Origin of the sequence: Acidovorax sp. (assembly GCF_046294525.1) — a bacterium.
GTDB lineage: Bacteria > Pseudomonadota > Gammaproteobacteria > Burkholderiales > Burkholderiaceae_C > Acidovorax.
In genome coordinates this window covers 1-53,419 of the sequence record NZ_JBKBKQ010000028.1, presented here as the reverse complement: position 1 = coordinate 53,419, position 53,419 = coordinate 1, and the positions used below count along the sequence as shown (strand labels likewise).

Here is a 53,419-nt window from a genome sequence, read left to right as displayed (position 1 = left end):
ACTGCGAGCGACCGCATCTGTCGCTGAAAATGCAAACGCCCGATGCAGTGCATCGGGCGTCGTTGGCCGGATAGTCCGGCTGGAGTTTTTAACCGTCCTGGGTGTCAACGCTATTCAGGACGGGTCAAGCGGGCGCTTTGCTTGGCGTCAGCGCGGTGCTGTCGATGGGCCTAAGGGCAACCCGTCCAGCTCGCCGGGCATGCTGTTTTGCGGATCGGGGTCGAAGCTCGCGCCGGGGGGCAGCTCCATGCCCGGATGCGCGAGCAGGCTGCCCGTGCGGTACATGCTGCCGGCCTGCTCGCCCTCCCGGGTCCGCATGCCGCTGCGCAGATAGCGGTTGCGCTGTTCATGGCGGGGAAGGAAACGCGCCAACTCGGTCAGCGCCATTTCGTACACGCCGCGTTTGAACTCCACCACCACATCCAGCGGCACCCAATAGTCGTTCCAGCGCCAGGCGTCAAATTCAGGATGGTTGGTGGCGCGGAGATTCAGGTCCCAGTCGTGCCCCACCAGTTGAAGCAGATACCAGATCTGTTTCTGGCCTTTGTAGTGTCCGCGTGCATCGCGGCGGATGTACCGGTCAGGCACCTCATAGCGCAACCAGTCCCGTGTGCGGGCCACCACGCGTACGTGATTGGGCAATAATCCCACCTCTTCGTGCAGTTCGCGGAACATGGCCTGCTCGGGGGTTTCGCCCCGGTCAATGCCACCCTGCGGAAACTGCCAGCTGTGGGTGCGTATGCGCTTGCCCCAGAACACCTGGTTTTTCTGGTTGAGCAGGATGATGCCGACGTTCGGCCGAAAGCCGTCCCGGTCAAGCATAATCAAACCCCAAATTTTTAAACTGTGTCCATTATGCACGGCGCCTAGCGTGCGGCAAGTGGGCCGGTCCGTTCCGCCCGAAATCGCCCCGATGAAAGCCTCGCAATTCTTTATTTCCACCCTCAAAGAAGCCCCCGCCGACGCGGAGGTGGTCAGCCACAAACTCATGACGCGGGCGGGACTGATCAAGAAGCTGGGCGCTGGGATCTACAACTACATGCCCATGGGGCTACGTGTGATCCGCAAGGTGGAAGCCATCGTGCGCGAGGAAATGAACCGGGCTGGCGCGGTGGAACTGACCATGCCGGTGGTGCAGCCAGCCGAACTGTGGCAAGAGACCGGCCGCTTCGACAAGATGGGCCCCGAATTGCTGCGCATCCAGGACCGGCACGGGCGAGACTTCATCGTGCAGCCAACGAGCGAAGAAGTGATCACTGACATCGCAAGGCAGGAGCTCAAGAGCTATAAGCAGCTGCCGAAGAACCTGTACCAGATACAGACCAAGTTCCGCGACGAGCGCCGCCCCCGTTTTGGGCTAATGCGCGGCCGCGAATTCATCATGAAAGATGCGTACAGCTTCGACAAGGACCAGGTGGCCGCCAAGGCGAGCTACCAGGTCATGGCGCAGGCCTACCGGCGCATCTTTGACCGTTTCGGCCTCACCTACCGCGCGGTGGCGGCCGACAGCGGCGCCATCGGGGGCGACCTGTCTGAAGAATTCCAGGTGATCGCGGCTACGGGTGAAGACGCCATCGTGTACTGCCCCCACAGTGAATACGCGGCCAATATGGAAAAGGCGGAAGCCCTGGCGCCCGCCGGCCCGCGCGGCGCGGCCACGCAGGCAATGACTCGCACCGCCACGCCAGGAAAAGCTACCTGTGCCGACGTGGCCGAATTGCTTGGCGTGCCGCTGAATACTACGGTCAAGTCGCTGGTGCTGGCGACGGATGAAACCAACGAGGCCGGCGAGATCGTCAAGACCCAGGTCTGGCTGCTGCTGCTGCGCGGCGACCATGACATGAACGAGATCAAGGTGGGCAAGGTGCCTGGCCTTGCGGGGTTCCGCTTTGCCACCCTCGGTGAAATCGAGGACCATTTTGGCTGCAAGCCCGGGTACTTGGGCCCCATCGGGCTGAAGAAGCCGCTCAAGATCGTGGCGGACCGCGAAGTAGCCGTAATGGCGGACTGGATCTGCGGCGCCAATGAGGTGGACTTCCACATCACCGGCGTGAACTGGGGTCGCGATTTGCCCGAGCCCGACGCCGTGGCCGACCTGCGCAATGTGGTGGCCGGCGACCGTTCGCCCGACGGGAAGGGGGAACTGGCCATCGAACGCGGCATCGAGGTGGGCCATGTCTTCTACCTCGGTACCAAATACAGCCGCGCGATGAATGCGACCTTCCTGGACGAAACCGGCAAACCGCAGCCGCTGGAGATGGGCTGCTATGGCATCGGCATCACCCGCCTGCCTGCAGCCGCCATCGAGCAGAACCATGACGAGCGCGGCATCATCTGGCCCGACGCCATTGCACCCTTCACGGTCGTGGTCTGCCCCGTGGGTATGGACCGCAGCGAAGCCGTCAAGTCCACGGCCGAACAGCTGTACAGCGACCTGCTGGCAGCGGGCGTAGACGTGATCCTGGACGACCGTGGCGAGCGCCCTGGCGCCATGTTTGCCGACTGGGAACTGATCGGTGTGCCACACCGCGTGACCATTGGCGACAAGAGCCTGAAAGAGGGCGTGGTGGAGTACCAGCACCGCCGCGACAGCGCGGCCACCAAGGTCGCCGTGACCGATATCCTGGCCCACGTCAAGGACCGCATGGCCGTATGAGTCGGGTGGCAAGCTCTTCGTCCGCGCTTACCGGCCAAGCTGGGGTGATGCCGCGCCCGGTGGGCGTGTCACGGCGCGCGGCCTTGGGTGCGGTGTCGATGCTGGGGGCACCCGCAGCATGGTTGGCCGCGCCCTCGCTTGCGCATGCCGGTGGCCAGCTGGAAGAGCCTCTGATGGATTCCGTGCGCACGGCCCTGAGTTCGGCCATTGCCAATCAGGCGCCGCCTGAGCCGGAATTCTTCACCACCGAGGCCCGCTTGCACTATCTGCGGTGGCTGGGCACGCAGAGCGACCGGCTGCGCCGCCGCAAGCCCGAATGGGAAGTGCGGCGCGATTTTCTGCAGACCGTTTGGTACGAGTCCAAGCGCGCTGGGCTGGATGTGTCCCTGGTGCTCGGGCTGATCCAGGTGGAAAGCGCATTCCGCAAGTTTGCGGTCTCCAGCGTGGGGGCACGCGGCTACATGCAGGTCATGCCGTTCTGGACCCGCGTGATTGGCGATGGCGACCCCGGCAAGCTGTTCCACATGCAGACCAACCTGCGGTTTGGCTGCGTGATCCTGCGCCACTACATCGATCGGGAACGCGGCGATCTTTTCATGGCGTTGGGCCGCTACAACGGCAGCCGGGGCAAGTCGCCGTACCCGAACGCGGTGTTCGCTGCGCAGCGCAACTGGCTGTTTTCTGAGAAGCCGCAGCTACCCCCGTCGCCTGCCGCACCTAATCCGCTGGTTGCCGCTGCCTCTTGAGGCCAGGCGTGTGCTGGGCGGCGCGGCGCATCTGCGGCGCTGCCTAATTCTGTGAAGCTGCAGCTCCGGTCGCAGGACTGGCGAGCGGCAAGCCGCTGTTGTCCCCGCCGCCGCCCGCCGCGTTGATGCGCGACACCATCACCTGGTCGATGCGGTAGCTGTCCACGTCCAGCACCTCGAACTTGTAGCCGCCCCAGCTCACGCTGTCGGTGCGGCGCGGCACGCGGCGCAGCATCACCATCAGGAAACCAGCCAGCGTCTCGTACTCTTCGGCATGGGGCAGTTCGTCCAGCGACAGCGCATGCAGCACGTCGGTGATGGGCGTCACACCGTCGATGAGCCACGAGTTCTCATCCCGCCGCACAATCTGCTCCTCGTCCGCCGGGCCCACCAAGTCACCCATGACCGTGCTCATCACATCGTTGAGCGTGACCACGCCCACGACCAGGCTGTATTCGTTCACGATCACCGCGAAGTCCTCGTGCACATGGCGGAACTGTTCCAGCACTTCCGAGAGCGTCAGCCGGTCGGGCACGATCAGCACCTTGCGCACCAGGCTGTCGTCGGCCAAGGAGATGGGCTGGTTGTTCAGCACCCGCTGGAACAGGTCCTTGGCATCCACATAGCCCACCACGTGGTCAATGTCACCCTCGCAGACCGGATACGTCGAGAAAGGCTCCGCCGCAATGCGCAGGCGGATGACCGAATCCGGTTCGTCGCGCAGAAAGAACGCAATGCGGTCGCGCGGCGACATGGCACTGGAGACTGTGCGCGTGTCCAGCTCGAACACATTGGTAATGACCTGCTGCTCCCGCGCGGCCAGCACCCCAGCGCGGGCACCGGCTTCCATCATGGCCAGGATGTCATCGGATGTGATGCGGTCGTCACGCAGCGACGATAGGCCCAGCGCCCGGAAAAGCAGGTCCGCGCCCCGGCTGTAGAACCAGACCAGGGGCCGGAGCAGGGTCATGCACCAGGCCATGGGCTGCGCCAGCCGCACGACCAGCCGCTCGGGGTTGGCCATGCCCAAACGCTTGGGGAACAAGTCCGAAAACAGGATGAAAAAAGACGTGATGATCAGGAACGAGGCCAGAAAGCCAGCCGTTTGCGCCGACGGCTCCGCAAGCCACAGGCCGAACAACGCGGTGAAGTGCGGGCTCAGCGCCCCCTCGCCCACGATGCCGCCCAGGATGGCGACGGCGTTCTGCCCCACCTGCACCACCGTGAAATAGTCCCCGGGCTGCTCCTGCATGCGCAGCACCTTGTCGGCCCGCGCATCGCCTTCGTCCGCCATCTGCCGCAGGCGCAACCGCCGCGCGGCCGCCAGCGAGATTTCCGCCATCGAGAAAAAGGCGCTGGCTGCAATCAGCAGTCCAATGACAAAAAGGCTTTGGGACAGGGTCATGAGGGGCGTCAGAGCGTGGCGCCAGGGCACACAGGGCTACCAAGTGTATCTGTGCGTCAGCCGCGCACAGCACGGCTGTTACCCGGGTGCGAGGGGGGCGCCGCGTAGCGCCCTACTGCATAAACCCGATGCGGCTGCGGCCCGCTGCGGCCTTGGGCAGGTCGGCCACCTCCACGGTGCTGCGGCGGTCCAGCCGCGCATTGCCAAAGCCGGTCATCAGCGCGCGGCGCATCTGGCGGGGCGGCATCTGCGCCAGGTGGTCCAGCACGTCGGGCAGCGGTTCGGGGTCCAGCAGGCGCCCCCAGTCGTGCCCGGCGCGGATGCCCAGGTACAGGTTGCGCGCAATGCTGCGGGCCTGCTCCAGCGTGGGCGCTTCCACCTCGAACACGTTCATGCGGTTGAGGATGGGGTCGGGAATGCCACGGCTGTCGTTGGCCGTGGTGATCCAAATCACCTGACTCGCATCGATGGCCACCTCGGCAAACTCGTCGGTAAAGCTTTGCGCCGTATCGTGCTCCAACAGGCTGTACAGGGCGCCCAGAGGGTCGTACTGTGCGTCGGTGCTGGCCTTGTCGATCTCGTCCACCACGATGACCGGGTTGGCGTACTCGCCTTCCACCAGCGCCTCAAACACCTTGCCGGGCCGCGCGCCCTTCCACTGCGCGGACGAGCCAGACAGCAGCCAGCCCGCGGTCATGGAGCTCATGGGCAGCAGGTTCATGCCCGTGCCCAGCAGCTCGGCCAAGTGCCGCGCGAAGTGGGTCTTGCCAATGCCGGGCGGGCCCAGCAGCAGCATGGGCGTCACCTCCAGGCCGTCGCTGCTGTCCTGCGCCAGGGCCACGTGGCGCTTCACGTCGTCCAGCACCTCGGTGAAGTTGGGCAGCTGCTCGTAGAGGCCGGCCATGTCGGGCACGCCCGAGGGCTTGACCTGAAAGCGCTCAGGCCCTCGTTCCAGCATGCGCTCATAGACGCTGCGCAGGTTTTCGTACTCGCGCTGGTTGCCGGCCTCCTGCAGGCGGGCCAGTTTGCGTTCCACGTCACCGGGGTGGAACACGTTGCGCATCTGCGCCACGGGCAGGCGCAGGGCAGGGGATTGGGGAACAAGGCTATGGCTGGTCATTGCATGCTCTCCTTTTTGCGAGGTTGGGTCTCGCAAACATTCAAGCACACAACGTGCCCGCCACAACATCGGAAAAATCCGCGTTTTTGCGCAGCTGTTGCTGCTGCACACCACCGCAGCGGCACAAGCGAACGCACAAACGACAAGGCCGCCCGGTGGGCGGCCTGTGGTGTGCCGGGGCTCCAGCGCGAAGGGGTCAGCCCTCGGTACCCAGTACCTGCTTGAGCTCGCCCGACTCGTACATCTCCATCATGATGTCCGATCCGCCGATGAATTCACCCTTCACGTACAGCTGGGGAATGGTGGGCCAGTTGCTGTATTCCTTGATGCCCTGGCGGATTTCGTCATCTTCCAGCACGTTGACGGTGACCACGCTCTTGGGATCCACGCCGCTGGCCTTGAGGATCTGGATGGCACGGCCCGAGAAACCGCACATGGGGAAACTCGCGCTGCCCTTCATGAACAGCAGGATGTCGCTGGATTTGACGAGGGCGTCGATGCGTTGTTGGGTGTCGCTCATAGGAATGTCCAAGAAAAGTCAGGCGCGGAGACCGCAGATTATCGCCTTTCTCCTTGTCCGTCAGCGGGGTGGGGTCAGCCTCATAGCTCTTTCAGTTCTTTCTCGATGCGTTGCAGGGCCTGGGTTTCCGCGTCGGCTTTTTTGAACAGGGCGTTGACCTTGTCCAACATTGCCTGGCTTTTGGCTTCGATGTGGATGCCCGTGATGGAAAGCTGCTGCGGATTTTTTTCGACCAGGGTGAGCAATTCCGTCACGACGTTGAGCAGCCTCTGCATGGGCGGCATCATCTCCAGCAGCAGTCGCGCGGGGGCGCTCACCAGCCTTTCGTAGATGGAGTCATATGCCTTCTTGAGGTCTTCCGGCTGGTTCAGGGCGGCTTTTGCCTCATCGGCCTTTTTCAGCTCGGCCTGTACGGTGGCTTGGGCCTGGGGGATTTCCGCCAGCGCCAGTTTGAGCGTTTCGCGCTTTTCGAAGTACTGCGCTGGCGTGCGAATCCATTGCAGTTCGCGCATGTTCTTGAGCAAGTTTTTGTCGTTCACCGCCTGGTTGAAGCGGATCATGATGTCGTAGTGGGCTGCGTAGCTGCCGAGTTCCTTGCGCATCTTGTCCGAGAGCCCTGGCATCATGCGGCGCGATTTTCCGAGTGCCTCCGATTGCAAGAAGGCGATGAATGCCTTCCGTTCTTTGGGCTCGGCGCTGCAGCCTGCCAGCAGCAGGCCGCTGCCCAGGGCCAGGGTGCCCAGTCGAGTGAGGGTGCTGCGGCGCGATAAGGTAAGTTGTGACATGGCGGTGGGAACGGCGGTGGCTTGACGCAGGCACGGGTAGCCCGTGGCGGCATTCGCCGGGCGACGGTTTGATAGGTTGACGTGGATGGCTGAAAGACGACAGGTCGCCCACCGGCAAGCCCTGGCCGGAAGACCGGGAAGACCTGCCTGGCAAGCAGTGAAGGCTGCCACGCGACACCTCTCCCCTCCCAGGAGTCGGACGCTACGCAGCGGCACGCGATTATTGGATGGGTCCAGCCACGGCCTAAGTGCAGAGTCGGTAACAGTTGTTTTCAGCTGATGACCGTGTGTAAGCGGCGTTTCGTAGGAACCGCTCAAAGAGGCGCCGCAGGTTCAGCGGCAACCGCCCGTGCAGCGTGCGATACCGGCAAGGTCGCTGCGGCTGTGCACCTGGTGAAACCCATGCGCCTTCAGCAAGGCTTGAACCGCCTCGGCCTGGTCGTAGCCATGCTCCAGCAGCAACCAGCCGCCCGGCGCCAGACGGGTGGGAGCCTGCGCCACGATGGCGCGGATGTCGTCCAGGCCGTCGGCGCCGCTGGCCAGGGCCTGCAGGGGTTCGTGGGTGAGGGCGGCCAAGTGCGGGTCGGCGCTGGGGATGTAGGGTGGGTTGGAGACGATGGCGTCGAACGTGCCTTCCACGCCGTCTACGTCCGCCAGCCAGTTCGATAGCGCAAACCGCACCGGCAGTCCCAGCCGTTGCGCATTGGCCTGTGCCACAGCCAGGGCATCGCTGCTCGCATCCACGGCCAGCACCTGGGCCGTGGGGCGCTGGCTTTGCAGGGCCAGGGCGATGGCGCCGCTGCCCGTGCCCAGGTCCACCACGCGCGGCGAAGGCAGTGGGGCGATCACTTCCAGCGCCCAGTCCACCAGGGTTTCCGTGTCGGGGCGCGGGTCCAGCACGCGGGCGTCCACCTGCAGCGGCAGGCCGTAGAACTCCTTGTGCCCGGTCAGGTAAGCCACGGGCTCGCCCGCCGCGCGGCGCTGGCACAGGGCGAGGAAGCGCGCGTGCTGAGCGGGCGCCAGCCCATCGGTGTCGTGCGCGAGCAGCCAGGCGCGGTCGCTGCCGGCGCGGCCCACGGTGTGCAGCAACAGCAGTTGGGCGTCGATGCGCGCCAGGCCCAAGGTGTGGGCCTGTGCCAGGGCTTGGGCCAGGGTGGGGGTGTTCACTATGGTTTTTGTAGCTGCTAGCGCTTGCTGGATAAGCGCTGGAGGCCAGTTTGATTCAAATTTTGGTCAGGCGGCACTCAACTCCAGCTCTTCCAGCTGTTCTGCTTCACGGGCATGTTGCAGCGCTTGCAGCACATCGCCCAGGTCGCCTTCCATCACCTGCAGCAGCTTGTACAGCGTGAGGTTGATGCGGTGGTCCGTGAGCCGCCCCTGCGGGAAGTTGTAGGTGCGGATGCGGTCGCTGCGGTCGCCGCTGCCGATCAGGCCCTTGCGCAGCGCGGCTTCCTTGGCCGCGCGTTCGCTGCGCTCTTTCTCCTGGATGCGCGCCTGCAGCACCTGCAGCGCCTTGGCCTTGTTGCTGTGCTGGCTGCGGCCGTCCTGGCATTCCGCCACGATGCCGGTGGGCAAGTGCACCACGCGCACGGCGGAGTCGGTCTTGTTGATGTGCTGGCCGCCCGCGCCGCTGGCGCGGAAGGTGTCGATGCGCAGGTCGGCCGGGTTGAGGGTGATGGCCTGGTGCTCGTCGGGCTCGGGCATCACCGCCACGGTGCAGGCGCTGGTGTGGATGCGGCCCTGCGTTTCGGTGGCGGGCACGCGCTGCACGCGGTGGCCGCCGGATTCGAACTTGAGCGCGCCGTACACGTGGTCTCCCTCCACGCGCAGCACGATTTCCTTGTAGCCGCCCAGCTCGCTTTCGTTGGCGCTCATGATCTCCACCTTCCAGCCCTGGGTGGCGGCGTAGCGGGTGTACATGCGGGTCAGGTCGGCGGCGAACAGGGCGGATTCGTCACCGCCCGTGCCCGCGCGGATTTCCACGAAGGCGTTGCGCGCGTCGTCGGGGTCCTTGGGCAGCAGCAGGCGCTGCAGTTCGTCTTCAAGCTGCACCAGTTCGGCCTCGGCACTCGTGATTTCTTCCTGCGCCATCTCGGCCATGTCGGGGTCGGACAGCATCTCGCGCGCGCCGGCCAGGTCGGCCTCGCGCTGCTGATAGCGGGCGTAGCGGCCGGCGATCTGCGTGACCTCGGCGTGCTCGACGGAGATGCGCCGGTACTGCGCCATGTCGCTCATGATGTCTTCGCGCGAGAGCAGGAAGTCAAGCTCGCCCAGGCGTTGTGCGTAACGCTCCAGCTGGCTTCGGAGAAAGGGTTTCATGGTGTGCGGGAGGAAAAGGGTTTGCTACGAATTTGGTAGCTGTTAGCGCTTGGTGGTCAAGCGCTGGAGGCCAAAAAAGGCCTGAAAAATGAGAGCGGAGCAGGCGCCGCTACAGCCCGTGGCCGGGCGTCTTGCTGTGCGAGCGCAGGAACAGGCGCGAGACCGTCTGCGCCGTCTGGGCTCGCGTCTCGGCGTCGCCCGCGCGCAGTTCGGCCAGGGTGCCGTGCAGCATCTTCTGCGTGAGACCGCGCGAGAGCGCCTCCAGCACGGCGTCCATGTCCTCGCCCTTGGCCAGCAGTTTCTTGGCGCGGGCGATCTCCAGCGCGCGCCATTCGTCCGTCTGCGCGTTGAGCTGCTGGATCAGCGGCACCACGCCACCCTCGGCCGCGGTGGGGCTGCGCAGCTCCATCCAGTGCATGAAGCTTTGCACGCCCGCGTCGATGATGGCCTCGGCCTGCGCCACGGCGGCCTGGCGGTTGGCCTGGGCGGTCTGCACCACGCTGGCCAAGTCGTCCACGGTGTACAGGTACACGTCGCCCAGGGCCTTGACCTCGGGCTCGATGTCGCGCGGCACGGCCAGGTCCACCATGAACATGGGGCGGTGACGACGCTTCTTGAGCGCACGCTCCACGGCGCCCAGGCCGATGATGGGCAGGCTGCTGGCGGTGCAGCTGATGACGGCGTCGAATTCGTGCAGGCGGTCGGGCAGGTCGGCCAGGCGCATCACCTCGCCGCCGAAACGGGTGGCGAGTTTTTCGCCGCGCTCCAGCGTGCGGTTGGCAATGGCGATCTGCTTGGGGTTCTTGGCGGCGAAGTGCGTGGCGCACAGCTCGATCATCTCGCCTGCGCCGACAAACAGCACCTTGATGTCGCTGAGGTCTTCAAACAGCTGCCCCGCCAGACGCACTGCGGCCGCAGCCATGCTGATGCTGTGGGCGCCGATGTCGGTGCTGGTGCGCACTTCCTTGGCCACGGCAAAGCTGCGCTGGAAGAGCTGGTTGAGCGTGGTGCCCAAAGCGCCAGCGGTTTCGGCCGCGCGCACGGCGTCCTTCATCTGGCCGAGGATCTGGGCCTCGCCCAGCACCATGGAATCGAGGCCGCTGGCCACGCGGAAGGCGTGGCGCGCGACCAGGCTGTCTTCGAGCGTGTAGGAATGCGAAGCCAGCAGCGCGGGGCTCACGCCACCGCTTTGGGCCAGCCAGCCCAGCGTGTGGTCCATGGCCGCACCGGGCGTGAAGGTGGGGGCCGCGCAGTAAATCTCGGTGCGGTTGCAGGTGGAAATAATGGCGGTTTCCACACCCGGGTGCCGGCTGGTGCTGCCCAGCGACTGGCGCAAACCGTGCAGGGTGGGCGCGATCTGGTCGAGCGCGAACGCAAACCGGCCCCGCAGATCGAGCGGCGCGGTGTTGTGGTTGATGCCGAGGGCCCAGACTGCCATAGCCCGCGATTATAAAATTGTTGCCCCCGCCCGGCAGGCCTGCTTGCCAAGGCCTTGATTTGGGTCAATTCCATGGGTCCGCTGGACGTCTTCAACCACCTGCTCAACTTTGCCGCGCCGGCCGCCTTTATGGCGGTGCTGATGGTGCTGCTGGGACAATTCTTTGGTTCAAAAAACCCTCTGGCGCTTTCCTGGTGGTCACGGATAGCTATTCTTTTTGTAGTGGGTATGGCCGTGCTTGTTGGCGGGCTGGTGCTGTGGGGGCGCGACGGGCGCATGCTGACCTATGGCGCGCTGGTGGTGGCGGCGGCCACCTGCCAGTGGGTACTGGGCCGCGGCTGGCGCGCCTGACGCGTTTTCAACCAGGGCCTGCCGCCGCTTCGGCCAGCAGCCACTGGCGCAAAGCCCGCAGGCCTGGCGCAGCGGCGTGGGCTGTGCGGTAACACAGGTAGTAGCCTCGCTCCAGCGCCACCGGCTGGTCCACCGCGATGGCGATGCGGCCGCTGCCCAGGTCCTCCTCTACCAGGCAGCGCTGCACCACGGCCACACCCAGCCCGGCCGCCACCGCTTGCACCAGCAGGGCCACGCGGTCAAAGTCGGCCGCCGGCACCAGCGGCCCGTGGGTGCAGCCCGCGCCGGCCAGCCAGCGTGCCCAGTTGTCGGGGTAGTGGGTGTGGAACAGCAGAGGGCGTGCGAGCACATCGTGCGCGCTGGTGATGGCTGCCGGCCCGCGCAGGTCGGCCGGGCGGCAGATGGGCACCACTTCCCGCCCCACCAGGTAGTCGGCCGCGATGTGCGGCGGCCAGGCCCCGTCGCCACCGCTGCGGATCCAGGCGTCGATGCCGGGCGCCGTGAGTGGGTCGTCCCGTTCGTACGGCGCAAACGCCAGCGGCGTGCCGGGGTGCTGCGCGGCGAAGCCCGGCAGGCGCGGAATCAACCAATGGCTGAACAGCGTGGGTGTGATCGACACGCGCAGCGCCTGGGGCGCGGGCCCGCTGCGGCGTGCGCGCACGGCAGCCGTGGCCGCCTCGATGGTTGCCAGCGACGGGCCGACGGCATCCAGGTAGTCACGCCCGGCCGGTGTGAGCACGCTGCGCCGGCCCTCGCGCTCGAACAGAGCCAGGCCCAGGTGCTCTTCCAGCCGCGCGATGGCGCGGCTGATGGCGCCCTGGGTGACGTGCAGATCGGCGGCCGCCTGCGCAAACGTGCCACGCCGCGCGGCCGTGGCAAAGGCGTGCAGCTCGGGCAGGGAGGGGGACTGGATGCGCATGCGGTCCGAGAAAGATAGAAGAGAGGAAGATTGGTGCGCGTTGGTAATGAATGGGCGCCATTTTGTCGCTTTTCTGCGCGGCGCGGTCTGGCCAGAATCGGCCGCTTCACTGGAAGGAGACAACGCCCATGACCCCCCACCGATCCGCCCGCTGCGCACCGCAGCAGCCCCGCCGTCGCACCCTGCTGGGCAGGCTTGGCACTCTTGCCGCCGCCGCCCTGGGGCTGGCAGCTGCCCCGGCCGCGTTCGCCCAGGCGGCCGATTACCCCAGCCGGCCCATCAAGCTCATCGTGCCGTTTGCGCCCGGAGGCTCCACCGACATGGTGGCGCGCCTGCTGGCCGACAAGATGACGGCCGTCCTGGGCAAGGCCGTGGTGGTGGACAACAAGGGCGGCGCGGGCGGCTCGCTGGGTGCGGACGCCATCGCCAAGTCCACGCCCGACGGCTACACCATCGGCATGGCCACCGTCAGCACGCATGGCTCCAACCCCGCCATCTACGCCAAGCTGCCCTACGACGCGGTAAAGGACTTCGCGCCCATCACCAACGTGATGTCGGTGCCCAGCGTGTTCGTGGTGCACCCCAGCGTGCCCGCCAAGACCATGAAGGAATTCGTCGCCCTGGCCAAGGCCAGTCCGGGCAAGTACACGTTTGCTTCGCCGGGCAACGGCTCGCTGGGGCACGCCAACATTGCCAACTTCATGGACTTGTCGGGCATCGAGCTGATGCACATCCCGTACAAGGGCGCGGGCCAGGCGGTCAACGATGCGCTGGCCGGCGTGGTCAATTCCATGACGGACAACCTGCCCTCCACGCTGCCCCATGTGAAGGGGGGCAAGCTGCGTCCGCTGGCCGTGCTGGCGCTCAAGCGCAGCCCGGTGCTGCCCGACGTGCCCACCTACACCGAGCTGGGCTACCCCGACATGGGGGACGGCGGCTGGTTTGGCCTGGTGGCGCCCGCGGGCACGCCCGCGCCCATCATCGCCAAGCTCAACGAAGCCGCCCACAAGGCCATGAAGATGCCCGACTATGTGGAGAAGATGCACAGCATCTCGGGCGAACCCATGGCCAACACGCCCGAGCAGTTCGCACGGCAGATCGACGCGGCCATTGCCCGATACAAGCGGGTGGCGCAAAAGGCCAACATCCGGCTCGACTGATGAGTGCGCCCGGAGTTTTGACCCCTCCCGCTACGGACCATGCGCTGCGGCCACCCGCGCTGCAGCCCCGCCCTGACACACCGGTGGAGGTCTTCGCGCCGCTAGGCGAGGCCCTGCCGCTGGTGTGCGATTCGCCGCACAGCGGCACGGCCTACCCGGCCGATTTCGGCTTTGCGGTGCCGCTGGCGGACCTGCGCCGGGGCGAAGACACGCACATCGCCACGCTGTGGGGCGATGCGCCCCGCCATGGCGCCACTCTGGTGGCGGCCACGTTTCCGCGCACCTATATCGACCCCAACCGCGCGGTGACTGACCTCGACCCCGCGCTGCTGGATGCACCCTGGCCCACGCCGCTGGCACCCGGCGAGAAGTCGCGCCTGGGCTTCGGCCTGGTGTGGAGCCGGCTGAACGCCAGCACGCCGCTGTATGCGCGGCAGCTGTCGGTAGAGGAGGTCAAAGGCCGCATCCGGCGCTACTGGCAGCCCTACCATGCCGCCTTGCAGCAGGCCATCGACGCGAGCACCTTCCGCTTTGGCGCCGTGTGGCATTTGAACCTGCACTCCATGCCCAACAACGCCTACGAGCGGCTGGGCCTGCGCAGCGACCGGCCACTGGCCGACTTTGTGCTGGGCGACCGCGACGGCACCACCTGTTCGCCCGAATGGGTGGACCTGGTGGCGCGCACGCTGCGCAGCTACGGCTACACCGTGGCGGTGAACGACCCGTACAAGGGCGTGGAGTTGATCGGCCGCATCGGCCAGCCCCAGCTGCGCCGCCACAGCCTGCAGGTGGAGATTCGCCGGCCGGTGTACATGGATGAGGCCACGCGCGAGCCCAACGCCGGCTTTGCGCCACTGCGCGCGCACCTGGACGCATTGATGGGTGTGCTGGCCGCGTATGTACGGCAGGAGCTAGCGGGCGGCCGCCAGCGGGCCTGAGAAACAAAGAAGCTCAGAGGGCAGCGGGCGCGGCCCGAAGCCCTGCTCAGCCCGCAGGCGAGAACAGGTCCACCCGGTCGGTGATGATGCCGTCCGTGCCCAGCGCGATCAGGCGCTCTGCGGCCCATTCGTCGTTGACGGTGTAGCTCAGTGTACGCATGCCCAGGCCGCGTGCCTTGTCCACCAAGGCCGCATCCCACAGCGCGTAGTTACACACCAGGGCCACGCAGCCCAGTTGTCGGGCCACGTCGGCCCAGCCGTCCCACAACGTGTCCAGCAGTAGCGCGCGCGGCAGGTGCGGGGCCGCGGCTTGGGCGCCGGCCAGCGCCTGGGGTTGGAACGAGGACAGCAGCGGCGGCACGGCCTGGCCTTGCCACATGCGCGCGGCTTGCTCGGCCACCACGCGGCCGGTCTGCTCTTCAGTACCCGGCGTGGGCTTGATCTCGATGTTCAGCAGGAAGCCATTGGCCAGGCAGTAGCGCGCCAAGTTCTCTAGTGTGGGCAGGGGTTCGCCCGCGTACAGACGCGAATGCCAGCCGCCCGCGTCAAGCTGGGCCAGTTCGCTCCAGGGCAGCACACCGCCAGTACCCTTGCCGTTGGTGGTGCGCTCCAGCGTTGGGTCGTGCATCAAAAAGGGCACACCGTCACTGCTGAGCTTGGCATCGCACTCAAACATGCGAAAGCCGTGCTGGGCACCCAGGCGGAAGGCCGCCAGGGTGTTCTCGGGGGCCAGCCTGCCGGCGCCGCGGTGGGCGATCCAGCGGGGGTAGGGCCAGGGGGCTGTCATCGTTGCGTTTTCCTTGGTGCGGTTGTGCTGCACGGCGCGTGAAACTGGCGTTGCCACGGCACAGAACGCCGGGCAACGGCCGACCCGCAGCGAGGGCGTCGTCTCCTCTTTTCCTCTTCCCGCTTCGCGCTTCGCACAGCGATGCGCGCGGAGGGGAAAGGAGCGAAACGCCTCACGGGGATGTCACATCCTCTTTCCCGTCGTTGCGTCAAACGCATGCAGGCGGTCGGCGCGCGGCGCGACGTGGATCACCGTGTCTGGCGCCGGGGCGTGTGTGCCTTCTTCCACGCGCACGATGATCTGCTCTCCGTTGATGCGGCCGTAGATCAGGCGCTCGGCGCCCAGCAGTTCCACCGTCTCCACGGTCACCGACCAGCCGTCGCCGGTCGTCACGTCCAGGTGCTCGGGGCGGATGCCCAGGATGGTGCCGGGCTGCACGCCGGGCGCGTTCTTGAGCAGGTTCATGGGGGGAGAGCCGATGAAGCTGGCCACGAAGGTGGAGGCGGGCGTGTGATAGACCTCTTCGGGCGTGCCGAACTGTTCCATGTTGCCGGCGTTCATCACGATCATGCGCTCGGCCAGCGTCATGGCCTCGACCTGATCGTGCGTCACGAACAGGCTGGTGATGCCCAGCTCGCGGTGCAGTTTCTGGATTTCCAGGCGGGTCTGTGCGCGCAGCTTGGCGTCCAGGTTGGACAGCGGCTCGTCGAACAAAAACACCTGCGGCTGGCGCACGATGGCGCGGCCCATGGCCACACGCTGGCGCTGGCCGCCGGACAGCTCGCGAGGCTTGCGTTCCAGCAAGTGCGACAGCTCCAGGATCTTGGCGGCCTTGTCCACGCGTCGCTGGATTTCGTCCTTGGGCACCTTGGCGATCTTCAGGCCGTAAGCCATGTTTTCGTAGTTCGTCATGTGCGGGTACAGCGCGTAGTTCTGGAACACCATCGCGATGTCGCGCTGGGCCGGTTCCAGGTTGTTGACCACACGGTCGCCAATGCGCAGTTCGCCGCCAGAGATTTCCTCAAGGCCGGCCACCATGCGCAGCAGGGTGGACTTGCCGCAGCCCGAGGGGCCGACGATGACGATGAACTCACCGTCCTTGACCTCGGCGTTCACGCCGTGGATGACCTGGTTGGCCTTGGGGCCCACGCCGTAGCGCTTGATGATGTTGCGAAGGGAAATGGATGCCATGATGCAATGAATTTGATAGCTGGCAGCGCTTGACTGGTAAGCGCTGCAAGGGTTTTTGACTTATTTTTCGGTATCAACCAGACCTTTGACGAACCAGCGCTGCATAAGCACCACGACCAGCGCGGGCGGCAGCATGGCCAGAAGGGCGGTGGCCATCACGATGTTCCATTCGTTGCCGGAGTCGCCGCCGGCGATCATGCGTTTGATGCCGATCACCACGGGGTACATGTCTTCCGATGTGGTCACCAGCAGAGGCCACAGGTACTGGTTCCAGCCGTAGATGAACTGGATCACGAAGAGCGCGGCAATCGACGTGCGCGACAGCGGCACCAGGATGTCCTTGAAGAAGCGCATGGGGCCGGCTCCGTCCACGCGCGCGGCTTCCACCAGTTCGTCAGGCACCGTGAGGAAGAACTGCCGGAACAGGAAGGTCGCCGTGGCCGACGCGATCAGCGGCACCGTGAGGCCCGCATAGCTGTTGAGCATGCCCAGGTCCGACACCACCTGGTACGTGGGGCCGATGCGCACTTCCACCGGCAGCATCAGCGTGATGAAGATCAGCCAGAAGCAGATGCCCTTGAACGGAAAGCGGAAGTACACGATGGCGAACGCCGACAGCAGCGAGATCGCGATCTTGCCCACGGTGATGACGATGGCTGTGATGAAGCTCACCCACATCATGCGGGCCACCGGCGCGGTGGAGCCCGCGCCAGTGCCGCCGCCAAACAGCGTGTCGTGGTAGGTCTGCCAGAAGTTGCTGCCGGGCAGCATGGGCATGGGAGCCTGCACGATGTCCTGCGCGGTGTGGGTGGACGCCACGAAAGCCAGGTACAGCGGGAAGCCGACGATGATCACGCCCAGCACCATGATCAGGTGCGAGAACGCGGTGAGGTAGGGACTACGTTCAACCATTGGAATCTTTCAGGATCGAAGCATGGCTCACGGCGGTTGCAAAGAGCGCGCCGCTGGCGAGGGCCGCCGAGCAAGGGCCGCCCCGCCGTGAGGGCGGCGTCCCCCTGGGGGGGGAAGGCGCGAAGCGACTCAGGGGGTGCTTCATATCAATATTGAACTTTCTTTTCTACGTAGCGGAACTGGATGACGGTGAGCGCCACCACGATCACCATGAGCACCACCGACTGCGCAGCCGAGCCGCCCATGTCCATGGCCTTGAAGCCGTCGTGGTAGACCTTGTAGACCAGGATGGCGGTGTCGCGCCCCGGGCCGCCCTGCGTGGTGGCGTCCACGATGGCGAAGGTGTCAAAGAAGGCGTACACGACGTTGATCACCAGCAGGAAGAAGGTGGTGGGCGACAGCAGCGGAAACTGGATGCTCCAGAACCGGCGCCAGGGGCCCGCCCCATCGATCGCAGCCGCTTCGATCAGCGACTTCGGGATCGACTGCAGCCCTGCCAGGAAGAACAGGAAGTTGTAGGAGATCTGCTTCCACACCGCGGCAATCACGATCAACGTCATCGCGTGGTCTGAGTTGAGCATGTGGTTCCAGTCAAAACCAGCCTGGCGCAGCATGTAGGCCACCACGCCCAGCGATGGCGAGAACATGAACATCCACAGCACGCCCGCGACGGCGGGGGCCACGGCGTAGGGCAGCAGCAGCGCTGTCTTGTATGCCAGCGCGCCCTTGATGATGCGGTCGGCAAAGATGGCCAGCACCAGCGACAGGCTGATGCCGATCACGGCCACCAGGATGGAGAAGACCGCCGTGGTCTTGAAGGAGGCGAGGTAGCCCGGGTCCTCGAACAGGTGCTTGAAGTTTTCAAAGCCCACCCATTCCTTGGAGAAGCCGAAGGTGTCCTGCTGCTGGAACGACTGCACCAGCGCCTGGCCGGCGGGCCAGAAAAAGAAGACGCTGATGATGGCCAGCTGCGGCGCCAGAAGCACCCACGGCATCCATGCAGAGCGAAAAAGAACGCGTTTTTCCATGTCGAAACTCTCAAAAAGAAAACCCCGCCGCCCCGTGAACCACTCTGGTGGTTGACGGGGCGGCGGGCTTTCGATGCACGCCCGCTAGGTTGCGGGCAGGGCACGAACAGATTTTCGGCAGTGCTTGCTTACTTGTTGGCGCGGGCGAAACGGGCCAGTTGCTCGTTGCCACGGGTCACGGCGGTGTCCAGGGCTTCCTTCACAGACTTCTTGCCAGACCAGATTTGCTCGGTTTCCTCGTCGATGATGGCTCGGATCTGCACGAAGTTGCCCAGGCGGATGCCGCGCGACTTGTCGGTGGCCTTCTTGATCATCTGCGTCACGGCCACGTCGGTGCCGGGGTTCTTCTCATAGAAGCCCGATGCCTCCGTCAGCTTGTAGGCGCCCATGGTCACAGGCAGGTAACCCGTGCGCTGGTGGCTGGCGGCCTGCACGCGCGAGTCGTTCAGGAAGTTCAGGAAGTCGGCCACGCCCTTGTACTCGTCGGCCTTCTTGCCGGCCATCACCCACAGGCTGGCGCCGCCGATAGCGGTGTTCTGCGGTGCGCCCTGCACGTCAGAGTAGTAGGGCAGGGTGGAGATGCCGTAGGCGAACTTGGCTTCCTTGGACACGCGCGCATACAGGCCCGACGAGCCGGTGATCATGGCGCACTCGCCCGAGGGGAACGATGCGTCCGCTGCGTTGCCGCGGCCCTTGTAGACGAAGCTGCCTTCCTTGGAGGCCTTGGCCAGATTTTCGAAGTGGCGCACGTGCAGAGGGGTATTAATCTGCAGCTGAGCGTCGTTGCCGTCAAAGCCGTTGTTCTTGGATGCGAACAGCGTGTTGTGCCACAGCGAGAAGCTTTCCAGTTGCGTCCAGCTGATCCAGCTGGTAGTGAACGGGCAGCTGTGGCCGCTGGCCTTGAGCTTGGAGGCGGCGGCAAACACTTCGGGCCAGGTCTTGGGCGGCTTGTCGGCGTCCAGGCCCGCCTTCTTGAAGGCATCCTTGTTGTAGTAGAAGATGGTGGTGGAGCTGTTGAGCGGGTAGCTCAGCATCTGGCCGTTGGGTGCGGTGTAGTAGCCGGCTACGGCCGACACGTACTCGGACGGGGTGAACTTGAAACCCGCGTCGTTCAGCACCTTGGCGGCCGGCACGATGGCGCCCTTGCTGGCCATCATGGTGGCGGTGCCCACTTCGAACACCTGCAGGATGTGCGGCGCGTTGCCGGCGCGGAAGGCGGCAATCGCGCCTGTCATGGATTCGTCATACGTGCCCTTGTAGGTGGGTACGACTTTGTATTTGGTCTGGCTGGCGTTGTATTGCTTGGCCAGGTCGTTGACCCATTCGCCGAGCGCAGCGCTCATGGAATGCCACCACTGAATCTCCACTTGCTGCGCCTGGGCGGGCGCGGTGAGCGACAGGGCGATGGCGGCAGAAAGCGCCAGATGCTTGATTTGCATGAATGTTCCTCCAAGGATGACGAAATGCACAAAGGCCGGATGCTAGGCCGACGTTGTGACAGTGGCGTGTCGTTGTCGCATGGCACCCCGTGTGTAACAACCGGGGAAACCCCTTGAGGTGCCTGCAAGGGGTGCGATTGTGACTCTTTTGTGACAAGCGCGGAGGGATTTACCGAGCGCTGCAAGGTTTTGTGCGTTGCACCAAGCTTGGTGCATAGTGGTGCAGGCCACTTGCCCGGGCCGCCAAGGTTGTAACAGCGCCCCCGCCATCTGCCTTTACTCCCGTTTCTCTCTCCTTCTTTCCAACCCCCCTCACTGCCATGGTCAACAACTCGCTGGACAAGAACAAGATCAAGTTTCTGTTGCTGGAGGGCATCCATCCTTCCGCGGTGGATGTGCTGCGCGGGTCCGGCTACACGCAAATCGAGACCGTGTCCGGCGCGCTGCCGGACGAGGAACTCAAGCGCAAGATTGCGGACGTGCACTTCGTTGGCATCCGTTCACGCACCCAACTCACCGAAGAGGTGTTTGCGCACGCCCACAAGCTTGTGGCCGTGGGCTGCTTTTGCATTGGCACCAACCAGGTGGACCTGAACGCGGCGCGCGAACGCGGCATTGCCGTGTTCAACGCGCCGTATTCCAACACCCGCTCCGTGGCGGAACTGGTGCTGGCCGAGGCCATCCTGTTGTTGCGCGGCATCCCCGAGAAAAATGCAGTGGCCCACCGCGGCGGCTGGCTCAAGAGTGCGGACAACGCCTACGAGATCCGCGGCAAGACGCTGGGCATCGTGGGCTATGGCTCCATCGGCACGCAGCTGTCGGTGCTGGCCGAGGCGCTGGGTATGCACGTGGCCTTCTTTGATGTGGTCAACAAGCTGCCCCTGGGCAATGCGCGCCAGGTGCCGCGCCTGCACGACCTGCTGGCGCAAAGCGACATCGTGAGCCTGCATGTGCCCGAGCTGCCCTCCACCGAAGGCATGATCGGCGCGGCCGAGATTGCCGCGATGAAGCCCGGCGGCATCCTTATCAACGCCGCGCGCGGCACGGTGGTGGATGTCGAAGCACTGGCCGAAGCCCTGCGCGCCAAGAAGCTGCTGGGCGCGGCCATCGACGTGTTCCCCGTGGAGCCGCGCACCAACAAGGATGAGTTCCAGTCTCCACTGCGCGGGCTCGACAACGTCATCCTGACGCCGCACATCGGCGGCTCCACCATGGAGGCGCAGGCCAACATCGGCCTGGAAGTGGCTGAAAAACTGGTGAAGTACAGCGACAACGGCACCAGCACCTCGTCGGTCAATTTCCCCGAGGTGGCGCTGCCCGCCCACCCGGGGAAACACCGCATCCTGCACATCCACCGCAACGTGCCCGGGGTGCTGTCCGAGATCAACCAGATCTTTTCGGACAACCACATCAACATCTCCGCCCAGTATCTGCAGACCAACGAAAAGATCGGCTACGTAGTGATCGACATCGACGCCGCCTCGTCGGATTTGGCGCTGGACAAGCTGGCCCGGGTCAGCGGCACGCTGCGCAGCCGGGTGCTGTTCTAGTGCGCTCCTAAAAATGTAGCTTCTTACACAGGTGGTTCAAGCGCTGGAGGCATTTTTAATTTGATCTTTTGCTGGCGCGCCGTTCGTGGGGCGCCCGGCGCAACGTCGCTCCCGGTGCGCCGGGAGGGCGTGGCTTAAAATTCCGGCCCCAAGGCACGCGGGCGCCTCGCGCCCACCCAGGTTGATCCTATGAATGTTCCGATAGCGTTGGCTGCCCTGCAAGCGCAGGCTGCCGAGCCCGCCCGTCTGCGCGAGATTCCCTACAACTACACCTCGTTCTCGGACCGCGAGATCGTGATCCGCCTGCTGGGGTCTGCCTCCTGGGACGTGCTGGACCAGCTGCGCAAGGAGCGCCGCACGGGCCGTTCGGCCCGCATGTTGTACGAGGTGCTGGGCGATATCTGGGTCGTGCAGCGCAACCCGTACCTGCAGGACGACCTGCTCGACAACCCGGGCCGCCGCAAGCTGCTGGTGGAGGCGCTGAACCACCGCCTGGGCGAAATCGAAAAGCGCCGCACCCCCGCCGATGATGCCGGGCGTGACCGCCTGGTGGGCGAGCTGGTGGTGGCCGCGCGCCGTGCCGTGGCCGATTTCAACGCCACCTTCGAGCAGGCGGCGCAGCTGCGCCGCCAGGTCCGCAAGACGCTGGGGCGCCTCACGGCCAAGGACAACATCAAGTTCGATGGCCTCTCGCGCGTAAGCCACGTGACCGACGCGACCGATTGGCGCGTGGAGTATCCGTTTGTGGTGCTCACCCCCGACACCGAGGCCGAGATGGCCGGTCTGGTCAAGGGCTGCATCGAACTGGGCCTGACGATCATCCCGCGAGGGGGCGGCACCGGCTACACCGGCGGCGCGATTCCGCTGACGTGGAAGAGCGTGGTCATCAACACCGAAAAGCTCGAAGCCATGACCGAGGTGGAGATGCGCCGCCTGCCGGGCATGGACAGCGAGGTGGGCACGGTGTGGACGGAAGCCGGCGTGGTGACCCAGCGCGTGGCCGATGCGGCCGAGCGTGCTGGCTTTGTGTTTGCCGTGGACCCGACCAGCGCCGAGGCCAGCTGCATCGGCGGCAACATCGCCATGAACGCCGGCGGCAAGAAGGCCGTGCTGTGGGGCACCGCGCTCGACAACCTGGCCAGCTGGCGCATGGTGACGCCCGACGCGCAGTGGCTCGAAGTGACGCGCCTGGACCACAACATGGGCAAGATCCATGACGTGGAAGTGGCCACGTTCGAGCTGCAGTATTTCGAGGCCGACGGCAAGACGTCCGTGCGCACCGAAACGCTGGCCATCCCCGGCAAGACCTTCCGCAAGGAAGGCCTGGGCAAGGACGTAACGGACAAGTTCCTCTCGGGGCTGCCTGGTATTCAGAAAGAAGGCTGCGATGGCCTTATCACCAGTGCGCGCTGGGTGGTGCACCGCATGCCCGAGCACACGCGCACCGTGTGCCTGGAGTTCTTTGGCAACGCCAAGGACGCCGTGCCTTCGATTGTGGAAATCAAGGACTTCATGTTTGCCGAGCAAAAGCGCAGTGGCGTGCTGCTCGCCGGCCTGGAGCACCTGGACGACCGCTACCTGAAGGCCGTGGGTTACGCCACCAAGAGCAAGAAGGGCAATGGCGGCCTGCCCAAGATGGTGCTGATCGGCGACATCGCCGGCGACAACGCCGACGACGTGGCCCGCGTGACCAGCGAGGTCGTGCGCCTGGCCAACACCCGCAGCGGCGAAGGCTTTGTGGCCATCACGGCCGATGCGCGCAAGAAATTCTGGGCTGACCGCAAGAAGACGGCCGCCATCAGCCGCCACACCAACGCCTTCAAGATCAACGAAGACGTGGTGATTCCGCTGCCGCGCATGGCCGAGTACACCGACGGCATCGAGCGCATCAACATCGAACTGAGCCTGCGCAACAAGCTCAAGCTGTGCGACGCGCTGACCGAGTTTTTTGAACGCGGCAACCTCCCCCTGGGCAAACACGACGCGGACGACGAAGTGCCGTCTCCCGAGCTGCTGCAAGAGCGCGTGGGCCGCGCCATCGAGCTGGTGGAAGAGGTGCGGGCGCTTTGGCAGGGCTGGCTGAACGACGTGGAAACGCTGTGCCCCCAGCTGCAGGACCACACCCTGCGCGCCAGCTGGAAGACCCAGCTGCGCGCACCGCTGCAGGCCATCTTCACGGGCGCGGCCTTCAAGCCCATCCTGGACGAGGCCGTCGCCATCCACAAGCGCGTGCTCAAGGGCCGCGTGTGGGTGGCGCTGCACATGCATGCAGGTGACGGCAACGTGCACACCAACCTGCCGGTCAACAGCGACGACTACGAAATGCTGCAGACCGCCCACGAGGCTGTGGCCCGCATCATGGTGCTGGCGCGCAGCCTCAACGGCGTGATCTCCGGCGAGCACGGCATTGGGATCACCAAGCTGGAGTTTTTGACCGACGACGAGCTGCGCCCGTTTGCGGACTACAAACGCAGGGTGGACCCGGAAGGCCGATTCAATAAAGGCAAGCTGCTACGAAATCAGGAGCTATCAGCGCTTGATGGACAAGCGCTAGAGGCCAAAAAGGCATCAAATTCTGCGCTGTTGCATGCCGATCTGACCAATGCCTACACGCCCAGCTTCGGCCTGATGGGGCACGAGTCGCTGATCATGCAGCAGAGCGACATCGGTGCGATTGCCGACAGCGTGAAGGACTGCCTACGCTGCGGCAAGTGCAAGCCCGTGTGCTCCACGCACGTGCCGCGCGCCAACCTGCTGTACAGCCCGCGCAACAAGATCCTGGCGACGTCGCTGCTGGTCGAAGCCTTCCTGTACGAAGAGCAGACGCGCCGCGGCGTGAGCATCAAGCACTGGCAGGAATTTGAAGACGTGGCCGACCACTGCACGGTGTGCCACAAGTGCGAGAGCCCCTGCCCGGTGAAGATCGACTTCGGCGACGTCACCATGAACATGCGCAACCTGCTGCGCAAGATGGGCAAGAAGAGCTTCCGCCCCGGCAACAAGCTGGCCATGGCCATGCTCAACGCCACCAACCCCGACACCATCAAGCTCATGCGCGGCGCGATGGTGGACGTGGGCTTCAAGGCCCAGCGCGCCGTGGTGGACCTGGCCCGCGCCGTGGGCCGCCGCCAGACGGCCAAGCCGCCCGCCACCGTGGGCACCGCGCCCATCAAGGAGCAGGTGATCCACTTCGTCAACAAAAAGCTGCCCGGCGGCCTGCCCAAGAAGACCGCGCGCGCGTTGCTCGACATCGAGAACAAGGACTACGTGCCCATCATCCGCAACCCGGCCACCACCACGGCCGAGACGGAGGCGGTGTTCTACTTTCCCGGCTGCGGGTCGGAGCGCTTGTTCTCGCAGGTGGGCCTCGCGACCCAGGCGATGCTCTGGCATGCGGGCGTGCAGACCGTGCTGCCACCGGGTTACCTGTGCTGCGGCTACCCGCAGCGCGGCAGCGGCCAGTTCGACAAGGCCGAGAAGATGATCACGGACAACCGCGTGCTTTTCCACCGTGTTGCCAACACGCTCAACTACCTGGACATCAAGACCGTGGTGGTGAGCTGCGGCACCTGCTATGACCAGCTGCAGGGCTACGAATTCGGCAAGATCTTCCCCGGCAGCCGCATCATCGACATCCACGAGTACCTGCTGGAGAAGGGCATCACCCTGCAGGGCAAGGGCGCCTACCTGTACCACGAGCCCTGCCACAACCCCATGAAGCTGCAGGACTCGGTCAAGACCGTGAAAGCGCTGGTGGGCGAGCAGGTCTTGAAGAGCGACCGCTGCTGCGGCGAATCGGGCACGCTGGGCGTGACCCGGCCGGACGTGTCCACGCAGGTGCGCTTTCGCAAGGAAGAAGAGATCCGCAAAGGCGAAGCCAAGCTGCGCGAAAGCGGCGCTGTTGCGGCGACGGACAACGTGAAGATCCTCACCAGCTGCCCCAGCTGCCTGCAGGGCCTGAACCGCTACCAGGACGACCTGCAGAACGGCTTGCTCGAAGCCGACTACATCGTTGTCGAGATGGCGCGCGAGATTCTGGGCGAGAACTGGATGCCCGAGTATGTCGAGCGCGCCAACGGCGGCGGCATCGAGCGGGTGCTGGTCTGATGGCCGAGGTGGCGTGCCCCCTGTGCGCTGAAGACGGCGGTGCGCTGGTCTGGCGCGGGCAAAGCCTGCGCGTCATCCGCGCGAATGAGGCGGGCTTCCCCGCGTTCTACCGCGTGGTGTGGAACGCCCACGTGGCCGAATTCTCGGACCTTTCCGCCGCCGAGCGCGCCCACTGCATGGACGCCGTGACGGTGGTGGAACAGGCCCTGCGCGAGCATCTGGCGCCCGCCAAAATCAACATTGCGGCGCTGGGCAACATGGTGCCGCACCTGCATTGGCATGTGATAGCGCGGTTTGCGTGGGACAGCCACTTCCCTTCGCCCGTGTGGGCATCCGCCCAGCGGCCCAGCCCGGTGGAGCAGGAAGACGCGGTGCGCGCGCGGCTGCCGGCGCTGGAAGCCGTGTTGCCGCAACGGCTTGCGGCGCTGATGCTGCCAGCAACTGTGATCTGAGCTTTACGACATCGTTTCTTACAGGGGATTTCCATGGCAGGTTTGAAAGCAGGCGCGCCCACACCGCAAGCACTCACGGTGCACGAGGCCTCGCGCGTGCTGGAGGTCGGGTTTTCCGACGGCGCCACGTTCCGCATTCCGTTCGAACTGATGCGCGTGTACTCGCCGTCGGCCGAGGTGCAGGGCCACGGCCCCGGCCAGGAAGTGCTGCAGACCGGCAAGCGCAATGTGGCCCTGGTCAACCTGGAGCCCGTGGGCAACTACGCCGTCAAGCCCACCTTCTCCGACGGCCACGACAGCGGCATCTTCACCTGGGACTACCTCTATGAACTGGGGCAGCAGCAGGAAGCCTTGTGGTCCAGGTACGCCGAACGTCTGGCGGCCGCCGGCGTGGACCGCGACGCGCCCATGGTGACCAAGGGTGGCGCGGGCGGCCACGGCTGCGGCGGGCATTGACCGGGGGCCGCCCACAAGGGTGCTTCAGTAGCCCTGTTCACCAATGTGCTATTGAAAAGGGAGCTGCCAGCGCAATATGGATGAGCGCTGGCGCCCCTTTTTGTCTGAAATAGCGTTGTCCTAATTGCGACACAAGCCCCATTTCGGTGCGGGGTTGTCGCTGTACCTCTGGCGCTCGCGCGCCTAGCATGAAACTTATGAGCACGACCCACTTTGGTTTTCAGTCGGTGGATGAACAGGACAAGGCGCGCCACGTGCGCGGCGTGTTCGATTCCGTCGCCTCCAAGTACGACGTGATGAACGACCTGATGTCGGCGGGCCTGCACCGCGCGTGGAAGGCATACACCGTGATGGTGGCCAACCTGCGCGAAGGCAGCCAGGTGCTGGACATCGCGGGCGGGACGGGCGACCTGGCCATGGCGTTTGCCAAGAAGGTGGGCGCGTCGGGCCGCGTGGTGCACACCGACATCAACGAAGCCATGCTGCGCGTGGGACGCGACCGCCTCATCGATGCGGGCGTGGTGCTGCCCACGCTGGTCTGCGATGCCGAGAAGCTGCCGTTCCCTGACGCGCATTTCGACGTGGTGAGCGTGGCCTTTGGCCTGCGGAACATGACACACAAGGACCAGGCGATTGCCGAGATGTGCCGCGTGCTCAAGCCCGGCGGCAAGCTGCTGGTGCTGGAGTTTTCGAAGGTGGCCAAGCCGCTGGAGAAGGCCTACGACTGGTATTCGTTCAAGGTGCTGCCGCGCCTGGGCAAGCTGGTGGCGGGCGACGACGCCAGCTACCGCTATCTGGCCGAGTCGATCCGCATGCACCCGGGGCAGGAAGAACTCAAAAGCCTGATGCAAAAAAATGGCTTTGGGCATGTGGACTATCACAACATGACTGGCGGCATCGTGGCTTTGCATGTTGGAATCAAGTGCTGAGTGCTTCACTCGGCGATTAACGGAGACGGAGAAGTCATGATGAAACTGTGGTCTGTGGTGTTGGTGGCGATGCTGGCGTTTGCGCATGCAGATGCGGATGCACGCCGCATGGGTGGCGGCAAGTCGGTGGGCAAGCAGTCGAGCAATGTGACCCAGCGCGACGCCGCCACGCCCCCGGCAGCGCCGGGTGCTCCCGCACAAAACGCAACCAATGCAGCGGCTGCCAAGCCGGCCACTGCAGCAGCAGCTCCTGCGGCGGCTGCGGCCAAGAAGCCCTGGGGCGCCATGCTGGGCGGCCTGGCTGCCGGCCTGGGCCTGGCCTGGCTGGCGCACTCGCTGGGCATGGGCGAAGGCTTTGCCAACATCCTGATGATGGTGCTGCTGGCGGTGGCTGCCTTTGCGATCTTCAAGATGGTGATGCGTGCCCGCCAGGGTGGCGGTAACACGGCCGGCGGTGCGCCGCTGGCCTTCCAGGGTGCAGGCGGCGCGGCAGCCGCGGCGCAGGTGCCCCCTCAGTACAGCCCCAACAACGTGGGCAACGACGCATCGGCCCGCCCCTGGGAGCGCAGCAGCATGGCGTTTGACGCGTCGCGCCAGGCGCCCGGCGGCCAGGTGGGCACTGGCGTGGTGATCGGCTCGGGGCTGGCTGGTTCGCAGAACTGGGGCATTCCGGAAGGCTTTGACACCGAGGGCTTCCTGTCTGCTGCCAAACGCAACTTCGTGACCTTGCAAGCCGCGTGGGACCGCTCGGACATCAGCACGTTGCGCTCCATGATGACCGACAACATGCTGGACGAAATCCGCACCCAGCTGGCCGAGCGTGAAGCCCATCGCGGCGCACAGCCCAACCACACCGATGTGGTCATGATCGAAGCACAGCTGCTGGGCATCGAAGACCTGGGCGACGGCTACATGGCCAGCGTCGAGTTCTCCGGCATGATCCGCGAGGAACTCTCGGCCGGCCCGAGCCCCTTCCGCGAAGTGTGGAACATGACCAAGTCCAAGTCGGGCAGCAGCGGCTGGCTGGTGGCTGGCGTGCAAGCGCTGCAGTAACGCAAAAGCCCCAGTTTTGGGGGCTTCACAGTTCAGGGAATAATCGGGGACTATGGCAACACCACAGTCCCCTTTTTCCTTTCTGGACGGCCTCTTCGAGCGTGTGGCCGCCGGCCCGCAACCCCCGCAGTGGCTGGTGCATGAGGTACAGCAGCGCGTGGTGCTGTTCCTCAACCACGTGCTGATGCAGGAACCCGAGGCCATGGACCGCCTGGTGCGCCAGAAAGGCCGCATTGCCCGCGTGCAGTGGCGCGTGTATTCGATGGCCCTGGTCATCACGCCCGCAGGCCTGTTCAACCTGGCGTCCGAAGCCGCCGTGCCGGACCTGCAGCTTGAAGTGACTGAAACCTCGCCCTTCTCGCTGGCCCAATCCGCCCTGCGTGGTGACAAGCCCGCCATCCGCATTGAGGGCGACGTGCAGTTGGCTGCCGAGATCAACTGGCTGGTGGACCATGTTCGCTGGGACGTGGAAGAGGACCTCGCTCGGGTAATCGGCGACGCGCCCGCCCACACCGTGGCGCAGGTGGCGCGCCGTGCGGCGCAGGCGCTGCGGCAGTTTGTGGGAGCGCGCATGGCGCCCCGGGGGACGGAAGGCTCGGCAGGCACCGGAAGCACTCCAGGCCCGGCGCCAGCACCTGCTGCCCCCGCTGGCAGCAGCAGCCCCGACCGGTCCGGCAACCCATGAAGCAATTCCTGAGGGGCGCCACCATCCTGTGGGTGGTGTTCCGGTACGGCCTGGATGCGCTGGTGCTGGACAGCTTCCAGAAGCCCTGGCTGCGCATTGCCTCGCGCATTCTTTCCATCGGGCGCAAGCTGGATGCGCCGCGGGGGCAGCGACTGCGCGAGGCGCTGGAGCGTCTGGGTCCCATCTTCGTGAAGTTCGGCCAAGTGCTCTCCACCCGCCGCGACCTGCTGCCGCCGGACGTGGCCGATGAGCTGGCGCGCCTGCAGGACCGCGTTCCGCCCTTCCACCCTGACATTGCCATCGCCACCATCGAGCGCGCGTTCCGGCGGCCGGTGGACGAGGTGTTTGCATCGTTCGATCGCACCCCGGTGGCCAGCGCCTCGATTGCACAGGTCCACTTCGCCACGCTGCGCGATCGCAACGGCACGCTGCGCGACGTGGCCGTCAAGGTGCTGCGCCCCGGAATGCTGCCGGTCATCGAGAAAGACCTGAGCCTCATGCGCATGATGGCGGGGTGGGTGGAAAACCTCTCGGCCGACGGCAAGCGCCTCAAGCCCCGCGAGGTGGTGGCCGAGTTCGACAACTACCTGCACGACGAGCTGGACCTGGTTCGGGAGGCGGCCAATGCCGCGCAGCTGCGCCGCAACATGCAGGGGTTGGACCTGGTGCTGATCCCCGAGATCTTCTGGGATTTTTGCCACCCCGAAGTCATGGTCATGCAGCGCATGAACGGCGTGCCCATCAGCCAGATGGACCGGCTGCGCGAGGCGGGCGTGGACATCCCCAAGCTGGCCCGTGACGGCGTCACCATCTTCTTCACACAGGTATTTCGGGATGGGTTCTTCCATGCCGACATGCACCCGGGCAACATCCAGGTCAGCCTGGAGCCCGCCACGTTTGGCCGCTACATCTCGTTGGACTTCGGCATCGTGGGCACGCTCACCGAAGTGGACAAGGAATACCTGGCGCAGAACTTTGTGGCGTTCTTTCGCCGCGACTACAAGCGTGTGGCCGAGCTGCACATCGAAAGCGGCTGGGTGCCGCCAGAGACGCGCGCGAACGATCTCGAATCGGCCATCCGCGCTGTGTGCGAGCCTTACTTCGACCGTCCGCTCAAAGAGATCTCGCTGGGCATGGTGTTGATGCGCCTGTTCCAGACCTCGCGCCGCTTCCATGTCGAGATCCAGCCGCAGCTGGTGCTGCTGCAAAAGACCCTGCTCAACATCGAAGGTCTGGGCCGTGAGCTGGACCCGGACCTGGACCTGTGGAGTACCGCCAAGCCGTTCCTTGAAAAATGGATGCTGGAGCAGATGGGGCCTCAGCGCCTTTGGCGCGAGCTGCGGGCCGAGGCCCCGCACTACGCCAAGCTGATCCCCGAGCTGCCGCGCTTGATGTACGACGCGCTGCGCCAGAGACCTGCCGACCATCAGGCCCATGTGCTGCGTGAGCTGCTCGACGCCCAGAAGCGCACCAACCGCCTGCTGCAATCCATCATCTATGGCGGGGTAGGGTTTGTGCTGGGCTTGCTTGCCATGCAGCTCTTCATGCGGATACGTGTTTTCTGATCGTGTGTTCCTCGCTGCTGTGGGGGCACGAAAGTTGCCTCCATAATCCGCAGCAAACTTTGTTACGACTTTCGTAAAGAAGCGGTTACCCCTCGGCCAGCAGGGCCGCAACCGGTGCAGGAGCGTTTTGCCCGCCCGCCCGCCGGCTGCGTGCCCTGTTTTTTCACCACCACCCTTGGAGTTTCGGAGCGGCGCCATGCTGATCACGTTCATCGTTCTCTACCTGCTGGTCTCAATTGGTATCGGCCTGTATGCCGCCACCCGCGTGCACAACACGGCCGACTATGCTGTGGCCGGGCGCAGCCTCCCGCTGGCCGTGGTGATAGCCACCACGTTCGCCACCTGGTTTGGATCGGAAACGGTGCTGGGTGTCTCGGCACGGTTTGTGGACACAGGCCTGGGCTCGGTGGTTGAAGACCCGTTTGGTGCGTCGATGTGCCTGATCCTGGTGGGACTGTTCTTTGCGTACAAGCTGTACAAAAAGAACCTCATCACGCTGGGCGACTATTACCGCCAACGCTACGGGCGAGTGATCGAGGTCCTCTGCTCTGCCATCATCATGTTCAGCTACCTGGGCTGGGTCGCGGCGCAGATCACGGCCCTCGGGCTGGTTTTCAACCTGCTCACCCAGGGCGCAGTGTCCGTCACGATGGGTATGGTCATCGGCACCATCATCGTGCTGGTCTACACGCTGTACGGCGGCATGTGGTCGGTTGCCATGACCGACTTCGTGCAGATGATCGTCATCGCGTTGGGCCTGCTGGCCATCGCCTGGTACGCCTCCGACCTGGCTGGCGGAGCCGGTCGGGTGGTCGAGTACGCGGCGCGTGAGGGCAAGTTCCAGTTCTTCCCCACAGGCGGCCTCAAGGACTGGACCTTCTTCTTTGCCGCCGCCATCACCATGATGCTCGGCTCCATCCCGCAGCAGGACGTGTTCCAGCGCGTGATGTCGTCCGACAGCCCGGAGACAGCGCGCAAGGGCCCCATCATCGGCGGCGTGCTGTATCTGCTGTTTGCGTTCATCCCCATGTTCGTGGTGATGTCCGCTGTACTGATCATGCCCGAGGCTTCGCAGGAACTTTTGAAGGACGACCCGCAGAAGGTGCTGCCCACGCTGGTGATGGAGCGCATGCCGCTGGTTCTGCAGGTGGCCTTCTTTGGCGCGCTGCTGTCGGCCATCATGTCCACGGCCTCGGCCACGCTGCTGGCCCCGTCCACCACGTTTGTGGAAAACATCCTGCACAACCTGCGCCCCGGCATGACGGATGCGCAAACCCTCAAGGCCATGCGCATTTCGGTGCTGGTATTCACCGCCTGCGTGCTGACCTACGCCATCACCATGCAGGGCACCTCCATCTATGAAATGGTGTCGGGCGCCTACCAGGTGCCGCTGGTAGGTGCCTTTGTGCCGCTGGTGTTCGGCCTGTACTGGAAGCGCGCCACCACCCAGGGCGCGCTGCTGGCCGTGGCCATGGGCATTGGCGTCTGGCTGCTGTTTGTTGCCAGCCCCATGCTGTCCGAGGCCTTCCCGCAGCAGCTGGCCGGCGTGCTGGCCGCCCTGGTTGGCATGATCGGCGGCTCGCTGGCCCCGCAGTGGATCGAAGACCACAAGGGCCACGTCACCCACTACGAAGGCACGGCCGCCTGAAGTGCGGCGCCGGGGCGGGCGCGGGATTCCGGAGATCCCCGCCATGCTGGGCGTTGTTGGCGGCGCAGGTCAGGCGGCGGCTTGCCAAAGGGCAGGCCGCCTATAATTGAGGGTTTTGCAATTTCCCCTCCACACTCTGACATGCCTATCTACGCCTACAAATGCGGCTCCTGCGGCCATGCGAAGGATGTGCTGCAAAAAATCTCGGATCCCCAGCTGACGGTGTGCCCTGCGTGCGGTGCCGAAGCCTTCTCCAAGCAGGTCACCGCGGCCGGTTTCCAGCTCAAGGGCTCCGGCTGGTACGTGACGGATTTCCGCGGCGGCAGCAGCACTGGCAGCGGCAGTTCGGCCCCTGCGGCAGATGCCAAGGCCGGCGCGTCCGGCGAGAGTGCGTCCGCAGCGTCTTCTGATGCTCCTAAAAAGGAAGCTGCGAGCGCAAGCCCAGCAAGCGCTGGAGCCGTTTCTGCCTCTTCTTCCTCTTCGTCGCCATCGACATCCACATCCACTTGAAGTCCCCCATGGCCCCCCTGCGCAAATGGCTTCTGACCGGCCTCCTGGTGATCGTGCCGGGGGTGATCACCGCGTGGGTGCTGCACTGGATCGTGAGTACGCTGGACCAGACTCTGCAGATCCTGCCCGAGGCCTGGCACCCGGACCGCCTCATCGGCTTCCATGTGCCCGGCTTTGGCGTGGTGCTCACGCTGCTGATCCTGCTGGTGGTGGGGGCCATTGCCAGCAACTTTGCCGGGCGCAAGCTGGTGCAGTGGGGGGACGCCGTGGTGCACCGCATTCCGGTGGTGCGCTCCATCTATTCCAGCGTCAAGCAGGTCTCCGACACTTTGTTTTCCGAAAGCGGCAATGCTTTTCGCAAGGCGGTGCTGGTGCAGTGGCCGCGCGAGGGCGTCTGGACCGTGGCTTTTGTGACGGGCACGCCCAACGGTGAGGTGGCTGCGTACCTGCGCGACGAATTTCTGAGTGTGTATGTGCCCACCACACCCAATCCTACGGGTGGCTACTTTGTAATGGTGCGCAAGAGCGACTGCGTCGAGCTCGACATGAGCGTGGACGCCGCCCTCAAATACATTGTTTCGATGGGCGTGGTGGCCCCTCCTGACACCACGCTCGTGTCTTCCAAGTAAGTGAATCCTTTTTAACAACGCGCCACAGCGGCGCCGGAAGTTATTGCCATGGCCATGCGTTCCCACTATTGCGGTCTTGTGACCGAAGCCCTGCTGGGCCAAACCGTCACCCTGTCGGGCTGGGTGAACCGCCGCCGCGACCATGGGGGCGTGATCTTCATCGACCTGCGTGACCGCGAAGGCTACGTGCAAGTGGTCTGCGACCCCGACCGCGCCGAGATGTTCAAGACCGCCGAAGACGTGCGCAACGAGTTCTGCGTGCAGGTCAAGGGTGTGGTCCGCGCCCGTCCGGCCGGCACCACCAACGACAAGCTCAAGAGCGGCCAGATCGAAGTGTTGTGCCATGAGCTGAACGTGCTCAACCCGTCCGTCACGCCACCCTTCCAGATGGACGACGAGAACCTGTCGGAAACCACACGCCTCACGCACCGCGTGATGGACCTGCGCCGCCCGCACATGCAGCGCAACATGATGCTGCGCTACAAGACGGCCATCCAGGTGCGCAACTTCCTCGACAAGGAAGGCTTCATCGACATCGAGACGCCCATGCTGGGCAAGAGCACGCCCGAAGGCGCACGCGACTACCTGGTCCCGAGCCGCGTGCACGACGGCCAGTTCTTTGCGCTGCCCCAGTCGCCCCAGCTCTACAAGCAGATGCTGATGGTGGCCGGCTATGACCGCTACTACCAGATCACCAAGTGCTTCCGCGACGAAGACCTGCGTGCCGACCGCCAGCCGGAGTTCACGCAGATCGACTGCGAAACCTCCTTCCTGGGCGAAGAGGAAATCCGCGCCATCTTCCAGCGCATGATCGTTGAGGTGTTCCAGGAGCAGCTGGGCGTTCAGCTCGGCGAATTCCCCATCATGACCTACCAGGAAGCGGCGCACCGCTTCGGCTCCGACAAGCCCGACCTGCGTGTGAAGCTCGAATTCACCGAGCTGACCGACGTGATGAAGGACGTGGACTTCAAGGTGTTCTCCGGCGCCGCCAACATGAAGGGTGGCCGCGTGGTGGCCCTGCGCGTGCCGGGTGGATCGGCCGAAGAGGGTGGCATCAGCCGTGGCGAGATCGACGCCTATACCGAGTTCGTGAAGATTTACGGCGCCAAGGGCCTGGCCTACATCCGCGTCAACGACCTCTCCAAGGGCCGTGACGGCCTGCAGTCGCCCATCGTGAAAAACATCCACGACGCCGCGTTGGCCGAGGTGCTCAAGCGCTCCGGTGCGCAGAACGGCGATTTGATCTTCTTCGGTGCTGACAAGGAAAAGATCGTCAACGACGCTATCGGCGCGCTGCGCCTCAAAATCGGCCACAGCGAATTCGGCAAGAAGGGCGGACTGTTCGAAGACCGCTGGGCCCCGCTGTGGGTGGTGGACTTCCCCATGTTCGAGCACGACGAGGAAGAAGACCGCTGGACCGCCGTGCACCACCCCTTCACCAGCCCCAAGGACGGGCACGAAGAGTTCATGGCCACCGACCCTGGCAAGTGCATCGCCAAGGCCTATGACATGGTGCTCAACGGTTGGGAGCTGGGCGGCGGCTCGGTGCGTATCCACCGCGCCGATGTGCAGAAGAAAGTGTTCGACGCGCTCAAGATCACGCCCGAGGACGCCCAGGCCAAGTTTGGCTACCTGCTGGATGCCCTGCAGTACGGCGCGCCTCCGCACGGTGGCCTGGCCTTCGGCCTGGACCGCCTCATCACGCTGATGACCGGCGCAGAGTCGATCCGCGACGTGATCGCCTTCCCCAAGACCCAGCGCGCACAGGACCTGCTCACCCAGGCGCCTTCGCCCGTGGACGAAAAGCAGCTGCGCGAGCTGCACATCCGCTTGCGCAACCCGGACGCTGCGAAGGCCGCAGGTTAAGAAACCGGTAGGGCAAAATCAAGGGCGCCTTCGGGCGCCCTTTGTTTTTGGGAGAACTGGATGGCAGTACCGGATTTTCAGTCGCTGATGTTGCCTTTGTTGCGACTGGCAGGGGATGGTGTGGAGCACGCCTTCAAAGATGCCGTTGAGACCATTGCGGAAGAATTTCAACTAACTGCTGAAGAGCGCCAAGAACTTCTACCCAGCAGCAGCCGCACAACGCTTTTCTACAACCGACTGGCCTGGGCTAAAACGCACATGACAATGGCGGGCCTTTTGCAAGGAGCGCGCCGAGGTGTTTTTTGTATTACGCCAAGGGGGCGGGAGTTGTTGGCAAGTCGGCCCGCTCGCGTGGACCTGAAAGCCTTGCAGCAGTATCCCGAATACGAGCGGGCACGCCGTGGCGATGGGTCGGGCGCGGAAGTGCCGATACCGGTGATACCCGCCATCAGCGAGTTGACGCCCGAAGAAACCATAGACAAAGCGCATATGGCATTGCGCAATGACCTGGCGCGAGAGTTGCTGGAGACGATCAAACAATGCAGTCCCGCATTCTTTGAATTGCTGATCGTCAAGTTGATGATCCAGATGGGCTACGGGGGTAGCCGTGAAGAGGCGGGTCGGGCCGTGGGCCGCAGCGGTGATGGGGGCATCGACGGCGTCATCAACGAAGACCGTTTGGGGCTGGACGCCATCTATTTGCAGGCCAAGCGTTGGGAGGGGAGTGTGGGCCGCCCCGAAATTCAGCAGTTCGTGGGAGCGCTTGCAGGCCAGCGTGCCAACAAGGGGGTCTTCATCACCACCTCGCGCTTCACGCAAGATGCTAAGGACTATGCCGCCAGCAGTAACTACAAAGTAGTGCTGATCGACGGTGAGCGCTTGGCCGATCTCATGATTGAGCACGACCTGGGCGTGTCAGTGGCCGCCACCTACCAGCTCAAACGCATCGATACGGATTTCTTTACAGAGGAATGAACGCATGACCCGCCATCTATGGAGTGCGTTGGCTATCGCTGCGGCGTGCCTGCAACTGCTCACCGCCTGCGGCGAGAAAAAAACCGAGCTGGGCCAGGGCGGCTCCGTGGTCACCGGTTCGGCGGGCCCGCAAGGGGCGCACAACGCCGCCAAGGAGCTGCTGCGTTGCGATGCGCCCGTGGCCACGGTGGCGCTGGCCGAAAACCCGCACGGTTATACCTACGGCGCGGCCTACCAGCTTCCACCGTCACCCGTGCCGCTGGTGAAGCTGCTGGCCCAGCAAAGCGGGTGTTTCCGCGTGGTGGACCGGGGTGCGGGGCTGCGCGCCACCGTGCGCGAACAGGAGCTCAAGGAAGCTGGGGTGCTGCGCCAGCAGAAGTCCACGGTGGCCAAGGGCCGGGGCTATGAGGCGCAGTACACGCTCACCCCCAGCCTCACATTCAGCGAGCAGGACGCGGGGCGCGGGCTGGGCGGCGTGATCGCCATGATTCCGGTGCTGCGCGACATCGCGGGGCTTGCCGGAATCGTGGAGCAGGTCAAGTTCAAGGAGGCGCAGACGGCCCTTCTGTTGTCCGACAACGAAACCACCGAGCAGGTGGCGGCCGCCACCGGGGCCGCGCGCACCACTGACCTGGGTGTGGGTGGGCTGGTGCTGGGCCGGCTTGGCGGTGCCGCCGGTGCGGGCTGGAGCAATACCAACGAAGGCAAAGTCATTGCCGCTGCGTTCCTGGATGCGCACAACCAGCTGGTCGTTCAGGCCCGGGCATTGCAGGCCAAGGAGTTGCCCCCGCCAGTGCCCACCGCAGGCCCGGCCACGGCACGCACCCCGGGCGGGTAGGGCGCCATGGAGCCCGCGCTGCCGCCGCGGCCCTGGAAGATTCCGGAGTCGGTGCTGGTGGTCATCCACACCCCCGATCTGGACGTGCTGCTGATTCGCCGCACCGGCGGCGAAGGGCATTGGCAGTCCGTCACCGGCAGCAAGGACGATGTAGACGAGCCGTTCGGCGTCACCGCCCGGCGCGAGGTGTGGGAGGAGACCGGCATTGACACCGAAGCGCCAGGATGCGTGCTGACCGACTGGTATCTGGAGAACGTCTACGACATCTGGCCACAGTGGCTGCACCGCTACGCGCCGGGCGTGGTGCGCAACCGCGAGCGCGTGTTCGGGCTGCGCGTACCCTCCGACACCCCAGTGCGTCTCAGCCCGCGCGAGCATGACGCCTACCAGTGGCTGCCCTGGCAGCATGCGGCGGATGTCTGCTTTTCAGCATCCAACGCCGAGGCGTGCCTGTTGCTGCCCCGGTGGGCGCAGACGCGCGCGTAAAACCGCAGGCCGGCGCGGCCGCCATGCGCATTGCCAAGCAGCCAGTGGCAAATTATTTGAGTGAAATTGGCCGCTAGCGCTTGCTGATAAAGCGCTAAAAGCTATCAAATTTATAGCTGGCAGGCAGCGTGTCAGCGGCCCTCAGACGGCCTCAGACGGCCTCAGACGGCCTCAGACGGGTCTCAGGCGCAACTGTGCAGCGGGGTCAGGCGGATCGGTCAGGTCTGCGGCGTTGGCCAGGCTGTCCTTCGGCGGCGGCGGGATGCGTGCCGGCCCCTCGGCGGCACCACGCACCCGCAGCACCACGCCTCCGGGCCGCCGCTCGTTCTCCTGTCCCAGGATGGCGCGCGCTGGCGCGTTGCCCACGCGCTGGCGCAGCGCGTCCACATCTGCTTGCAGCGCATCGGCGGTTTCCATGCGTGCGCTGTGCCGCAGCAGCACCTGCTGCGACATGTCCACGAGCTTGGAGTTGAGCGTGCGCTCGGCTTCGCGCAGCAGGGCCCGTACGGCGCCCGCCGGGTTGCCTGCCAGGCTCTGTGCCATGGCCGCTTCGGCGGTCTTGTTGATGTGCTGCAAACAGTCGCGCACGGTGGTGGCGTAAGGCTCGTGCAGGCTGCAGGCATTGGCCATCAGCTCCGTCAGGCCACGCGTGTTGGCGTAGCGCATGCCCAAGGCGCGCACCCAGTTGTCGCCTTCGGGCAGGTCAATCGACGTGGCGGCCAGCACCGACAGCAGGCTGCCGAGGTTGCAAGCGGCTTCAAAGTCGAAACCGCTGGTGGTGATCTCGCGCGCCATGGCGCGCACCGATTCCACTGCCTGCGAAAACTGCCGCTGCTGGATCAACTGCAGGGCGCGTGCCACTTCGGTAAAGCGCTGCACGCGCGCGCTGCTGTGGTGGCGCTCCAGGATGCGCGCGAAGTCGGCCATGCAGCGCTCAATGCCTTTGCGGTCGTTTTCAGCAAAGTAGGCAAAGGCCAGCAGCACCAGCGACTGAAAGTCGAACAGCTTGGAGTCGATGCCCAGCACCGCTGCGCGCGCCAGGGTCTTGGTGGCGCCCTCGCGGTCGCCCATGTAGTACGACATCATCCCCAGCTTCTGCAGCCGCACCACCGAGTCGGGCGTGAGCCCGCTGGCGGTGCGGTACGTCTCGATGGCCTGGCTGAAGTTGCCCAGTTCCACCTGCGCGCGGCCCAGCACATCGTAGGCGTCGGCAAACGATGCGTCTTCGCCGATCAGCTCCTGCAAGGTGGTGATGGCGCGCACCGCCTGGCCCGACTCGATCTGCGCGCGGGCCACGCCCAGCTTGGCCCAGGGCAGGGCGCGGGCATCGATCACGGCCTCGAACAGCGTGCGCGCCTCGTCGTGGCGGCCCAGGCGCAGCAGCAGCTCCGAGCCAATGCGCGCCGCATACAGCCAGTAAGGCTTGCGGGACTCAAAGCGCTCCACGCACAGGCGCGCCGCGCCCTCAAAGTCTTCGGCTTCGATGGCGTCGAAGATGGGTTTGAGGTGCACCTTGCGCAGGCGCGCCAGCCCCAGCCGCTCGAACAGCGCGCTGGGCGTGAAGGGCTTGAGCAGGTAGCCGTCCAGCGCCGATTCGGCAGCCTCGGCCACGGCCGCGTACGAGGCCTCGGACGTGACCATGAAGAACACGGTAGAAAACGGCAGCAGCTGCGCGCGGCGCAGGTCGTCCAGAAGCGTCTGGCCCGAATAGCCGCCTTCGCCAAAGTACTGCTCGCACAGCACGTAGTCGAACACCGTGTGCTCCAGCCGGTTGCGCGCGTCCTGCACACGCGTGCACTGCACGATGCGGTTCACCCCGTATTCGCGCAACTGGCTGACCAGGATGCTGCGCGAGGTAGCGTTGCTGTCCACCACCAGCGCCAGGATCGGGGGCGGGGCGGAGGGTTCTTTCTCGGTGGCCATCAAAAAGTGTGGTTCGCCGCGAGTCGCCAGGGCAGCGGTCGCATGCGCGGGATTCAGTGTAACTGTGTGCAACAGCGAAAGGTTGCGGGACAAACCCGCCGTACCAGCCCGGCGGCATGGCTGGACCCCCTACCGTAACCGAGTAGACCAGGTCCTTGCGACACAATTCGGCCATGGAACACGACGACATTCTGCGGGTGGCTACCTACAACATCCACAAGGGGGTGCAAGGCATAGGGCCTGCGCGCAGGCTGGAGATACACAACCTGGGGCTGGCGGTGGAGCAGCTGGATGCCGACATCGTGTGCCTTCAGGAGGTGCGCAAGCTCCACCGGCGCGAGCAGACCTATTTCCGCGGCTGGCCCGAGCTGCCGCAGGCCGAGTTTCTGGCGCCCGAGGGCTACGAGGCCGTGTACCGCACCAACGCCATCACCAAGCACGGCGAGCACGGCAATGCCCTGCTGTCGCGCTGGCCGGTGATCGGACACCAGCATGAGGACATCTCGGACCACCGCTTTGAGCAGCGCGGGCTGCTGCACGTGGAGGTGGACGCGCACGGCCGACGCGTGCATGTGATCGTGGTGCACCTGGGACTTATCCCCGGCAGCCGGGTGCGGCAGATCGAGCGGCTGCAGCGCTTCATCGAGCGCGAGGTACCGTCCGCCGCACCGCTGGTGGTGGCGGGCGATTTCAACGACTGGGGCCAGCAGATCAAGCGCATGCTGGCGGGCTTTCTGCTTTATGAGTTCGACGCGCCACGCACCTTCACCTACCCCGCGCGCCTGCCGCTGGCGCAGCTGGACCACGTGTATGTGCGCGGCCTGGTGCCGCTGTCTTTGCATGTGCCGCGCGGTCGCATCTGGTGGCGCATGTCAGACCACCTGCCGCTGATTGCCGAGTTCAGGCTATGACGCATTCAGGGAGGGCCCCGGGTGGCCCGGCTGCATGGGCAGCGGGCGGTGCGCGGTACGGCGGAATACTGGCGTGAGAAAAAAGAAGAAGATTTCTTCCCCGTTGCGCGGGTTCGACTTCGCCGACGACCACCAGGTGCGTCTGCTGCAAGGGGCGGAGGAGCTGTTCCCCGCGCTCATCGCCGCCATGGATGCCGCGATGTCCGACATCCAGTTCGAGACCTACATCTTCGACTTCACGGGCGCGGGGACCGATGTGGCAGAGGCCCTGATGCGCGCCGCGCAGCGTGGTGTGCGCACGCAGCTGGTGGTGGACGGCGTGGGTACTGGCCCGCTGCCGGCGGTGTGGGCGCAGCGGTTTGATGCTGCCGGGGTACGCTTTCGCGTGTATTCGCCGCTGGGGCCGCTGGGCCTGTTGCTGCCGCACCGCTGGCGGCGCCTGCACCGCAAGCTCTGCGTGGTAGACGGATGCCTGCTGTTCTGCGGCGGCATCAATGTCCTGGATGATTTTCACGACCCCAACCACGGCGCGCTCGATTCGCCGCGCTTCGACTTTGCGGTGCAGGCCACGGGCAGCCTGGTGGAGACGGCCAGCGACACCATGGAGCAGCTGTGGTGGCGCATGCAGGCCGTGCGCGACGTGCGCCAGCGCCGCCTGCCGGAAGCGCTGCAGGCGCTGCGCGCAGCCAGCGCCGCCAAACACGCGGCCGAGCGCGCCGAGGCGGGCCCGCCCATGCGCGCGGCGCTGGTGCTGCGCGACAACGTGCGCCACCGCACCCGCATTGAAAAGGCCTACCTGCGCGCCATCGGCCTGGCACGGCACGAGGTCATCATCGCCAACGCCTACTTCATGCCCGGCGGCAAGCTGCGCCGCGCGCTGGTGATGGCCGCGCGCCGCGGCGTGCGCGTGCGGCTGCTGCTGCAGGGGCGCTATGAATACTTCATGCAGTACCACGCTGCGCGGCCGGTGTATGGCGCACTGCTGGAGGCAGGCGTGGAAATCCACGAATACGCGCCGAGCTTCCTGCACGCCAAGGTGGCCGTGATCGACGCACAAGGCGAGCGGCCCTGGGCCACTGTGGGCTCGTCCAACCTCGACCCATTGAGCCTGCTGCTGGCGCGCGAGGCCAATGTGGTGGTCGAAGACGCTGCCTTTGCCGCCGACCTGCGCCAGCGCCTGGTGCAGGCCATGCAGCACGCGGGCCGGCGCATGGACCCGCTGCGCTACGCCGGCCGCCCGCTGCGCCAGCGGGTGCTGGACCGCGTGGCGTTTGCCCTCATGCGCCTGGCGCTGTGGGTGACCGGAAGCCGATACTGAGGACAGGCCACAGCAGACATTGCTATATTATTGATAGCTTTTAGCGCTTGTTGCACAAGCGCTGGAGGGCAAAAACCCTTGAATTCTCCGTCGCAACGTTCACTGTTACGATTCGTGCCATGTCCAGCCAACCCGCCGCCGATATGACGCCCACCCCGCCGGATGACGAAGGCACGCCCGTCTCCGTGAAGATCCGCGAACGCCTTGCCGCCGCCCGCAAGCGTTTTCACGCCAACGACAACATCGCCGAGTTCATCCAGCCCGGCGAGCTGGAAAAGCTGCTGGACGAGGTGGAGATCAAGATGCAGGGCGTTCTCGACAGCCTGGTCATCAACACCGAGGGCGACCACAACACCAACAACACCGCGCGGCGTGTGGCCAAGATGTACCTGAACGAGGTGTTCAAGGGCCGCTACGTGGCGCAGCCCCCCATCACCGAATTTCCGAACGCCGAGCACCTCAACGAGCTGATGATCGTGGGGCCGCTCACCGTGCGCAGCGCCTGCAGCCACCACTTCTGCCCCGTCATCGGCAAGATCTGGATTGGCGTGATGCCCAATGAGCACACCAACGTGATCGGCCTTAGCAAATACGCGCGCCTGGTGGACTGGATCATGGGCCGCCCCCAGATCCAGGAAGAAGCCGTTGTGCAGCTGGCCGACCTCATCATGGAAAAGACCCAACCCGACGGCCTGGCCATCGTCATGGAAGCCAGCCACTTCTGCATGTCGTGGCGCGGCGTGCGCGACAACGACAGCCGCATGATCAATTCGGTCATGCGCGGCGTGTTCCTCAAGGACAGCGCCCTGCGCCGCGAATTTTTGTCCCTCATCCCCGGCAAGAACTGAACCGAAGGACCCGAAGATGCTTGTACGCCTGCTTTACGCCAGCCGCGCGGTGGACACCTCGCCCGAGGCCATTGAAGCCATCCTCACCCAGTCGCGCCAGCACAACCCCGGCAGCGGTATCACCGGCGTGCTGTGCTACGGCGGCGGCGTGTTCCTGCAGGCCATCGAAGGCGGGCGCTCGGCGGTGAGCGAGCTGTATGGCCACATCCAGAAGGACGCGCGCCACAAGAACGTGGAACTGCTGCACTACGAAGAGATTTCCGAACGCCGTTTTGGCGGCTGGACGATGGGTCAGGTCAACCTCAGCAAGATCAACCATTCCATCCTGCTCAAATATTCGGAGAAGCCCGAACTGGACCCGTACGCGGTGTCGGGCAAGGTGTCGTTTGCGCTGCTGGAAGAACTGATGGCCACCGCGTCCATCATCGGAAGGGCTTGAAAAGCGGGGCGCTTTGCTACTGCGCCAGCCGGTTCCGGGCCTGCTGTGCTCGCCGTACAGGAGTACGGCTGCGCGCATCGACCCAGACTAGGCTGGCTCGCTACACAAATCGCCCCACCTTTCTTCGCAGTCATCCATCACGGTTCGTAGCCGCAGCCGCCTAGAAGGCGCTGCGGCTTTTCTGTTCAGGCCGTTCTTTTTCTCGCCCGTGACCCTCACCGCCTTCGCCCTCATCATCCTCGCGGGCCTCATCCACGCCTGCTGGAACATCGTGGCCAAGAAGGCCGGGGGGGACTCGCGTTTTGCGTTCTTCACCTCGCTGCTTTTGATGCTGTTCTGGGCGCCGCTGGGCTGGTACCTGGGGCGCGACGCCGTGCCGCTGTGGGGGGCGGCGGAATGGGGCCTGGTGGTGGCCAGCGGGCTGCTGCACGTGGCGTACTTCGTCATCCTGCTGCGGGGCTACCGCGTGGCGGACCTCACGGTGGTGTACCCACTCGCACGCGGCTCGGGGCCGCTGTTGTCGTCGCTGGTGGCCATCACGCTGCTGGGCGAGCGCATCTCGGCGCTGGGAGCCCTTGGCATTGGGGGCGTGGTGGGCGGCGTGTTCCTCATCGCGGGCGGCCCCGGCCTGCTGCGTGCCGCGCACGACCCGGCGGCCCGTGCGCGGGTGCACAAAGGCATCGCCTACGGGCTGCTCACGGGGGCCTTCATCGCCAGCTACACCGTGGTGGATGGCTACGCCGTGCGGTTCCTGCTGATGTCGCCCATCCTGGTGGACTACATGGGCAACTTCGTGCGCGTGTTGCTGCTGGCTCCCGTGGTGCTGCGCGACCTGCGCACCGCGCGCACGTTGTGGCTGGCGCAATGGCGCTTTGCGCTGCTCGTGGCGGTGGTCAGCCCCGTGGCGTATGTGCTGGTGCTGTATGCGATGCAGCAGGCACCCCTGTCGCACGTGGCGCCAGCGCGCGAGGTGTCCATGCTGTTCGCCGCCCTCATCGGCGGGCACCTGCTGGGCGAAGGCGACCGTGTGGCGCGCATCTGTGGCGCACTGTGTATTGCGGCGGGTGTGACCGCTCTGGCTCTGGGATGAAGGCATGCTCCCCCTGAGTCGCTTCGCGCCTTCCCCCTCTCTTGTCTCGCTGTGCGAGCCGGGAGGGGGACGCCCCCAGCGCACTCAAGTGACGCGCCGCATACGCTGCTCGGCGGCCCTTGCGCGGGGGCGCTGGTATGGAGCGCGCCAGTGGCAAAGTGTGCGCGCAGTGGATGGCCCGGTGTCCGAAGGGAGGGTGCGTGCTCGTCGGATGTGATTTCTCCAGCAGCCCCACGCCGCGAAAGCCCATCGTGCTGGCCCACGGCCAGCGCCAGGGCGCGCGGGTGTTGCTCACCGCGCTGCAAAGCTTCGAGACGCTGGCCGCATTCGGCCAGTGGCTGGCCCAGCCCGGCGACTGGGTGGGCGGGTTCGACCTGCCTTTTGGCCTGCCGCGCGAGCTGGTGCAGGCCCTGGGCTGGCCCACCGATTGGGCTGGCTGCATGCAGCACTACCGCCGTTGCACACGCGCGCAGATCCGCGAGACCTTTGCGGCTTTCTGCAACGCGCGTCCCGTGGGGGGCAAGTTTGCGCACCGCGCTACCGACGGGCCCGCGGGCTCCAGCCCGTCCATGAAATGGGTGAACCCGCCCGTGGCTTACATGCTGCACGCTGGCGTGCCGCTGCTGCTGGACGCGGGCGTGCACCTGCCCGGCCTGCACGCAGGCGATCCGCGCCGCGTGGCGCTGGAGGCCTACCCGGGCCTGCTCGCGCGCGACGTGTTGGAGCGCCGCAGCTACAAAAGCGACGACCGCGCCAAGCAGACACCCGATCGGCTCATCGCCCGCAAGGACCTGGTCAACGCATTGGAGATGGGGCAGACACGGCTCGGGTTGCGCCTCAAGCTCAGCCACGCCCAGCGCGATGCGCTGGTCGATGACGCCAGCGGCGACCGCCTGGACGCCGTGCTGTGCCTGCTGCAGGCCGCCTGGGCCGAGCAGCGCCATACCGATGGCGGCGACACGCTCTACGGCCTGCCGCCGGGCATGGACCCGCTGGAGGGCTGGATCGTGGGCGCCGATGCCCCGGCTTTTCCGGGGATCGGCCGCGCGCCGGCTGCGTAGCATGTGGGGGATGCGCAGCGCTGCTCCCCGCCGTCTCTCGACCTCCATCTTCCGGGCAGGCCTCGCGCTTGCCCTGGCAGCTGTAATGGCTGCAGCCCAGGCCGGCCTTGCGCCTTGGTACTACTGGCGCAGCACGCTGGATGGCGCCCGCGTCTGCGCCCAGACCTCGCCAGGCACCGCCTGGGAGCGCGACAGTGCCCCCTACGAAGGCCCCGGCTGCCAGCCCCGGCGCAAGGTGCTGGTCGTGCCCATGCGCTGACAGCCCGCAACGGCCCCGACCGCCCGTCGGGTGCGCTGCACAAAATCGCTAGAAAAATCATAGCTGCCAGCGCTTTATGGATAAGCGCTAGAGGCTAATTTGATGGTAATTCTGTGTATGCATTCGATAATGGGGTGTCAGCCGCCCCATGATCCGCACCCCAAAGCCTTTTTCTGCATGACCGAACTCATCCTGATCCGCCACGGCGAAACCGACTGGAACCGCGAACTGCGCTTCCAGGGCCACGTGGACGTGCCCCTGAACGCCACCGGCCATGAGCAGGCCCGGCGCCTTGCCGAACGCCTGGCCGCCGAGCGCCCGCCAGTGGACCACCTCATCTGCAGCGACCTCATCCGCACGCGCGAGACTGCCGCGCCCAGCCTGCAGGTGTACTTTCCGCATCTGTCCGTCGACACCCTCACGGACCCCAGCCTGCGCGAGCAGAGCTTCGGCATCGTGGACGGCCTGCGCGTGGACGACATCAAGGTGGACCACGCCGACGCCTGGGAGCGTTGGCTGCGCTTTGAAGCCGACTACGCCATGCCCGGTGGCGAAACCACGCGCCAGTTCCACGCCCGCGTCATGGACGCCGTGCGCCGCATCGCCCAGCAGCACCCTGGCCAGAAGGTGATGGTGGTCACCCACGGCGGTGTGCTCGACATGGTGTGGCGCACCGCGCGCGGCACGGGCCTGGATGGCCCCCGCCAGAGCGACATCCCCAATGCGGGCCTCAATCGCGTGCGCGTGGACGGCGACACGGTGGAGGTGCTGGACTGGGCCGACGTGCGCCACCTGGCCGACCTGCCCGCGCAGCCGGTGTACGACCAGAAGAAGCTGGTGGTGCGGTAGGGGTCGCACGGTTATCTGCCTTCAGTCTTTGCGCCCTGCAGTCGCGCGGTCCAGTCCTCCGCAAGCCCCTGTTCCAGCCGCCGCGCGAACAGCTTGTGCCATGAGGGCGGCAGAGGCAGGTCGAGCACTGCGCCGAGTACGTCGGGGTTGCACTCGCGGTCGCGGATCAGCGCCAGCAGACGCTGCACCGTCCAGCCGGGGTGGGGGCGCTCCAGCAGTTCCAGTGCATCGCCGGCCTGTACTACACCGCCCTGCAGCGTGCGGCAGTACCAGCCTGCGCGCAGTGACTTCTGCACGCGTGTGGCCATGTCCGGCACGCCAAAACGCAGGTTGAGCTTCCAGCAGGGCTGGCGGCCCTGTGTGACTTGCAGCACGGCCGTGCCCGCGCGCCAGTGGTCTCCGATGCACACGCCAGCCTCGTCCACGCAGGTGACGGCCAGGTTCTCACCAAACGCGCCGGGGGCCTGCAGCAACGGCTGGGGTAGCCCCGTGGCGACCTCTAGCTCCTGCTGCCACTGGGCGTAGTGCGCCCAGGCATACACGTGCACGGCCTTGTCGGGGCCGCCGTGCACGCGCAGGTCGGCCTGCGCGTCGCCGGCCAGGCCCAGCGGGCCGATAGCGACGGGCTGCGCCACCGGACGTTTGGCAATGGCGCTGGTGGCGCCGGCAGGCCCGAGCGGCGCCACCGGGCCAGCCAGCACCTGCAGGATGTGGGGAGTGGAAGAGGACATGCGGCTACCGATGGGAAAGCAAGAACACGGTGTGGCGTGAATTGTGGATGCGGGGGCGGGAGCCGGCCGCGCTCTGCGGACGGCCCCGCACCCTCCATCACGCCGCCGGGCGCAGCTTCACGGCCGGAAAGTCCACCGGTACGTCGAACGCCACGTTCACGTAGTTGGTGAACAAGTTCAGCGCCACGTGGGCCAGGATTTCGACCACGGCTTCGTCGCTGAAGCCGGCGTCGCGCAGGCGCTGCACTTCGCTGGCGTCCACCGTCCCGCGCTGCTCCACCACCTGCAGCGCAAAGCGCAGGGCGGCCTGGGTGGCGGGGTCGCTGGCGTGGCCCACTTGGGCGGCGGCCATCTCGTCGGCGCTGGCGCCGGCCTTGCGGCCCAGGGCCGTGTGGGCGGCCAGGCAGTATTCGCATGCGTTGCGATTGGCCACTGCCACGGCGATCTGCTCGCCCAACTTGGCCCCCAAGGTGGTGCTGGCGCCCAGCGCGCCAAAGGCGGCCCACATGCTTTGCAGTGCGGCGGGCGAGTTGGCTACGGCGCGGAACATGTTGGGCGTGGCACCGAAGGCCCCGTGGATCTGGTTCAGCAGCGCCTGGCGCTCGGGGGTGGTGTGGGCACGGTCGATGAGGGGAACGCGGTTCATACAGATAACTCCTGGTGTCCAAAGTGATGAGGACTCCAGTGTGTGCCCGCGCGGTGTATTATTGGATTCATTAAGTCCAAAAAACAATACAATTCGTCCAATGTCTCCAGATGCGCCCGCCCATGCAACCCGTGTCCCTGGCGATGGCGTGGACCGCCTTTCGGCGCTGTTGGAGCGCTTTCGGGTGCGCGCGCACCTGTTCCACGCAGGGCCGCTGTGTGGCGTCACGCACTTTGCGGCGCAGCCGGGGCGGGCTTTTTTGCATGTGCTGCGGCGCGGGGACATGTGGGTCACGCACAAACCCAAGAGCGGCGCGCTGCGCAAGCTGCGGCTGACCGAGCCCACGCTGCTGTTCTACCCCCGGCCGCTGGACCACGACTTTCACAACGCCCCGGTGGACGGCAGCGATTTCGTTTGCGCCACGCTGGACTTCGACGGCGGCGTGCGGCACCCGCTGGTGCAGGCGCTGCCCTCGGTGCTGGCGCTTCCGGTGGAGCGGGTGCAGGGCATTGGGCAGACCTTGGAATTGCTGTTTGAAGAGACCGAGCGCGTGCGATGCGGTCAGCGCCTGCTGGCCGACCGGCTGTTTGAAGTGCTGCTCTTGCAGATGCTGCGCTGGCTGCTCGACCACCCGGCCGAAGGCGGTGTGCAGGCCGGCGTGCTGGCCGGGCTGGCGCACCCCAAGCTGGCGCGGGCGCTGACGGCCCTGCATGAACAGCCGGGCGTCGCGTGGTCGCTGGACACCTTGGCGCGCGCGGCAGGCATGTCGCGCAGTGCGTTTGCAGCAGAGTTCAAGGCGGCCGTGGGCACGCCGCCCGGCGACTACCTGCTGCGCTGGCGCGTGTCGATCGCGCAGTCCCAGTTGCGTGGCGGCGCTTCGGTCAAGGCGGTCAGCGACGCGCTGGGCTACGCCAGCCCCGCCGCCTTCAGCCGGGCGTTCACCCAGGTGGTGGGCGTGTCGCCACGGGGCTGGCTCAAGGCCGAGAGCGACGGGCGGCCGGAGGACGAGCGGGCAGATGCTGTGGACGATCTGTGATGTTTTGGCGGGTCAATCGGCCAATACTGCATGCTTCACAGATCAGGAAATCACCATGCACATTGCCGTGTTCGACACCCATGCCACGCGCCCCGACGGACGCGTGATGCACTTCGACATCCTCGTCCCCGAGGCTGATAAACACACCGACCGCGTGCTCGACTTCGGCCGCACCTACCTGGCCGCCAAGGGCCTGCCGGCCGATGCGCTGCGAGCACAAGAGTGCTGCTTCTGCCACATGGAGTATGCCTCCGGGCCCGTGGTGCAGGCCATCGAGGACGACGGCTTCGCGATCGTGGAGCTGCGGAACTGCGACTGATGCCAGATGCCAGCCGGGCGGCTGGCATTCTATTGAATTCGCTATCTAAATGATAGCTGCCAGCGCTTGCTGGTTAAGCGCTAGAGTCCAAAAAAACTTCAAAAATCTGCAGGCAGGGGCGTTGTGCGGGCCTGCCGAACTGCCTGCGCCAAGGCTGGAGAGACTACCTGCCGGCCGTCAGTGGTGCGAGGCGCACGGTGCGCTCCGACACGTCAGCATCAAACTGTGCGCTGCGGGCCAGCTGCGCCACGGCGGCGGCATCCAGCGCCAAGCCCTCCAGGGCCTGCGGTGTGACCTGCAACGTGTCGGGCATGTCGCGGTCACCGTGGGCGCTGACCTGGATGCCGGTGGTGCCCAGGGGCTCCACCACGATGCGGGCAGGGGCCGGTGCGCCGCCGCTGCTGCTGTTGCTGCCATCTGCTTCGGCCAGGTGGTAGATGGCGGCCAGCACGGCGTACAGCAGCGTGTGCGGGGCCTGGTGGCTGCCGCCCTGCCACTGCGCCGCGTCTTCCTGCACCGGTGGCACCTCGATGCCCTGCACCATCAACATGGGGCGGGCCAGGGCGGCGGCTTCCAGCGCGATGGCTTGCAGTGGCTGGCGCTCACGCACCTGCGGGTCCCACTGGCGCAGGCGCCGGATGTGGGCAGACAGTTCGGTCAACTGCTGCTCCAGCTGCTCCACGCGGGCCACGGCGTCGGCCGGGTTCATGTCGGCGCGCTGCAGGTGGCGCTTGAGCAGCGTGGTGCCCATGCGCATCACGGACAGAGGGCTGCTCAGGTCATGCCGCAGCACGGGCATGGCGCGCAGCAGCACGGCGTGCTGCAGGCCGGCGTGGGTGATTGAAGGGCTGGGGTGCGAATCCATGGCGTGTACGGCAATCAGGGGAGGCAGGGCGGTGAAGGGTTGCAAGGTGTGAGGGCTGGCTGCGCGCCGCCGGCTACGACGGCGTGCTCCAGCGCGCAATCAGGGCGTCCAGCGCGTCGAAGTCGATGGGTTTGCCCAGCACGTGGTCAAACCCTGGCCATTGTGCGTCGCCCGGATTGCGGCTGTGGCTGACCGCACCGGTCACGGCCACGGCGATTGCGCGGGGAGCGCCATGGCTGGCCTGCAGGGCCTGCAGCTCCGGCAGCAGGTTGGCGCCGGTGGTGTCGGGCAGGTGCTGGTCCAGCATCAGGACCTGGACAGGTTGCTGGCGGATGAGCGCAGAAGCCTCTTGGCCCGTGCTGGCGGTGCGCACCACGTGGCCTTCCATGGACAGCAGTTCCTGCAGCAGTTCGGTGGCTTCTTGGTTGTCGTCGACGACAAGGATGTGCAGGGGCATGGTGGCAGGGATGCAAGGACGAGCGAGTGCGCGTGGAAGGGTTGAGGAGCTACTCGGCCGGCCCAGGCGCAGCACCCGCGCGCTGGAGCCGCACCTGGAACACCACGTGGGGCGTGTCGTAGACATAGCCGATGGTGCCCCCGTGGCCCTTGGTGATTTCGCTGGCAATGTACAGGCCCAGACCCAGCCCGGTGCGGTTGCGTGTGTTGCCCATCGACGTGGCCTTGAACGCCGCAAACATCTGGTCTGCCACCTCGTCGGCAATCGGCGCGGCGACGTTGCGCACTTCGATGCAGACGCGGTTGTCATCAGCGGCATCGCCGTCCACCAGACGGATCTCGACGGGGTGGCCTGGCTCGCCATGGTGGCGTGCATTGCTGATCAGGTTGGAGAACACCTGCGCCATGCGGTCCGGGTCCACCCGCGCAGGGTAGGTGGCGGGCAGGTCGCTCACAAGCTGGGTGTGCGGGTGCGCGGTGCGCGCCTCGTCCATGAGGTCGTTGAGCAGCTGCACCAGGTCTACCTCGCGCGGCTGCAGGTCCAGCCCCAGGCGGCTTTGAAGGCGCGACATGTCCATCACCTGGCTGACCAGGCGCTGCATGCGCCCGCTGGAGGACTGGATGCGCTGGCCCAGCCGGCCGGCCTGGCTGCTGCCGGCATTCCCGCTGTCGGCGCTAGTGCTCTTTTCGAGCATGCGCGCGGCCATGCTGATGGAATGCAGCGGGTCGCGCAGGTCGTGGCCGAGCATGGCCATGAGCTGGTTGCGCGCGGTGTTCAGCTCGGCAGAGCGGGCGTTCTGCGTACGGCGCAGCTCGTCCAGCAGCTGCTGGGCCGAGTCCAGGTCATCGGTGCTCCAGTGTTCCGCCCTGAAGCGCACGGTCTCCTTCCACAGCTCGAACGAGCCACGGGGCGTGAGGCGCGGGCCCAGCGGGCCAGGGCGGATTTCTTTTTCAGGCTTGCCGCCCCAATGGATGGTTTCAAGCTGCTCCTTGCGCAGGAAGACCAGCCAGCTGCCCCGGTTCGGATCCAGCGGCAGTGCCAGCACGCCACACCAGGGCATAAGGGTGGGGGCCAACTCGGGGGCGGCGTCGGGCAGGGTGTGCGTGGCAAATACGGCATCGCCCGCCTGGGTGGCGTGCAGCCAGTCCAGCAGAGTGCGGGCGGTGGCCTCGGGCATGTCGCCCTCGACACACAGCTTGCTTTGCTCGGACACGACCACGGCATCGGCTCGCAGCGAAGCGGCGAGCGCTTTGGCATGCGTGCACAGCGCCGCAAATTCGTCGTCGGAGTGCAGCACGTTCTCCATGATGCGGGTGCGCAGGGCCGCCATCTCCAGTTGCCGCTCGGCCAGCCTGCGCGACAGCACCGCCTGGATGCTGGCGCCCAGAATCTGCGCGATGACATCGCAGGCCATGCGCACGCTGTAGGGCACCTGGCGCGGCGCCATGTGGTGGCAGGCGATGAGGCCCCAGAGCGTGTTGTGGATGACGATGGAAATGCTCATCGACGCACCGACGCCCATGTTGCCGAGGTATTCGATGTGGATGGGCGACACGCTGCGCAGGATGCTGGCGCTCAGGTCCAGCGGCGGCTCGCCGCCGCCCTGCAGCAGGGGCACGGTGGGCGCCTGCACGTCGGCAATCAGCCGCAGCGTGTTGGCCAAATAAAGGGCGCGTGCTTGGGCTGGGATGTCGCTGGCCGGGTAGCGGCGCCCCAGGTAGGGGTCCAGAAAATCCGCGTGCGCCTCGCCCACCACTTCACCGCTGTGGTCGTGGCGGAATCGGTAGGCCATGACGCGGTCAAACCCCGTGAGGGCGCGCAGCTCCTGCGTAGCCAGTTGCAGCAGTTCATTGATGTCCGCGCGGGGGCGGCGCAGCTTTTCCATGGCGCGGTGGGCGCGCACTGCAAAGTGGGCAATATCGCCTTCGGACGCATGGCGCAGCTCGAACTCGATGACGAGCAGGCCGTGCGACACGTGCATCACCACGTCGAACGCGTGCCCGTTTCCGGCCCACTCGGCGGGCATGGGCAGCTCGGCCTGTCCGGCCAGCGCGGCCAGGCCGTCGGTCACCAGTTCGCGCAGGGGCGCATCTTTGGCCACCAGGCCGCTGTTGCGCAGGTCGTGCGCCAGAGGGGCCGCATGGCCCAGCAGCGCGGCAAAGTTGCTGCTGACGTAGCGCACGGTGCCTGCCGCATCCAAGGCCACCAGGGCTCCATGCGACTGGATCGCCCCCGGGATGTGTATGGGTTCGCGGTCGCAGTTCTCCAGATTGGTGGGCGGCAGCGGGGGGCGGGTTCCGTGGCTCATCGCGACAGCCCCCCGGTGAGCCCGAACTCGTCTACCAAGCCGTTGAAGGCGGCAAGCGCGCCGTCGCACGCGGCGGTGATGGCATCGGGCGACGTCACATGGTCGCGCAGCAAGCCCACAAAACACTTCCATCGCTCGGACGTGCCGCCCGCATGCCCCTGCAGGTAGCGCAGCGGGTGGGGTGCCAATGCATCTGCAAGGCGGGAATGCAGCACCAGACCGCCCAGCTGCGAACCTTCCACCACATAGGCCAGCCCCCAGCGCGCGGCGCTGGCGTGGCCGTTATGGTGTGCTTGGTGCAGTGCGGCCTGCACACGCAGGCGCGTGGCAGTGCTGGGCGCGGGCCAGGCTGGCGCCGTGGACGGCGCTGCGGAGGGCATCAGCGTGGCGATGTCGTGCAAATCCTGGTGCAGGTGGGCAAGCCGGCGCGCGGGCGCGGCGTCGAACGCTGGCACTTCGGCCTGCAGCGCGCACAGAGGCTCGTCCAGCGCCTGCAGCCAAGCGGCCAGCCCGCGCACGTGGGCGGCATAGTCCGTCAGGGTAGCCGCAGGCTGGGCGATGGCGAGGCGGGAGTCCAGCAGGGAGTGGGTGGCCTGGGTGGCCTGCCGCAAGGGGTGCAGAGGGTCTGCGAAGGCGGGGGAAAGGGGGTGTGCAGCGTCACTGAGGGCCACGGGCGAAATCCATCGACTGAGGTGCGCCCCGTTGTAGTGCGCTGGCAAAGATTCTAGCGAATACCGCAGTTCTTCACCGGGAGTTACACACCGCAGGCAAGGGCATGCCCTGTTGCGAGAAGAGGGTTCCTAGTCCACTGAATCCGAGAAATCGGCGGTGCGTGAGGGTCTGGCAAAGCCGCAATCTAGGCGCCGGGCGCAGCCGGGTTGTACACCCGGCGAGCA

Annotated in this window: 51 protein-coding genes; 30 read left to right on the top strand and 21 right to left on the bottom strand. The window is 65.7% G+C overall.

Annotated elements, in window-relative coordinates:
- Positions 1-147 precede the first annotated feature (147 nt).
- Complete coding sequence (locus ACK4HJ_RS19715) at positions 148-822, bottom strand: RNA pyrophosphohydrolase (RefSeq protein ID WP_409834714.1); 675 nt, start codon at positions 820-822, stop codon at positions 148-150.
- Positions 823-913: 91 nt separating this feature from the next.
- Here ACK4HJ_RS19715 and ACK4HJ_RS19710 point away from each other — a divergent pair, with 91 nt between their 5' ends.
- Positions 914-2,656 carry a proline--tRNA ligase gene (locus tag ACK4HJ_RS19710; RefSeq protein ID WP_409834713.1) on the top strand — a complete coding sequence of 581 codons (1,743 nt, stop codon included), beginning with the start codon at positions 914-916 and terminating at the stop codon, positions 2,654-2,656.
- 47 nt (positions 2,657-2,703) lie between these two features.
- A complete protein-coding gene (locus ACK4HJ_RS19705; RefSeq protein WP_409834716.1) occupies positions 2,704-3,402 on the top strand; it encodes a lytic transglycosylase domain-containing protein in 699 nt (232 codons plus the stop codon).
- Positions 3,403-3,445: 43 nt separating this feature from the next.
- Here ACK4HJ_RS19705 and ACK4HJ_RS19700 read toward each other — a convergent pair whose 3' ends face one another.
- The 7 genes from ACK4HJ_RS19700 to hemA form a co-directional block, all read right to left on the bottom strand.
- Positions 3,446-4,807 carry a hemolysin family protein gene (locus ACK4HJ_RS19700; RefSeq protein WP_409834711.1) on the bottom strand — a complete coding sequence of 454 codons (1,362 nt, stop codon included), beginning with the start codon at positions 4,805-4,807 and terminating at the stop codon, positions 3,446-3,448.
- Between the two features lie 112 nt (positions 4,808-4,919).
- A complete protein-coding gene (locus ACK4HJ_RS19695; RefSeq protein WP_409834710.1) occupies positions 4,920-5,927 on the bottom strand; it encodes an AAA family ATPase in 1,008 nt (335 codons plus the stop codon).
- A 196-nt stretch (positions 5,928-6,123) separates the two neighbouring features.
- Complete coding sequence (grxD, locus tag ACK4HJ_RS19690; protein ID WP_409834708.1) at positions 6,124-6,447, bottom strand: Grx4 family monothiol glutaredoxin; 324 nt, start codon at positions 6,445-6,447, stop codon at positions 6,124-6,126.
- An 80-nt stretch (positions 6,448-6,527) separates the two neighbouring features.
- Complete coding sequence (locus tag ACK4HJ_RS19685) at positions 6,528-7,403, bottom strand: DUF3053 family protein (RefSeq protein ID WP_409834706.1); 876 nt, start codon at positions 7,401-7,403, stop codon at positions 6,528-6,530.
- Between the two features lie 162 nt (positions 7,404-7,565).
- Entirely contained in the window at positions 7,566-8,399 is an 834-nt protein-coding gene (gene prmC / locus ACK4HJ_RS19680) for a peptide chain release factor N(5)-glutamine methyltransferase (RefSeq protein WP_409834704.1), read from the bottom strand.
- Between the two features lie 66 nt (positions 8,400-8,465).
- The gene (prfA, locus tag ACK4HJ_RS19675; RefSeq protein WP_409834702.1) at positions 8,466-9,551 is read right to left on the bottom strand and encodes a peptide chain release factor 1; all 1,086 of its coding nucleotides are present in this window, start codon (positions 9,549-9,551) and stop codon (positions 8,466-8,468) included.
- 109 nt (positions 9,552-9,660) lie between these two features.
- A complete protein-coding gene (gene hemA / locus ACK4HJ_RS19670; protein ID WP_409834701.1) occupies positions 9,661-10,989 on the bottom strand; it encodes a glutamyl-tRNA reductase in 1,329 nt (442 codons plus the stop codon).
- A gap of 72 nt (positions 10,990-11,061) precedes the next feature.
- Between hemA and ACK4HJ_RS19665 the strand changes: the two genes are divergently transcribed.
- Positions 11,062-11,340 carry a hypothetical protein gene (locus ACK4HJ_RS19665; RefSeq protein ID WP_409834699.1) on the top strand — a complete coding sequence of 93 codons (279 nt, stop codon included), beginning with the start codon at positions 11,062-11,064 and terminating at the stop codon, positions 11,338-11,340.
- A 7-nt stretch (positions 11,341-11,347) separates the two neighbouring features.
- Here the strand turns inward: ACK4HJ_RS19665 and ACK4HJ_RS19660 are convergent, their stop codons facing one another.
- Positions 11,348-12,259, bottom strand: coding sequence for a LysR substrate-binding domain-containing protein (locus ACK4HJ_RS19660; RefSeq protein ID WP_409834697.1), 912 nt, complete (start codon positions 12,257-12,259; stop codon positions 11,348-11,350).
- Between the two features lie 128 nt (positions 12,260-12,387).
- Between ACK4HJ_RS19660 and ACK4HJ_RS19655 the strand changes: the two genes are divergently transcribed.
- Entirely contained in the window at positions 12,388-13,419 is a 1,032-nt protein-coding gene (locus ACK4HJ_RS19655; protein ID WP_409834695.1) for a tripartite tricarboxylate transporter substrate binding protein BugE, read from the top strand.
- Positions 13,419-14,357, top strand: coding sequence for an N-formylglutamate amidohydrolase (locus ACK4HJ_RS19650; protein WP_409834693.1), 939 nt, complete (start codon positions 13,419-13,421; stop codon positions 14,355-14,357). Before ACK4HJ_RS19655 ends, ACK4HJ_RS19650 begins: the two co-directional genes overlap by 1 nt.
- A gap of 46 nt (positions 14,358-14,403) precedes the next feature.
- On the opposite strand, the gene ugpQ is transcribed toward ACK4HJ_RS19650, so the two are convergent.
- The 5 genes from ugpQ to ugpB form a co-directional block, all read right to left on the bottom strand.
- On the bottom strand, positions 14,404-15,144 hold the full coding sequence (ugpQ, locus tag ACK4HJ_RS19645) for a glycerophosphodiester phosphodiesterase (protein WP_409834691.1): 741 nt from the start codon (positions 15,142-15,144) through the stop codon (positions 14,404-14,406).
- Between the two features lie 183 nt (positions 15,145-15,327).
- Positions 15,328-16,335 carry a sn-glycerol-3-phosphate import ATP-binding protein UgpC gene (locus ACK4HJ_RS19640; protein WP_409834689.1) on the bottom strand — a complete coding sequence of 336 codons (1,008 nt, stop codon included), beginning with the start codon at positions 16,333-16,335 and terminating at the stop codon, positions 15,328-15,330.
- 60 nt (positions 16,336-16,395) lie between these two features.
- A complete protein-coding gene (ugpE, locus tag ACK4HJ_RS19635) occupies positions 16,396-17,247 on the bottom strand; it encodes a sn-glycerol-3-phosphate ABC transporter permease UgpE (RefSeq protein WP_409834687.1) in 852 nt (283 codons plus the stop codon).
- Positions 17,248-17,393: 146 nt separating this feature from the next.
- The gene (ugpA, locus tag ACK4HJ_RS19630; RefSeq protein ID WP_409834685.1) at positions 17,394-18,275 is read right to left on the bottom strand and encodes a sn-glycerol-3-phosphate ABC transporter permease UgpA; all 882 of its coding nucleotides are present in this window, start codon (positions 18,273-18,275) and stop codon (positions 17,394-17,396) included.
- A 128-nt stretch (positions 18,276-18,403) separates the two neighbouring features.
- Positions 18,404-19,714: a sn-glycerol-3-phosphate ABC transporter substrate-binding protein UgpB gene (gene ugpB, locus ACK4HJ_RS19625; protein WP_409834684.1), complete on the bottom strand. Its 1,311-nt coding sequence runs from the start codon at positions 19,712-19,714 to the stop codon at positions 18,404-18,406.
- A 320-nt stretch (positions 19,715-20,034) separates the two neighbouring features.
- On the opposite strand from ugpB, the gene serA reads away from it, so the two are divergent.
- From serA to nudB, 15 genes are all read left to right on the top strand, one after another.
- A complete protein-coding gene (gene serA / locus ACK4HJ_RS19620) occupies positions 20,035-21,264 on the top strand; it encodes a phosphoglycerate dehydrogenase (RefSeq protein ID WP_409834683.1) in 1,230 nt (409 codons plus the stop codon).
- Positions 21,265-21,453: 189 nt separating this feature from the next.
- The gene (locus tag ACK4HJ_RS19615) at positions 21,454-25,371 is read left to right on the top strand and encodes a DUF3683 domain-containing protein (protein WP_409834681.1); all 3,918 of its coding nucleotides are present in this window, start codon (positions 21,454-21,456) and stop codon (positions 25,369-25,371) included.
- Entirely contained in the window at positions 25,371-25,823 is a 453-nt protein-coding gene (locus tag ACK4HJ_RS19610) for an HIT family protein (RefSeq protein ID WP_409834680.1), read from the top strand. Before ACK4HJ_RS19615 ends, ACK4HJ_RS19610 begins: the two co-directional genes overlap by 1 nt.
- A gap of 33 nt (positions 25,824-25,856) precedes the next feature.
- The gene (locus ACK4HJ_RS19605; RefSeq protein ID WP_409834678.1) at positions 25,857-26,279 is read left to right on the top strand and encodes a gamma-butyrobetaine hydroxylase-like domain-containing protein; all 423 of its coding nucleotides are present in this window, start codon (positions 25,857-25,859) and stop codon (positions 26,277-26,279) included.
- 197 nt (positions 26,280-26,476) lie between these two features.
- Positions 26,477-27,208 carry a bifunctional demethylmenaquinone methyltransferase/2-methoxy-6-polyprenyl-1,4-benzoquinol methylase UbiE gene (gene ubiE / locus ACK4HJ_RS19600; RefSeq protein WP_409834676.1) on the top strand — a complete coding sequence of 244 codons (732 nt, stop codon included), beginning with the start codon at positions 26,477-26,479 and terminating at the stop codon, positions 27,206-27,208.
- 36 nt (positions 27,209-27,244) lie between these two features.
- The gene (locus ACK4HJ_RS19595) at positions 27,245-28,261 is read left to right on the top strand and encodes a Tim44 domain-containing protein (RefSeq protein ID WP_409834674.1); all 1,017 of its coding nucleotides are present in this window, start codon (positions 27,245-27,247) and stop codon (positions 28,259-28,261) included.
- 52 nt (positions 28,262-28,313) lie between these two features.
- Positions 28,314-28,946: a hypothetical protein gene (locus ACK4HJ_RS19590; protein ID WP_409834672.1), complete on the top strand. Its 633-nt coding sequence runs from the start codon at positions 28,314-28,316 to the stop codon at positions 28,944-28,946.
- Positions 28,943-30,511, top strand: coding sequence for a ubiquinone biosynthesis regulatory protein kinase UbiB (gene ubiB / locus ACK4HJ_RS19585; protein ID WP_409834671.1), 1,569 nt, complete (start codon positions 28,943-28,945; stop codon positions 30,509-30,511). The genes ACK4HJ_RS19590 and ubiB overlap by 4 nt, the downstream gene beginning before the upstream one ends.
- 196 nt (positions 30,512-30,707) lie before the next feature.
- A complete protein-coding gene (locus tag ACK4HJ_RS19580; protein WP_409834669.1) occupies positions 30,708-32,159 on the top strand; it encodes a sodium:solute symporter family protein in 1,452 nt (483 codons plus the stop codon).
- Positions 32,160-32,300: 141 nt separating this feature from the next.
- Positions 32,301-32,669, top strand: coding sequence for an FmdB family zinc ribbon protein (locus tag ACK4HJ_RS19575; protein ID WP_409834667.1), 369 nt, complete (start codon positions 32,301-32,303; stop codon positions 32,667-32,669).
- A gap of 8 nt (positions 32,670-32,677) precedes the next feature.
- Positions 32,678-33,298, top strand: coding sequence for a DUF502 domain-containing protein (locus ACK4HJ_RS19570; protein WP_409834666.1), 621 nt, complete (start codon positions 32,678-32,680; stop codon positions 33,296-33,298).
- 48 nt (positions 33,299-33,346) lie between these two features.
- A complete protein-coding gene (gene aspS, locus ACK4HJ_RS19565) occupies positions 33,347-35,164 on the top strand; it encodes an aspartate--tRNA ligase (protein ID WP_409834664.1) in 1,818 nt (605 codons plus the stop codon).
- A gap of 60 nt (positions 35,165-35,224) precedes the next feature.
- The gene (locus tag ACK4HJ_RS19560; protein ID WP_409834662.1) at positions 35,225-36,139 is read left to right on the top strand and encodes a restriction endonuclease; all 915 of its coding nucleotides are present in this window, start codon (positions 35,225-35,227) and stop codon (positions 36,137-36,139) included.
- 4 nt (positions 36,140-36,143) lie between these two features.
- Positions 36,144-36,977 carry a CsgG/HfaB family protein gene (locus ACK4HJ_RS19555; protein WP_409834661.1) on the top strand — a complete coding sequence of 278 codons (834 nt, stop codon included), beginning with the start codon at positions 36,144-36,146 and terminating at the stop codon, positions 36,975-36,977.
- 6 nt (positions 36,978-36,983) lie between these two features.
- Positions 36,984-37,463 carry a dihydroneopterin triphosphate diphosphatase gene (gene nudB, locus ACK4HJ_RS19550; protein ID WP_409834660.1) on the top strand — a complete coding sequence of 160 codons (480 nt, stop codon included), beginning with the start codon at positions 36,984-36,986 and terminating at the stop codon, positions 37,461-37,463.
- Positions 37,464-37,634: 171 nt separating this feature from the next.
- On the opposite strand, the gene ACK4HJ_RS19545 is transcribed toward nudB, so the two are convergent.
- The gene (locus tag ACK4HJ_RS19545; RefSeq protein ID WP_409834658.1) at positions 37,635-39,386 is read right to left on the bottom strand and encodes a tetratricopeptide repeat protein; all 1,752 of its coding nucleotides are present in this window, start codon (positions 39,384-39,386) and stop codon (positions 37,635-37,637) included.
- A gap of 173 nt (positions 39,387-39,559) precedes the next feature.
- Here ACK4HJ_RS19545 and ACK4HJ_RS19540 point away from each other — a divergent pair, with 173 nt between their 5' ends.
- The 8 genes from ACK4HJ_RS19540 to ACK4HJ_RS19505 all read left to right on the top strand — a co-directional run bounded on the left by ACK4HJ_RS19540 (position 39,560) and on the right by ACK4HJ_RS19505 (position 46,161).
- Positions 39,560-40,297 (top strand): endonuclease/exonuclease/phosphatase family protein, encoded by a 738-nt coding sequence (locus ACK4HJ_RS19540; RefSeq protein ID WP_409834657.1) that lies wholly within the window; start codon positions 39,560-39,562, stop codon positions 40,295-40,297.
- Between the two features lie 73 nt (positions 40,298-40,370).
- Complete coding sequence (gene clsB / locus ACK4HJ_RS19535; protein WP_409834655.1) at positions 40,371-41,615, top strand: cardiolipin synthase ClsB; 1,245 nt, start codon at positions 40,371-40,373, stop codon at positions 41,613-41,615.
- Between the two features lie 119 nt (positions 41,616-41,734).
- Entirely contained in the window at positions 41,735-42,463 is a 729-nt protein-coding gene (gene folE / locus ACK4HJ_RS19530) for a GTP cyclohydrolase I (RefSeq protein WP_409834653.1), read from the top strand.
- A 16-nt stretch (positions 42,464-42,479) separates the two neighbouring features.
- Positions 42,480-42,902: a BLUF domain-containing protein gene (locus tag ACK4HJ_RS19525; RefSeq protein ID WP_409834651.1), complete on the top strand. Its 423-nt coding sequence runs from the start codon at positions 42,480-42,482 to the stop codon at positions 42,900-42,902.
- A 208-nt stretch (positions 42,903-43,110) separates the two neighbouring features.
- Positions 43,111-43,992 (top strand): EamA family transporter, encoded by an 882-nt coding sequence (locus ACK4HJ_RS19520; protein WP_409834649.1) that lies wholly within the window; start codon positions 43,111-43,113, stop codon positions 43,990-43,992.
- A 173-nt stretch (positions 43,993-44,165) separates the two neighbouring features.
- Positions 44,166-45,053 (top strand): DUF429 domain-containing protein, encoded by an 888-nt coding sequence (locus tag ACK4HJ_RS19515; RefSeq protein WP_409834647.1) that lies wholly within the window; start codon positions 44,166-44,168, stop codon positions 45,051-45,053.
- A gap of 85 nt (positions 45,054-45,138) precedes the next feature.
- On the top strand, positions 45,139-45,312 hold the full coding sequence (locus ACK4HJ_RS19510; RefSeq protein WP_409834645.1) for a hypothetical protein: 174 nt from the start codon (positions 45,139-45,141) through the stop codon (positions 45,310-45,312).
- Between the two features lie 177 nt (positions 45,313-45,489).
- Positions 45,490-46,161, top strand: a complete 672-nt coding sequence (locus tag ACK4HJ_RS19505; RefSeq protein WP_409834643.1) for a histidine phosphatase family protein — start codon at positions 45,490-45,492, stop codon at positions 46,159-46,161.
- A gap of 11 nt (positions 46,162-46,172) precedes the next feature.
- Here the strand turns inward: ACK4HJ_RS19505 and ACK4HJ_RS19500 are convergent, their stop codons facing one another.
- Both ACK4HJ_RS19500 and ACK4HJ_RS19495 read right to left on the bottom strand, forming a co-directional pair.
- Complete coding sequence (locus ACK4HJ_RS19500; protein WP_409834641.1) at positions 46,173-46,892, bottom strand: MOSC domain-containing protein; 720 nt, start codon at positions 46,890-46,892, stop codon at positions 46,173-46,175.
- Positions 46,893-46,989: 97 nt separating this feature from the next.
- Positions 46,990-47,538, bottom strand: coding sequence for a carboxymuconolactone decarboxylase family protein (locus ACK4HJ_RS19495; protein ID WP_409834639.1), 549 nt, complete (start codon positions 47,536-47,538; stop codon positions 46,990-46,992).
- A 100-nt stretch (positions 47,539-47,638) separates the two neighbouring features.
- Between ACK4HJ_RS19495 and ACK4HJ_RS19490 the strand changes: the two genes are divergently transcribed.
- Both ACK4HJ_RS19490 and ACK4HJ_RS19485 read left to right on the top strand, forming a co-directional pair.
- On the top strand, positions 47,639-48,574 hold the full coding sequence (locus ACK4HJ_RS19490) for an AraC family transcriptional regulator (RefSeq protein ID WP_409834637.1): 936 nt from the start codon (positions 47,639-47,641) through the stop codon (positions 48,572-48,574).
- Between the two features lie 55 nt (positions 48,575-48,629).
- A complete protein-coding gene (locus tag ACK4HJ_RS19485) occupies positions 48,630-48,893 on the top strand; it encodes a DUF2024 family protein (protein WP_409834635.1) in 264 nt (87 codons plus the stop codon).
- 163 nt (positions 48,894-49,056) lie between these two features.
- On the opposite strand, the gene ACK4HJ_RS19480 is transcribed toward ACK4HJ_RS19485, so the two are convergent.
- The 4 genes from ACK4HJ_RS19480 to ACK4HJ_RS19465 are packed head-to-tail and all read right to left on the bottom strand — an operon-like array spanning position 49,057 to position 53,194.
- Complete coding sequence (locus tag ACK4HJ_RS19480; RefSeq protein ID WP_409834633.1) at positions 49,057-49,803, bottom strand: hypothetical protein; 747 nt, start codon at positions 49,801-49,803, stop codon at positions 49,057-49,059.
- A 28-nt stretch (positions 49,804-49,831) separates the two neighbouring features.
- Positions 49,832-50,215, bottom strand: a complete 384-nt coding sequence (locus ACK4HJ_RS19475) for a response regulator (RefSeq protein WP_409834631.1) — start codon at positions 50,213-50,215, stop codon at positions 49,832-49,834.
- Between the two features lie 49 nt (positions 50,216-50,264).
- Positions 50,265-52,523: an ATP-binding protein gene (locus ACK4HJ_RS19470; protein WP_409834629.1), complete on the bottom strand. Its 2,259-nt coding sequence runs from the start codon at positions 52,521-52,523 to the stop codon at positions 50,265-50,267.
- On the bottom strand, positions 52,520-53,194 hold the full coding sequence (locus ACK4HJ_RS19465; protein WP_409834627.1) for a biliverdin-producing heme oxygenase: 675 nt from the start codon (positions 53,192-53,194) through the stop codon (positions 52,520-52,522). The genes ACK4HJ_RS19470 and ACK4HJ_RS19465 overlap by 4 nt, the downstream gene beginning before the upstream one ends.
- Positions 53,195-53,419 lie beyond the last annotated feature (225 nt).

Excerpts from the sequence above, each read along its gene's own strand:
- ACK4HJ_RS19505 (WP_409834643.1), top strand. The coding sequence starts at position 45,490 with ATGACCGAACTCATCCTGATCCGCCACGGCGAAACCGACTGGAACCGC.
- serA (WP_409834683.1), top strand. The coding sequence starts at position 20,035 with ATGGTCAACAACTCGCTGGACAAGAACAAGATCAAGTTTCTGTTGCTG.
- ACK4HJ_RS19705 (WP_409834716.1), top strand. The coding sequence starts at position 2,704 with ATGCCGCGCCCGGTGGGCGTGTCACGGCGCGCGGCCTTGGGTGCGGTG.
- ACK4HJ_RS19560 (WP_409834662.1), top strand. The coding sequence starts at position 35,225 with ATGGCAGTACCGGATTTTCAGTCGCTGATGTTGCCTTTGTTGCGACTG.
- ACK4HJ_RS19475 (WP_409834631.1), bottom strand. The coding sequence starts at position 50,215 with ATGCCCCTGCACATCCTTGTCGTCGACGACAACCAAGAAGCCACCGAA.
- grxD (WP_409834708.1), bottom strand. The coding sequence starts at position 6,447 with ATGAGCGACACCCAACAACGCATCGACGCCCTCGTCAAATCCAGCGAC.
- ACK4HJ_RS19590 (WP_409834672.1), top strand. The coding sequence starts at position 28,314 with ATGGCAACACCACAGTCCCCTTTTTCCTTTCTGGACGGCCTCTTCGAG.
- ugpE (WP_409834687.1), bottom strand. The coding sequence starts at position 17,247 with ATGGTTGAACGTAGTCCCTACCTCACCGCGTTCTCGCACCTGATCATG.
- ACK4HJ_RS19655 (WP_409834695.1), top strand. The coding sequence starts at position 12,388 with ATGACCCCCCACCGATCCGCCCGCTGCGCACCGCAGCAGCCCCGCCGT.
- ACK4HJ_RS19575 (WP_409834667.1), top strand. The coding sequence starts at position 32,301 with ATGCCTATCTACGCCTACAAATGCGGCTCCTGCGGCCATGCGAAGGAT.
- ACK4HJ_RS19595 (WP_409834674.1), top strand. The coding sequence starts at position 27,245 with ATGATGAAACTGTGGTCTGTGGTGTTGGTGGCGATGCTGGCGTTTGCG.
- ugpA (WP_409834685.1), bottom strand. The coding sequence starts at position 18,275 with ATGGAAAAACGCGTTCTTTTTCGCTCTGCATGGATGCCGTGGGTGCTT.
- aspS (WP_409834664.1), top strand. The coding sequence starts at position 33,347 with ATGGCCATGCGTTCCCACTATTGCGGTCTTGTGACCGAAGCCCTGCTG.
- nudB (WP_409834660.1), top strand. The coding sequence starts at position 36,984 with ATGGAGCCCGCGCTGCCGCCGCGGCCCTGGAAGATTCCGGAGTCGGTG.
- ACK4HJ_RS19545 (WP_409834658.1), bottom strand. The coding sequence starts at position 39,386 with ATGGCCACCGAGAAAGAACCCTCCGCCCCGCCCCCGATCCTGGCGCTG.
- ACK4HJ_RS19525 (WP_409834651.1), top strand. The coding sequence starts at position 42,480 with ATGCTTGTACGCCTGCTTTACGCCAGCCGCGCGGTGGACACCTCGCCC.
- ACK4HJ_RS19610 (WP_409834680.1), top strand. The coding sequence starts at position 25,371 with ATGGCCGAGGTGGCGTGCCCCCTGTGCGCTGAAGACGGCGGTGCGCTG.
- prfA (WP_409834702.1), bottom strand. The coding sequence starts at position 9,551 with ATGAAACCCTTTCTCCGAAGCCAGCTGGAGCGTTACGCACAACGCCTG.
- ACK4HJ_RS19540 (WP_409834657.1), top strand. The coding sequence starts at position 39,560 with ATGGAACACGACGACATTCTGCGGGTGGCTACCTACAACATCCACAAG.
- ubiB (WP_409834671.1), top strand. The coding sequence starts at position 28,943 with ATGAAGCAATTCCTGAGGGGCGCCACCATCCTGTGGGTGGTGTTCCGG.
- ugpB (WP_409834684.1), bottom strand. The coding sequence starts at position 19,714 with ATGCAAATCAAGCATCTGGCGCTTTCTGCCGCCATCGCCCTGTCGCTC.
- ACK4HJ_RS19715 (WP_409834714.1), bottom strand. The coding sequence starts at position 822 with ATGCTTGACCGGGACGGCTTTCGGCCGAACGTCGGCATCATCCTGCTC.
- hemA (WP_409834701.1), bottom strand. The coding sequence starts at position 10,989 with ATGGCAGTCTGGGCCCTCGGCATCAACCACAACACCGCGCCGCTCGAT.
- ACK4HJ_RS19495 (WP_409834639.1), bottom strand. The coding sequence starts at position 47,538 with ATGAACCGCGTTCCCCTCATCGACCGTGCCCACACCACCCCCGAGCGC.
- ACK4HJ_RS19485 (WP_409834635.1), top strand. The coding sequence starts at position 48,630 with ATGCACATTGCCGTGTTCGACACCCATGCCACGCGCCCCGACGGACGC.
- ACK4HJ_RS19615 (WP_409834681.1), top strand. The coding sequence starts at position 21,454 with ATGAATGTTCCGATAGCGTTGGCTGCCCTGCAAGCGCAGGCTGCCGAG.
- ACK4HJ_RS19695 (WP_409834710.1), bottom strand. The coding sequence starts at position 5,927 with ATGACCAGCCATAGCCTTGTTCCCCAATCCCCTGCCCTGCGCCTGCCC.
- ACK4HJ_RS19490 (WP_409834637.1), top strand. The coding sequence starts at position 47,639 with ATGTCTCCAGATGCGCCCGCCCATGCAACCCGTGTCCCTGGCGATGGC.
- ACK4HJ_RS19605 (WP_409834678.1), top strand. The coding sequence starts at position 25,857 with ATGGCAGGTTTGAAAGCAGGCGCGCCCACACCGCAAGCACTCACGGTG.
- ACK4HJ_RS19500 (WP_409834641.1), bottom strand. The coding sequence starts at position 46,892 with ATGTCCTCTTCCACTCCCCACATCCTGCAGGTGCTGGCTGGCCCGGTG.
- ACK4HJ_RS19515 (WP_409834647.1), top strand. The coding sequence starts at position 44,166 with ATGGCCCGGTGTCCGAAGGGAGGGTGCGTGCTCGTCGGATGTGATTTC.
- folE (WP_409834653.1), top strand. The coding sequence starts at position 41,735 with ATGTCCAGCCAACCCGCCGCCGATATGACGCCCACCCCGCCGGATGAC.
- ACK4HJ_RS19570 (WP_409834666.1), top strand. The coding sequence starts at position 32,678 with ATGGCCCCCCTGCGCAAATGGCTTCTGACCGGCCTCCTGGTGATCGTG.
- ACK4HJ_RS19660 (WP_409834697.1), bottom strand. The coding sequence starts at position 12,259 with ATGCGCATCCAGTCCCCCTCCCTGCCCGAGCTGCACGCCTTTGCCACG.
- ACK4HJ_RS19710 (WP_409834713.1), top strand. The coding sequence starts at position 914 with ATGAAAGCCTCGCAATTCTTTATTTCCACCCTCAAAGAAGCCCCCGCC.
- ACK4HJ_RS19640 (WP_409834689.1), bottom strand. The coding sequence starts at position 16,335 with ATGGCATCCATTTCCCTTCGCAACATCATCAAGCGCTACGGCGTGGGC.
- ACK4HJ_RS19470 (WP_409834629.1), bottom strand. The coding sequence starts at position 52,523 with ATGAGCCACGGAACCCGCCCCCCGCTGCCGCCCACCAATCTGGAGAAC.
- ubiE (WP_409834676.1), top strand. The coding sequence starts at position 26,477 with ATGAGCACGACCCACTTTGGTTTTCAGTCGGTGGATGAACAGGACAAG.
- ACK4HJ_RS19555 (WP_409834661.1), top strand. The coding sequence starts at position 36,144 with ATGACCCGCCATCTATGGAGTGCGTTGGCTATCGCTGCGGCGTGCCTG.
- ACK4HJ_RS19665 (WP_409834699.1), top strand. The coding sequence starts at position 11,062 with ATGGGTCCGCTGGACGTCTTCAACCACCTGCTCAACTTTGCCGCGCCG.
- ACK4HJ_RS19580 (WP_409834669.1), top strand. The coding sequence starts at position 30,708 with ATGCTGATCACGTTCATCGTTCTCTACCTGCTGGTCTCAATTGGTATC.
- ACK4HJ_RS19650 (WP_409834693.1), top strand. The coding sequence starts at position 13,419 with ATGAGTGCGCCCGGAGTTTTGACCCCTCCCGCTACGGACCATGCGCTG.
- ACK4HJ_RS19510 (WP_409834645.1), top strand. The coding sequence starts at position 45,139 with ATGGCTGCAGCCCAGGCCGGCCTTGCGCCTTGGTACTACTGGCGCAGC.
- ugpQ (WP_409834691.1), bottom strand. The coding sequence starts at position 15,144 with ATGACAGCCCCCTGGCCCTACCCCCGCTGGATCGCCCACCGCGGCGCC.
- ACK4HJ_RS19700 (WP_409834711.1), bottom strand. The coding sequence starts at position 4,807 with ATGACCCTGTCCCAAAGCCTTTTTGTCATTGGACTGCTGATTGCAGCC.